Raw genomic sequence first — 55,309 nt, 5'->3', positions numbered from 1 at the left:
AGCAGCACCGCGTGGTGCTGGTCAGTTCGCTGTTCGAGCGCCGCGCGGCCGGGCTGTACCACAACACGGCCGTGGTCTTCGACGCCGACGGCAGCACCGCCGGCAAGTACCGCAAGATGCACATTCCCGACGATCCGGGGTTCTACGAGAAGTTCTACTTCACCCCGGGCGACCTCGGCTTCACCCCCATCGACACCTCGGTGGGCCGCCTCGGCGTGCTGGTGTGCTGGGACCAGTGGTACCCGGAAGGCGCGCGGCTGATGGCGCTGGCCGGCGCCGAACTGCTGCTCTATCCCACCGCCATCGGCTGGGATCCGGACGACGCCCAGGACGAGAAGCAGCGCCAGCGCGACGCCTGGGTGCTGAGCCATCGCGGCCATGCCGTGGCCAACGGCCTGCCGGTGCTGTCCTGCAACCGCGTCGGGCACGAGGCCTCGCCGCTCGGCGCTTCCGGCATCGATTTCTGGGGCAACAGCCATGTGCTCGGCCCGCAGGGCGAGTTCCTCGCCGAAGCCGGCGCCGAGGCCACGGTGCTCACCTGCGAGGTCGACCTCGGCCGCAGCGAACACGTGCGGCGGATCTGGCCATTCCTGCGAGATCGCCGGATCGACGCCTACGCCGATCTGCTCAAGCGCTATCGCGATTGAATCGGCGGCGACCGGCATGACCGCGACCGGGGGCGGGACATTGCGCTTGCGCGCCGCCGTCGAGGACGACCTGCCGGCGATCGCGGCGCTGTACGCGCACGAGGTGCGCGAGAACGTCGCCACCTACGAATACGAGGTGCCGGACGAGGCGGAGATGCGGCGGCGCTGGCGCGAAATCGTCGGTCGCGGCTATCCCTACCTGGTAGCCGAACTCGACGGCCGCTTCGCCGGCTATGCCTACGCCAGCAGCTACCGCACCCGGATCGGCTATCGCTGGACGGTCGAGGACACGGTCTACGTCGCCCACGACGTCCACGGCCGCGGCGTCGGCCGCGCCCTGCTGCAGCGCCTGATCGAGGACTGCGCCGCGCTCGGCTTCCGCCAGATGGTCGCGGTGATCGGCGACGGCAGCAACCGCGCCTCCGTGGTCCTGCACGAACGCCTCGGCTTCACCCTGGCCGGCGTGTTCCCCGGCATCGGCCGCAAGCACGGGCGCTGGCTGGACACGGTGCAGATGGTGCGCCCGCTCGGAAACGGCGATCGCGACGAGGCGCCGGCGGAGGACGTGCCCGGTCTCGGGTAGATGCAGCTCAATTCGGGCGCCGTTCGGCACCGAAGCGAATTTGAAGCGTTTCCTTCGATATTCATGATAACTGCAACAAATCAATTTGATTTCAGTTATTTATATAAATTATTTCATTCTGTAGGTTAATTTTATTTTACGGATAGGCGGCGTGTAGAACACGAACGGTCGTGCTATCTTCGCTTCATGCCCGCTCTCGCCGCCACCCAGAAAGGCGCCGCCACCCGCGAGTCGATCCTCGACAGCGCCTACGGGATCGCCTGCCGCTCCGGCCTGGAAGGGTTGTCCATCGGCCCCCTCGCTCAGTCGGTGGGCATGTCCAAGAGCGGCGTGTTCGCCCACTTCGGCTCGCGCGAGGAACTGCAGCTGGCGGTGCTGGACCTGGCCGGCGAGCGCTTCGCGGCACATGTCTTCATGCCGGCGATGCAAGCCCCGCGCGGCCTGGCGCGACTGCGCGCCCTGCTGCTGAACTGGTTCGACTGGGTGCGCCACATCGACGAGCGCGGCGGCTGCCTGTTCGCGGCCGCCGCCACCGAATACGACGACCGCCCCGGCGCGCAGCGCGATCGCCTGGTGCAGCACGATCTCAACTGGCGCGCCCAGCTCAGCCGCGCCGCCGAACTGGCCGTCGAGAGCGGCGAACTGCGCGCCGACGCCGATCCGGAGCAGCTCGCGTTCGAGCTCTACGGGCTGGCCCTGGTGGTGCACCACCACGCCGGCCTCACCGGCACCGCCGACGCCATCGCCCGCGGCGAGCGCGGGCTCGAGCGCCTGATCGGCGCCCACCTCTCCTCCCCCTGACGTCCTCTCCCAGGAGATGCACATGCAAGTTGCCGCCGATAGAAATAGCACGACCGTTCGTAATACTGCTCGTAATAATGAAAATCCACCGCCCATGCCGGAAACGCCTGCGGCCAGGACCGTCGCGACGGATCGCCGCTCGGCCGGTCCCGCCGCTACGCACGCCGCGAAGGCCCCCGCGCGCCTGCGCCTGCTGCGCGCCGGAATGCGCGCGCTGAGCATGCTCGCGCCGAACCTGGCGGTGCGCGCTGTCGACCGGCTCTGGTTCACCCCCACGCATGCGCCGCTTCGGCCCGAGGCACAGGCCTTCCTGGCCGGCGGCGAGCGCCTGCACTTGCGCGTCGACGGGCGCGAGATCGCCGGCTGGTCCTGGGGCGCCGGTCCGGCCGTGCTGGTGCTGCACGGCTGGGGCGGCCATTCCGGGCAGATGCAGCCGCTGGCCGAGGCCCTGGTCGCGGCGGGATTGCGCGCCGTCGCCATCGACGGTCCCGGCCATGGCGCCTCGCAGACGCGCCGCCCCGGGGATCGCCGCTCCAGTTTCATCGAGGTGGCGGACGCCCTGCGCGCCGTCGCCGCGGAACTCGGGCCGCTGGCCGGGCTGATCGCGCATTCCGGCGGCGCCGCCGCCGTCGGGCTGGCCGTGCGCGAGGGCTGGACGCCGCCGCCGCGCCTGGTCTTCCTCGCGCCCTTCGTGCATCCGGCGGCCGCGCTCGAACCCTTCGGCCGGCACCTCGGCGTCACGCCGCGGGTCATGGCCGCTTTCGCCCGCCACGTCGAGCGGCGCTTCGGGCGCGGCTGGGCCGAATTCGATGTCGCCGCCCTGCCCACGGCGCGGGCGGTGCCGCCGCTGCTGATCGTGCACGACCAGGAGGACGCCGAGGTGTCCTGCGAAGGCAGCCACGATCTCGCCCAGGCCTGGCCGCAGGCGCGGCTGGTGCTGACCCGCGGCCTCGGGCATCGCCGGCTATTGCGCGATGCGGCGGTGGTGGCGCGCGCGGTGGACTTCGTGCGCGGACAGGCCGCGACCGCGGCGCCGGCCATCGCCACCCATCCGGTGCCGGCCGACGCGCGCGGCGAACTGGACCGCGCCTTCGAAAGCAGCGGACTGCGCGGCGTCGGATCCGCCCGCTGAGGCCGCCGTCCGGCGTCTCGTCCCGGCGCGCGAAATTCCGCTACCATGCGGCCGACGGCGCCGAAAGGCGCCGTCGGTTTTCTGTCCGGATCGAGCAATGGCCCCGCACAGCGTCGCCCGTGCATCGATCCGGGACGCACGGTTCAAAGGACGCCCATTGCATACCACCGCTCCCACCGATCCCACGCCCGTCGCAGGCTGGCAGGGCCAGCCGCATGCCGTCATCGAACGCGATGGCGTGCGCTACACCCTGCTCGGCACCGCCCACGTCTCCAAGGAAAGCGTGGCCGCCGTGCGCGAGGCCATCGCCGGCGGCAGTCCCGACGGGACGCCCTTCGACGCGGTCGGGGTGGAACTGGATGCGCAACGCCTGCAGGCATTGAGCGATCCGGAGACGCTGGCCAAGCTCGACCTGGTCAAGGTGATCCGCGAAGGCAAGGCGGCCCTGTTCGCCGCCAATCTCGGCCTGGCCGCCTACCAGCGGCGCCTGGCCGAGCAGTTGGGCATCGAGCCCGGCGCGGAGCTGAAGGCGGCCGCGTTCGACGCCCGCGAGCGCGGCCTGCCGATGCACTTGATCGACCGCGACGTCGGCCTCACCTTCAAGCGCATTTCAGCCAAGCTCGGTTTCTGGGGACGGATCAAGCTCGGCACGGGCCTGGTGGCCGGCCTGTTCGTGGACGAGGAAGTCGGCGAGCAGGAAATCGAGAAGCTCAAGCAGGGCGACATGCTCGAATCGAGCTTCGGCGAGTTCGCCAAGGAAAGCCCGGCCCTGTACGCGACGCTGATCGACGAGCGCGACCAGTACATGGCCGCGCGCCTGCGCCAGAGCGCGGGCGAATCGCGCAACGTGCTCGCGGTGATCGGCGCCGGACACCTGCAGGGCATGGCGCGCTACCTGCGCGAGGACACGCGCGAGCCGGCGGCGCTGTGCGCGGACCTGGAGTACGTGCGCAAGAAGCGCAAGATTCCCTGGATCACGCTGATCCTTACCGCGCTGGTGCTCGGCGGCATCGCCTGGGGCTTCTGGCGCGGCGGTTTCGACGTCGGCGCCGACCTTCTGCTGCAGTGGGTGCTGTTCATGGCCGGCGGCGCCGCCATCGGCTGCATCGCCGCGCGCGGCCACCCGCTCGGCGTGCTGGTCGCCGCGCTGGTGGCGCCGCTCAAGCCGTTCCGCCCCGGCATCCCGCCCGGCATGCTCAGCGCGCTGATCGAGGCGCACTTCCGCAAGCCGGCCTACGGCGATTTCCTGGCCCTGCGCGACGATGCGCAGACGGTGGGCGGCTGGTACCGCAACCGCGTCTCGCGCGTGGTGCTGAACTTCATCCTGACCAACCTGGGCAGCAGCATCGGCTTCTGGCTGGCGGGCGCGCGGATCTTCGGCAAGCTGTTCCACTAGGGAACGGTCAGGAACTCCCTGCCTCCCGTCGCTGCCGCTTTCGCGGGAGCGGCGAACGGATCATTTCCCGAGACCGATCGCCAGCAGGATCCACAGCGCCACCAGCACGAAATTGCTCAAGGCGAAGAACACCAGGCGGTGCACGACCTTGTTGTAGGTCAGGTGGATCAGGCTGTGCACCGATCGCAGCCCCACGTACGTCCAGGCCAATCCCGCGGCGACCGGCGTGGCGGTCTGGGTGACGTACAGGATCAGGCACGCCACGTAGAACAGCATGGGGATTTCCAGCAGGTTCATGTAATTGCGGTTGGGAATGCACACCGCACCGGGGACGCTCCCGGATTCGCCGAACTTGAAGTCGTCCGGCACGACCTGCTCGCGGATGACCGCCTTGAAGCGCTGGTACGGGATCAGCAGGAGCACGGCGAAGGTCAGCCCGGCCATGGCGATGGCGGGATGGAGGATCGCGACTTGGTGCATTGCATGGCCTCTTGGCGAACGTCGGCGAGGAATCGGACCGGGCCGCGAGTCGGTCGCGGCCCGGCATACGGACTCAGTCTTCCGGGTCGAGCAATCGCGGCCCCGGCCCTTGCTTGGACAGCGCATCCAGCGGATTGCGCAGCGGACACTCCTTCAGCGTCAGGCAGCCGCAACCGATGCAGCCGTCGAGCTGGTCGCGCAGGTGCATCAGCCGCTCGATGCGGTCGTCCAGGTCGGCCTTCCAGCGCGCCGACAGCCGCCGCCAGTCCGCTGCGGTCGGCACCCGGTTCTGCGGCAGGCTGTCCAGCGCCTGGCGGATCGTCGCCAGCGGGATGCCCAGGCGCTGCGCGGCCTTGATCACCGCCACGCGACGCAGTGTTTCGCGCTTGTAGCGGCGCTGGTTGCCGGCGCTGCGCCAGCTCTGGATCAGCCCCTTGGTTTCGTAGAAATGCAGCGCGGAAACGGCCACGCCGCTGCGTTCGGCCAGTTCGCCCACGCTCAGCTCGATGCTGATGCCTTTCGGCGGTGTCGGGTTCATCGCGCCTATTGACCTTAAGTGAACTTAAGGTTTTACGCTTCCCCCGGTCCGGCCGCAAGCGGCGCGGATGCCCCCTACCCGACTCCGGAGATATCGATGCCGCAAGATCCGATCCGCCTGGCCCTGATCCTGGGCAGCACGCGCGAAGGCCGCTTCTGCGACACCGTGGCGCGCTGGGTCGAGGCGCAGGCCCATGCGCACGGCGGCTTCGTCGTCGATGTGGTCGATCCCGCGCGCGAGGACGGCGCGCGGACGATCCCGGCGCGCCTGCACGCCGCCGACGCCTTCGTCATCGTCACCCCCGAATACAACCACGGTTATCCGGCGCCGCTGAAGGCGCTGATCGATGCCGTCGGCCAGCCATGGCAGGCCAAGCCGGTGGCCTTCGTCAGCTACGGCGGCATTTCCGGCGGCCTGCGCGCGGTCGAGCAGCTGCGCCAGGTCTTCGCCGAACTGCACGCGGTCACCATGCGCGACTGCGTCAGCTTCGCCAACGCCTGGCATCTGTTCGCGCAGGACGGCGCCCTGCGCGAGCCCGACGCCTCCCGGGCGGCGATGCGCACGCTGCTGGCGCGGCTGTGCTGGTGGTCGCTGGCGCTGCGCCAGGCGCGCCAGGCGAACCCCTATGCGAACGCGGCATGACATCGCCGGCCGCGCGCCGGTTTCCGTCAGGACAGGAGCTCCCCCATGATCCATCCCAGCATCATCCGCGACGTCGCGATCACGCTGGACCGGGCGCCGTTCGAGCGGTTGCTGTCCGGCCGCCACCGCGCTCCGATCGGCGACCAGCCCTGGCTCGAGGTGCTGATGGGCATCCTCGCGCTGGGCACGCCGCTGTTCCTGCGCTCGACCGACAACGGCAAGACCACGCTCGCGCGACTGCGCATACAGGGCGGCGAGCTGTTCCTGGAGACCCTGCCATGACCGAAGACCCCGATCTCGAAGACGCCATCGCGCCCGGCCCCGTCGTGCTGGTCGACACCTACCTGCCGCGGCCGGGACGGCGCGAGGAATTCCTGGCGCTGTTGGCCGGCGACACCCGGCGCCTGCGTGCCGAGGCCGAGCGCGCCGGCTGGCGCGGCAACCGCATCTACCGCTCGCACGACGGCGAGGCGGTGGTGGTGGTCACCGCCTTCGATTCGCTGCAGGCCAAGGCCGACTGGACGCGCTCGGAGGCGTTCGCCGACCACCTGCGGCGGATCGATCCCCTGCTCGAGCATTCGCTCTCGCGCACGTGCTCGCCGGTGGCGGGTGCCGGCGAAATCGACATCGAGGAGACGGCATCCATGCCGGCGCGCCTGTCCTAGGCCCGGACCGGCTCCGGCCGGCGCTCACTCCGCCTTGAGCGCCGCCACCGCGACGCCCGTCGCCCCGCCGCCGCGGGCGCGCTTGATCGCGCGCGAGACGCCGGTGCTCAGGTCGTCGAGCATGGCGTAGATGGTCGGCAGGAACAGCAGGCTCACGAAGGTGGAGAACGCCAGCCCGCCGGCGATCGCACGCGCCATCGGGTAGTAGGAGACTTCGTCGCTGTTGCCCTTCGACAGCGCGATCGGGACCATCGCCAGGATCGCCGTGCCCATCGTCATCAGGATCGGGCGCAGGCGCTCCTTGCTGCCGGCCACCAGCGCCTCGGTGCGGGGCATGCCGCGCCGTCGGTGGTTGTTGATGTGCTCGACCATGACGATGCCATTGTTCACCACCACCCCCATCAGCACCAGGATGCCGATGAAGGCCATGATGTTGAACTCGGTGCCGGTGATCCAGAACAGCCAGAACACCCCGAAGATCGAGAACAGCACGCCGCTCATGATCGCCGAGGGGAACAGCAGCGACTCGAACACCGAGGCCATCACGATGTAGATCATCACCAGGGCGATCAGCACGTTGACGAACATCTGCTGCGTCATCTCGCTTTCGTCGAAGAAGTTCGCGCTCTGGAAGGTATAGCTGTAGCCGGCGGGGAACGCCACGCTCTTGAGCGTGTCCTCCATCGCCTTGCGCGCCTCGGGCATGGTGACCTTGTCCGGCAGCTGCGCGGTCAGGGTCAGCGTGGTCTGGCGGTTCAGGCGCTGGATCTGCGACGAGGACGGCTTGACCGCCGTGTTGACCATCGCCAGCAGCGGCACGCTGCGCCCGTCCGGGGCGCGCACGTTGAAGGCGGCCAGGTCCTGCACCTCGAACTTCTCGGCCCCGGCGAAGCGCGCCCAGACCGGCACCTCGGTGTCGCCGCGGCGGAAATCGGGCAGTTTGGCGCCGCGCAGCGCCAGGCCGACGAAGGTCGAGACCTGCTCGGCGCTGAAGCCGAACGAGGCCGCACGGTCGCGGTCGACCTGCACCGACAGCTCGCTGTCCTGGTCGCCGGCGTTGACGCGCACGTCGCGCAGTTCCTTGCGCCGGCCCAGGATCGGCACCAGGTCGGCCGCCAGCTCGGTCAGGGTCTTGGTCGAGTCGCCCACCAGGTGCACCTCGATGCGCTGGCTCTGCGGACCGCCGCCGCCGTCGCCCTGGTTGCCGATCACGATGCCCGCCCGCGCCGACTTCGGCAGCTCCTTGCTGATCTGGTCGATGAAGGGCTTGATCTTGCCGGCGTAGTTCTCGTCGAAGGTGATGCGCGTGCTCGCGCCCTCGCCCTCGCTGTACCAGGAATACAGCTGGTCGATGTGGAAGCGCTTGCGGTTGGCGTCCAGGTAGTGCTCCACGCGCAGGATCTCGTCCGACATCTGCTCCTTGGTGTAGCCGCCCTTCCACTGGTAGTTCACCCAGGTCTCGTTGCCGTCGTCGCCGCCGAACATGTTCTTCTTGGTCAGCATGATTGGCGCGACGCTGACCGCGACGATTACCAGGATGCCGAGCAGGCTCCAGCCGCGGTGTTCCAGCGTCCAGCGCAGCACCCTGGCGTAGCGCGCCTGCAGGCGGTGGATCAGGCCGGTGCTCTGCCCGATCGTCGGCGGCGTCTTCAGCCGCGCCGAGATCATCGGGATCAGGCTGATCGCCACCAGCCAGGAAGCCAGCAGCGAGACCGAGATGGTTACCGCGATCTGCGACAGGTAGACCGCGAGGATGTTGCGCTCGCCGAACAGGGTCGGCACGAACACGATGCAGTGGCACAGCGTGCCGGCCGAGAGCGCGATGGCGACGTGGCGCGTGCCCAGGATCGAGGCCAGGCGCGGCTGGCCGGGCAGTTTCTCGCGCTCCTGGTAGATGCTTTCCACCACCACCACGGCGTTGTCCACCAGCATGCCGACGGCCAGCAGCAGGCCCATCATCGACAGCACGTTCAGGGTGACGCCGACGAAATACATGAAGCCCAGCGTCATCACGAAGCAGATCGGGATCGCCAGCGTCACCATCAGCGTCGACGGCCAGTGGCGCAGGAACAGGTAGAGCACGATCACCGACAGCAGCAGGCCGATGCCGCCGGCCTCGGCCAGCTCGGTCAGCGAGCTGGTGACGGCCTTGCCCTGGTTGTCCAGCACCTTGGTCTGGATGCCGCGCATGGCCGGTTCGCGGCGGATGTCCTCGACGGCCTCCAGGACCGAACGCGACACCTCGACCAGGTTGGCGCTGCGTTCCTTGTAGACGTCGATGCCGACAGCGGGATGGCCGTCGAGCCGGCGGCCGTAGTCCATGCGCTGCGCCTTCAGGCGCACCTCGGCGATATCGCCCAGGCGCACGCCCCGCTCGCCGATCACCAGGTCGCGCAGCTGCTGCAGGTCGGTCAGCGTGCCCATCGGCTGCACGCGCAGGCGGCGCCCGCTGTCGTCGATCTCGCCCGCAGAGACGGAGAAGTTGACCGTCTGCAGCTTCTGCGTCAGGTCGTTGAGGACGATGCCGTGCGCCTCCATGCGGTCCGGGGCGATGGCGATCTCGACCTCGTTGGGCGGCGCGCCGTTGATCTCGACCCTGGCCACGCCGGGCAGTCGCTCGATGCGGCGCTTGAACTGGCGGTCCATCAGGTCGTAGGCGTCGACCAGGTTCTGGCTGCCGCTGGCCAGGCGCACGCCCACCACCGGGCGGTCGCTGTTGTCCCAGTTGCCGACGAAGTAGCGCTGCAGCTCGTCGGGCAGGTCGTCGCGGATGGCGTCGATGCGCTGCCGCGCCTCGGACGCGGCCACCGAAACGTCCCGCTCCCAGTCGCTGAACATCACCATGATGTTGGCGCCGTCGGCGCGCGCGCTGCCCTGGGTGCTCTTGATGCCGGGCATCGTCGCCAGCGCCTCCTCGACCGGGCGCAGGATCATGCGCTCGACCTCTTCGGGCGTTGAGCCCGTGTAGGGCAGCTGCACGAAGATCATCGGGAAGTTCGCCTCGGGCATCTCCTCCAGCGGCAGGCGGAAGGCGGCGATCAGGCCGACCACCACCATCGACACGAAGAACATGATCGTGGTGACCGGACGCTTGATGCTGAATTCGGCGATGCTCATGCGATACGAACCATTGCGTGGCGTGCGGTCAGGAGTTTGGTTGTGCCGCGGGATGCCTGGGCCAGCGCCAGGCGCTCCAGGCGATCGACAGGGTGAGGACGATCTCGACCGCGCCCAGCAGGCGATAGAAATGCCAGTCGCTGTCGAGCGAGGCCAGCACCATGATCGCGGCGTAGGCCAGGCCCAGCACGATGTTGAGCGCCCGGCCGACGCGCGGCGCCAGCAGCAGCGACAGGCAGACCATCAGGCTGGGGATCGCCATCATGATCGAGGTGCCGAGCAGCACGCCCTGCGTCGCCGGCCCGAGCGGCCCCATGCTGCCGGCCTGCATCGACACCAGCTTGCCGGGGATGTAGAGGGCGAAGTAGTCGCCATACACGTAGCAGAACATCACCGAGGCCCAGAGCATGGCGAGGCGGACCTTCGCCGGGACCTTGAAATCCTCGAGTATCGCCGCCTTCCCGCTCGCGCCCGCCATCGGCTTGCCCTCTCCAGCCCCTGCGATCATCCGGCTTCTCCGTCGGCCGCGATCGCGGCCTGCGCCTGTTCGGCGTTGACGCGGATGCGCTTGGCCCGCGCCACGTAATCCGCGTCGGAGCGGCGGTCGAGCAGGTCGTACACCACCGGGATCACCACCAGCGTCAACAGCGTGGACACCAGCAGGCCGCCGATCACGGTGATCGCCATCGGCGAACGCACCTCGGCGCCCTCGCCGAAGGCCAGCGCCAGCGGCAGGAAGCCGAACAGCGTGCACAGCGTGGTCATCACGATCGGCCGCAGGCGCGAACGCGCGCCCTCCACCAGCGCATCGCGCTTGCCCACGCCCTGCTCGCGCAGCTGGTTGACCTTGTCGATCAGGATGATGGCGTTCTTCACCACCAGGCCGACCAGCAGGATCAGGCCGATGAACACCACCACCGACACCGGCGAACGCGTCAGCAGCAGCGCCAGCACGGCGCCGACCAGGGCCAGCGGAATGGTGAACAGGATGACGAAGGGATGCAGCAGCGACTCGAACTGCGAGGCCATCACCAGGTACACCAGGAAGATCGCCAGGCCGAAGGCGATCAGCAGCGAGCGGATCGAATCCTCCAGCTCCTCGCCCTGGCCGCCGATGTGCATGCCCACGCCGGCGCCCAGCCCGCGTCCGCTGGCGTTCGCGTCCCGCACCATCTTCTCGACCTCGCGGATGGCGGTGCCGAGGTCGATGTCGCGCAGGTTGGCCGAGACGACCGCCACGCGCACCTGGTCGGAGCGGTGGATCTCGCTGGGGCCGCTGGTCTCGACCACGTCGGCCACCGCGTTGAGGGTGACCGGCCGCGTGCTGCCGGGGTTGACGATCAAATGGCGGATGTTGTCGACCGAGGCGCGGTCGCTGACCTGGGCGCGCACCAGCACGTCGATCTTGCGGTCGCGGAAGCTGTAGCGCGTGGCGACGTCGCCGCGCACCTTCTTCACCACCACGTCGGCGATCTGGCGCGTGGTCAGGCCGAGCGCGCCGGCGCGTTCCTGGTCGAAGCGGATCTGGATCTCCGGAAAGCCCTGCTCCACCGTCGACTTCACGTCGGCGTAGTGGTCGTTGGCGCGCAGCAGCGCGGCCATGCGCCGGCCCGCGTCCTCGATACCCTGCAGGTCCTGGCCGCGCAGCTCGATCTCCAGCGGCGTGGAGAAGGAGAACAGCTCCGGACGGCTGAAATTGATCTGCGCGGCCGGATGCGCCTGCATGGTGGCGCGCAGGCGCTCGGTCTCGCGCGCCTCGACCTCCTTGCTGCCGCCGTCGGCCATGACCACGGTGAGCTTGCCGATGTTCTCGCCGCTCTCGGTGGGATTGGCGTCCAGCCGCGTGCCGCTGCCGCTGACGCCGTACAGGGTGCGGATGTCCGCGTCCTTGCCGTGGACTTCCTGCAGCTCGCGCACCATGCGGTCGGTTTCGCGCAGCGGCGTGCCGGGCGGCAGCTTCACCGTCATCTCGAAGCGGTCCTGGGCCAGCTGCGGGATCAGGTCGGCGCCCAGCAGCGGCACCGCCAGCAGCGTCGCGCCGAAGGCCGCGGCGGCCAGCCCCAGCACCAGCCAGGGGCGCCGCAGCGCGCCCGGCAGCAGTTTCAGGTAGCCGCGCTCGGCACGGTCGTAGGGCGCCATGGCAAGGTCGCTGAGCGTGCGCATGACCGGTCCGACCACCGCCACCACGCCGCGCCAGAGCCGCACGAACAGCCAGGCGACGCCGAAGAACGCGCCGCGCGCGCCGATGCCGACCGCATGGCCGGTCGCCGCGACCGGCTTCTGCCATTTCGCCTCCGGGCTCCAGCGCGCATGCGGCGGCTCCTCGGGGAAGCCCATCGGCGCGCGCGCCTTCAGCGCGCTCAGCATCGGGATCAGGGTCATCGCCACGCACAGGGAGATGGCGATGGCGATCGCCACGGTCAGCGCCTGGTCTCGGAACAGCTGTCCGGCGATGCCCTCGACGAACACCAGCGGCAGGAACACCGCCACCGTGGTCAGCGTGGAGGCCATCACCGCCATGCTGACCTCGCGCGTGCCCGCCACCGCGGCCTGCAGCACGCCCAGCCCGCGCTCGCGGGCCTTGGCGATGCTCTCCAGCACCACGATCGAATCGTCCACCACCAGGCCGGTGGCCAGCGCCAGGCCGCCGAGCGACATCACGTTCAGGCTCAAGCCCAGCTGTCCCATGAAGAAGAACGTGGTGACGATCGACACCGGCAGCGACAGCGCCACCACGAAGGTGCTCCAGCCGTCGCGCAGGAACAGGAAGATGATGAACACCGCCAAGCAGCCGCCGATCACCGCGTCGAGCTTGACGTCGCTGATGGCGTGGCGGATGAAGGTCGACTGGTCGTCGATGGTGGTGAGCTCGACGTCGGGCGGGATCTGCGCCTTGATCTGTTCGAGCCGCTTCTGGATGGCGTCGGCGGTGGCGACGGTGTTGGCGTCGCCCTCCTTGTAGATCGCCAGCTCCACGGTCTCGCGCCCGGCCAGGCGGATGATCGCCTCGCGTTCCTTGTAGCCCTGGCGCACGGTGGCCACGTCGCGCAGGCGCACCGGCATGCCGCCGGCGACGGACGTGCTGCTCGAGGACGAGGCGTTCTGCGCCTGCGCCGCGGCGGCCATCGCCGCCGGGTCGCCGCTGGCCGCGGCCACGCGCGCCATCTGGTCCATGGCGTTGGCCGCGTCGCCGCCGCCGGCTGCCTGCGTGGTGACGAGCATGTTGGCGATCTCGTCGACGCTGGCGAACTGGTTGACGGTGCGCACCAGGAAGCGCTGCGAGCCCTGCTCCAGGCGGCCGCCGGAGATGTTGATGTTCTCCTGCTGCAGGCGCTGGATCAGCGTCTCGATCGGCAGGTGCAGCTGCGCCAGCTTCTGCTGGTCGATGTCGACCTGGATCTCGTCCTCCAGGCCGCCGCCGACCTTCACCGCGGCCACGCCTTCCACCGGCTCGAGCTTCTTCTTCAGGTCGTCGTCGGCGTAGCGGCGCAGTTCGGTGAGCCGGCGCACCGCGTCGGCGTCGGCATTCGCGCCATGGGCCGCCGGCGTCGCCTTGTTGGACAGGGCCAGGCGCAGGATCGGCTCGGTGGAGGGGTTGAAGCGCAGCTTGACCGGCTTCTTCGCCTCCAGCGGCAACTGCAACGCCTCCAGCTTGTCGTCCACGTCCAGGCTGGCCTGGTCCATGTCGGTGCCCCAGGCGAACTCGAGCACGACGTCGCTCTGTCCGGTGCGCGAGATCGACTTCATCTTGCGCAGGTTCTTGACCACGCCCACGGCCTCCTCGACCGGCTCGGTGATCAAGGTTTCCATTTCCGCCGGTGCCGCGCCGGTGTATTCGGTGCGCACGGTGAGCGTGGGATAGCTCAGGTCCGGCAGCAGGTTGACCTTCAGCGAGGACAGCGCGATCGCGCCGAACAGCAGCATGGTGATCCAGAACATCGCCACGGTGACGCGGCGGCGCGTGGAGAACTCGACCAGACCCGAGCCGGAGTCCGGCGCGTGCCCGCCCTCCTCGCCGGCGCCCTCGTGCGCGTCGCGGCTCATTGCTTCTCGCCCTTGGCCTGGGCCTTCGCCACCGCGGTCTTCGCCGGTTCGCCGATTACCTGCACGCCGCTGCCGTCGCGCAGCGCCACCTTGCCGGCCGTGACCACGGCATCGCCCGGCTGCAGGCCGCCGCGCACCTCGGTCCACTCGCCGTCGGTGTAGCCGACCTTGATCGGCGTGCGCGCGGCCTTGCCGTTGCGCACCACGTACACGGCCGGATCGCCCTGGTCGTCGAGCAGGGCCAGGCGCGGGATCACCAGGGCGTCGGCGCGCTGGTCGTAGTCGATGCGGATACGGCCGAACATACCCGGCTGCAGCGTGCCGGCGCCCTCGAAGGCGCAGATCACGCGGAACGTGCCGCTGCCCGAGTCCACCACCGGCGAGACGCGGTCGACCGTGCCGCGGAAAGGCTTGCCCGGCAGCGCGTCCACCTGCATCAGCACCGGCTGCCCGGCCTTGAGCGTGGCGAATTCGCGCTCGGGCACGTTGAGCGTGGCCTCCAGGCGCGAGTCGTCGATGATGCGCAGGATCGGCGTGTTGATCTGCACGAAGTTGCCGGTCTTGATCGAGCGCGAGGCGATCACGCCGGAAATCGGCGCCACCACGTTGGAATAGGACAGCTCGAGGTTGGCGAGGTTGTTGACCGCGCGGGCGTTCTCCAGGTCGTACTTGAGCTGGTCCATGTCGTTGGCGCTGATCAGCTGCTGCGCCACCAGCGCCTGCGAGCGCCTGTAGTTGGCTTCCAGCTTGCGCAGCTGCGCCGCGCTCTGCGCGGCCTGCAGGCGGGCGCGGTCGGGATCCAGGCGCACCAGCGTCTGGCCGGCCCGCACGTGCTGGCCCTCCTCCACCAGGACCGCCAGGGCCACGCCCGAGGTCTTGGCCACCACCTGCGATTCGGCGCGGGCCTCCAGCGGCGCCGTACCGGTATAGCTGGCCGCGATCGAGCGGCGGGCGGCCTTGACCACTTCCACCGGCACCGCCTCCTCGGCCTTGTCCGCGCCGGGCTCCTTGGCCTGGGCATCGCCCTCGGGGCCGCCCTTGCAGCCGCCCAGCAGCGCCACGCCCATCGCCAAACAGGCGGCCAGCAGGGTCCGCTGCCAGCCGCGACTCATCAGTTCCATTGCCATGCTCTCTGGTAGCCCCTACGGTGTTGTAGCAAGGTATATCACCCCCTCCGGCACCAGCATCCGCCAGAGGTCATGGTGACTGCCGGGATAGGACCGGCCCGCGGCGTCGATCCGGTCAGGGCAACGCGGTACCTGACGGATTCCGCGATGCGCTCGACACGGCGATCGAGGCACCTGCAGCGCCTCGTGCCGCGTGTCGGATTCGGCGTCCGCATTACGGATTGTGAAGCTGACGGGAACGCTCGCCTCGATGTTTCCGCGTGCCGCGATATATCACACCACCGAGGCATCCTTTCGGAGAAACGCATGAAGATTGGGCAAGGATTCAAGTTCGGCCTCGCCGCCGCGATTCTGCTGGTCGGCGCGATGAGCGCGCTCGGCAGCTCGGCGCAGTCGTCCTATGTCGACGTCGTCTACTACTACAAGGGCGGCACCCTGATCGGCGTCCGCTACGTCAGCCACGGCTGCCGCGATCCGCAGCCGCCGGGTTGGGGCACCACCTCGCTCAACTACACCGTGAGCCAGTCCCAGTGCTTCATGATCGCGGGGCCGGGGATGATCGAATGATCCCGCTCGAATAAGCCGTTCCCGCGCGGCCGGCCCGCGACGCCCCTGCCACGGCATTGAACGCCGCGGGCCGCGCCGACGCGGCCTGGTTTCCGATGGCCGGCCAGGCCGGCCGGAACCGCGTCCATCGCGATCGCCGCATCCGCGCCGTCGAGATGCGCCCCGAACCCGGCAGCCGGAAGACCGGCCCGCGGGCGCCGGTGTCCCCGCCCATGCGCGAGGCGCACGGCATCGCGGCGGCCCCGACGCTTCGTCGGCATCGACCGCCCGCCCGGCCCCGTGGCTACGGCCCACCCGCCTCAGGCTATACTGTGGGGATTGTGCGTTGCCGGTCGTGCGCAGTCGCTCCGACCGGTCACCCTGTCAGCCAAGTTTCACTCAGCCATCCAGGATTGCGGATACCCGACATGACGCGACCGTTGACGATCGCCGCCAGCCTTGCATTCGCCGCGCTGTCCTTCGCGGCCTCCGCCCAGACCGCTCCCGCCCCGCAACAGACCGCCCCCGCCGCCGAGCCCGCTCCCGCGGCACCGGCGCCGGCCGCGGCGCCCGCCGGCTCGGCCGAGCGCGGCAAGCAGCTGACCTACACCTGCCAGGGCTGCCACGGCATCCCCGGCTACAAGAACGCCTATCCGAACTATCACGTGCCGATGATCGGCGGCCAGTCGGCGCAGTACCTGACCAACGCCCTCACCGAGTACCGCAAGGGCGCGCGCAAGCACCCCACCATGCAGGCCCAGGCCGAGAGCTTCTCGGACCAGGACATCGCCGACATCGCGGCGTTCCTTTCCTCGCTCAAGCAGTGATCGCGCCATGACGACCGTGTCCCTTACCCGCCTCGCCATCGCCCTCGCCGCCTCCCTGGTCCTTGCTGCCTGTTCGAGCGGCGACACGCCCGCCGAGCATTCCTCGGCCGACCGCGCCGAAGGCCATACCTCCTCCTCGGCCGGCCTGCCGGCCGGCCACATCGACGCCGGCGAGAAACTCGCCCACGCCAAGGGCAAGGCCACCGGCCAGTCCTGCGTGGACTGCCACGGCGAGGCCGGCAACAAGCCGATCGACCCGACCTACCCCAAGCTCGGCGGCCAGTACTACGACTACATCGCCCACTCGCTGGAGATGTACCGCGACGGCGATCGCGAGCACGCGCTGATGTCGCAGCAGGCCAAGGAGCTGACCGACCAGCAGATCGCCGACCTGGCCGCCTACTTCGGTTCGCGCCCGACCCAGCTGCGCGACCTGAAGAACGCGCACTGAGTCCATCCTTGCTCGCGATGCAATGAAGAACGGGGCCGTAAGGCCCCGTTCTTGTTTCGCCGCACGGCCGCTGCGCGGCCTACCAACGGTAGGCCACTTCGGCCACAACGCGGCGCTTGGTGCCGTACCAGCAGTCGCCGCGCGAGAGGCAGGCGGCGAAGTAGGTCTTGTCGGTCAGGTTGACCGCGTTCAACGAGAAGCGCCATGCGCCCGTGTCGTAGGACGCCATGGCGTCGAACAGCGTGTTCGAGGGCGTCACGATCGGGCCGTCCGCGCCGTCCCAGGTCTTGCCGACGTAGCGCACGCCGCCGCCCAGGCGCAGGCCCGGCACGGCGAGGAAGCGGTGCACCGCCCAGAGCGCGGCCGAATTCTCCGGATAGCTCTCGTAGCGCGTGCCGTCCTCCTTGGTCGCCTTGGCGTGGGTGTAGCTGGCGATCAGGTCCCAGCGGCCGATGCTGCCGCTGGCCTCCAGCTCGATGCCCTTGGCGTCGATGGGGCCGGCCTGGATCGAATAGCCGACGTGATCCTCATCCGGATCGGTGACCAGCCGGCCCTTTTCCTCCAGCTTGTAGAGCGCTGCCGTCGCGGTGAAATGGTAGCCCTCGGGCATCCACTTGATGCCCGCCTCCGCCTGCTTGCCGCGGCTGGGATCGAATGCGCGCTGGAAGTAGTCCCTGCCCGCGACCGGCTGGAAGGATTCCGCGTAGTTGAAGTACGGCGACCATCCGCCCTGGGCGAGATAGACCACGCCGAGGTTCTTGGTCCAGGCGCTGTCGGAGGCATCGTTGGTCCTGACCCGATCGTAGCGCGCGCCGCCGACCAGCACCCAGCGCTCGTCGATCTTGATCTGGTCCTGCAGGATCAGCCCGGTCTGGCGGATGCGCGTCTTCGTCCAGGGCGTGTCGGGCGCGAAGGTCGGCTCCGGGCAGGTGCCGTAGACCGGCGCGTAGACGTCGAAGGGCTCGGGACACAGGCCGTCGGGCACCACGCGCTGCCAGGCGTCGAAGCGCATGGCGTCCACGCCGAACAGCAGCGTGTGCCGGACGCGGCCGTCGCCGAGCTTGCCTTCCAGCAGCAGGTCGCCGTTGGTGATGCGCGAGCGGTCGTCGGTGCCGTAGTAGATGCGCGGCAGCAGGCGCTGCGCGCCGCCGGCGTCGATATAGGCCCCGCCCGGCACGTCCGAGATGTTGGCGTAGATGCTGCGATAGCCGCCGCGCAGGCGATCGTGGCGCAGATCGTGGTGCAGGCTCCATTGCTCGCCGAAGCGGTGCTCGAAGGCGTAGCCCAGGCGCGTGCGCTCGCCGCCGTTGCGGTCCCAGCCCGGCTCGCCGACGAAGCGGTCGAGCGGAATGCGTCCGCTGCGCGAGGGATACAGCGTACCCACCACGGGAAAGAAACCGTTGGTGTTGCGGTTGCGGTCCTTCTGGTATTCCAGGTAGGCGGTGAACGTGTTGGCCTCGTCCGGCGTCCAGGCGATCGAGGGCGACAGGTAGCGCCTGTGGTCGTCGGCGTATTCCACCTGGGTCTGGTTGTCGCGCGCCAGCGCCACCACGCGGTACAGCAGCGTGCCGCTGGCGTTGAGCGGCCCGGTCAGGTCGGCGGCGATCTGGCGGTGCTCGCGGTTGCCGGCCTGCACCGCGATCTCGCGCGAGGCCTCGGCCTTGGGCCGCTTGTGCACCAGGTTGATCACGCCGCCCGGCGCGGTCTGGCCCGCCATCACCGAGGACGGCCCGTGCATGATCTCGATGCGCTCGAACGCGTAGGGCTCCTCGCGGATCACGCCGTAGTAGCCGGTCAGCGGCAGGCGCATCCCGTCCAGCAGCGTGGTGCCGGAACTGCCGCCGCGCAGCGCGTACCAGTCGCCGCGGTTGTCGAGCCCGTACTGGTCGGTGCGCGCGCCGGCGCTGTAGCGCAGCACTTCCTGCAGGTTCTGCGCGTTCTGGTCGCGCACCTGGGCCTCGGTGACGATGCTGATGGCCTGCGGCACCTCGCTGAGCGGCGTGTCGGTGCGGGTGCCGGCGCGGGTGCGCTGCGCGGCATAGCCTTCCGCCTCGCCGTGCACCTGGATCGCATCCAGCGTCTTGGCGTCGGGGTTGCGGTCGAGGGCCTCGTCCTCGGCGGAGGGTCCGGCGCCGGAGGAGCCGGCGACGGCCGGCAGCGACAGCAGCAGGCCGAGGGCGATGAGGGAGAAACGCAGGGGGCGACGCGGAAGTCGTGGCGTGGGCATGTCGGCTCGTAGGGAAGCGGCAAAGGGAGCGCTTGCCTGGCTACGAGCTGGGGACGCCCGCGCATTCTACTGGAAGATGCGCGAGCGTCGTCGATGGCGGACCGCGGACGCGGCTACTTCTTCAGGCTGCCCTGGTCTTCCTGCAGCTCGGGCTTGAACGGCACGTCCGGCGGCGGGCGCGCCCCGGCCTCCACGTCCTGCATGTTGGGATCGCTGATGCTGCAGGCGCCGCCCAGCATCAGCATCACCACCGAGCAGTTGATCGTCTTCGACGTGCCCGGGATCGGGATCAGCACCTTCTTGATGCTGCGCCTCACCCACTCCTGCAGCAGCGTCTCGTTCGGCACCCAGAACTTGTCGAAGCTGGTGGGCTCGTAATCGATGGGCGGACGCTTGAGCCAGGTGCCGTTGCGGTCGATCTTCTCGAAGTCCTCGGTCACCGTGCCCGGCGGCAGGCCGCCGCCGACCTTGCCGTCGCCGGGCAGCTTCGGGCTGCCGTCGGCGTTGAACAGACCGCCCGGCTTGCCGGCCTGGCCGCCCGGCCGATTGCGGTCCGACAGCCCCCAGTCGTCGCCGCGCTTGGGCGAAGGCAGCGCGCCCGGCGGCTGCGCCGTCTTCGGGCCCGTTCCGGCACCGGCCGCGGGCGCCTTGGCGCCGCTGCTGGCGGCGGGCTGGCCGCCGGCCGGGCGCGCGGTGGATGCGGTCGACGCCGTTCCCGTCGCCGGCGTGGCCTGCGGCTGCGCGGTCTGCGCGCCGCCCGGCTGCGGTTGCGCCGCGGGCGTGGGCGGCGTGGGCACGTCGCGCGTGGCGACGCTGCGCGAGGGCGCGTCGATCCGCGGCGTCGGCGCCGGCCGCATCGGCACGTCGCGCATCTGCACCGGCGTCAGCGGCGCCGGCACCTCGCGCACGCTCACTTCCACCGGGCGCTGCTGCAACTGCGGCGTGGCGATCGGCGTGGCCGGCACTTCGCGCGGGGTCACCGGCTGCAAGGGCGGCGGCACTTCCACCACCTGCACGCTGCGCGAGGGCAGACCGATTTCCGGCGTGCGCAGGCTCGGCTGCGGCGCCGGCACCTGCGGAGGCGGCGGCAGCACGAAGGTCTGTTCGGGCGTGGGCGTTTCGGTGACCTGGAGCGGCTGCTCGACCGGCGTCGCGGCCGGCGCCTCGGGCACCGGCGGCGAAGGCGTGGCGGCGGCCGGTGGCGTCGCCGCGGCCTGCTGCGGGGCCGGAGGCGTCGGCGAGGGCTGCCGTTCGGCCGGCGCCGCGCTCGGCGCGCGCTCGGGTGTCGGTTCGCCCTGCGCCGCGCCGCCGCCCTGCGACTGCGGCGTGCCCGTGCCGATGTACTCGACCTGGATCACGTCCTCCTCGCCTTCGCGCGCCGCTTCCTGCTCCGGCAACGCCATGAAGCGCACGTAGGCCAGGTACAGCAGGCTGAGGGCGAAGAACAGGTGCACCAGCAGGGTGACCACGCTGGCGAACACGCGCAGGCCGCGCTCGTCCTCGCTTCCGGGCTGCCATTGCTGGCGCCAGAGCGTGGTGAAGGCCTGCCATCGGTTGAGTTCGGCGCTCGCCGCCCTCGGCCGTGCCGGTTCGCGCGCCAGGAAGATGGCCAGGACCGCCTCCGCGGTGGCGCCGGTGACTGCGCCGACGCGTTCGCGCATCGCCTCGAACCAGGCCGTCCATCCGGGCGGGAATTCCCCCGGCGGCCTGGCGGCGCCTGGCAGGCGACCGCGCAGGGCTTCGATCAGTTCGGCGGAGGAAAACACCGTCCCGACCCCGCCCCGTCAGGCCGCATCCCGCCGGCCGCTCACGCCGTACCGTTCCGGGCGATGTAAGGCGCCTGCCCGGTGTCGTGGTCGGTCGCATCGCGCACCGCGGTCACGCCGGGGACGCGGGTCAGCAGGGTCTTCTCGATGCCCTGCTTCAGCGTGACGTCGGCCATCCCGCAGCCGTGGCAGCCGCCGCCGAAACGCAGCAGCACCACGCCGTCGGCGGTGACCTCCTCCACCGCGACGTTGCCGCGGTGCTGGGCGAGCTGCGGATTGATCTCGTGCTCCACCGTCCAGCGCACGCGCTCGACCAGCGAGGCCGATTCCGCGGGCGCCTCGCCCTTGATCTTGGGCGCGCGGATCTGCAGCTGTCCGCCGGTCACCTGGGTGGCGTAGTCGATCTCGGCGCCGTCCAGGAACGGCACGCTGGCCGCGTCCAGCCAGAGCGTGAAGCCCTCGCAGTCGATCGCCCATTCGTCGCCCTGCAGGTCCTGCTGTTCGGCGAACTCCAGGCGCACGTCCGCCTTCGGCGTGCCGGCATGCATCGCGGCCAGGCGCACGCCCATGCCGGGCACCGCCTCGCGCTCGATCAGTTTGCGGAAATGCGCCTGCGCGGTTTCGGAGATGTTAATCATCGTCGTATTCTAGCGGGCGACGGACATCGCGCCCGTCTCCATGGCGGTCGGATTCCGCCGCTTATGCTCGCCGTTCATTCTGCACACAGTTCGAGCCCGCTGGAGCCCCCATGTCCGAGATCGCCCAACTTGCCCAGGCCCATTGCATTCCGCGCAAAGGCGCGTCGCACCGGCTGGACGCGTCCCGGGCCAACGCATTGTTAACGCAATTGCCCGGCTGGGAGCTGGTCGAGGACGGCGCCGCCATCGCCAAGACGTTCCGCTTCCAGGACTACTACCGCACGATGTCGTTCGTGAACGCGCTGGCCCACGTCGCCAACCGCGAGGACCACCATCCCGACCTCGGCGTGCACTACGACCGTTGCGTGGTGCGCTTCTCCACGCACGATGTCGGCGGATTGAGCGAGAACGACTTCATCTGCGCGGCGAAGGCCGAGCGACTGGCCTCATGAATCGCATGCCCTCATCCACCGCAAGACGCCGCCATGCGCAGCGTGCCGCGTGGCTCGCCCTGATCGCCTGTCTCGGCGTCAGCCTGGCCTGTCCCGCGCGGGACAGGAGGCCACCGCTTCCTGGATCGGGCGATTACGGCGCCTCGGTGGACATCGCATCGAAGAACGCAAATCCGCCGGTCTATCCCGCCGAGGCGCGACAAGCGGGTATCGAAGGAACCGTGGTCATCATCGTCCGGGTCGATCGGGACGGAAAGTTCCTGCGGGCTTTCGTCGAGCGCTCCAGCAAGAATCGCCAACTCGATCAGGCCGCCCTGGAAGCGGCGCGGCATTGGCGCTATTACCCGACCATCATCAACGGCGAGCACCAGCGCGGGCGCATCCGCATCCCGGTGGATTTCAATCTGGAATAGCGGCGGTCCGCCCCGCTTTCCGTCATCGGCGCCGCGGAAAAATAATGTCCGCGCAAGACGAAGCCGCCCTCATGTTGGGCTCCCGCCGCTGTTGCGGCGATTTGGTGCGCGGCTTCACAAGCGGTCCAATACCTCGGCAAGTTCCGGCGCAAGCGGCGCGTTCAACACATAGGGCGCCTTGCCGCCATCGAGCGTGAATTCCAGCGAGGTGGCATGCAGGAACAGCCGCTTCAATCCGCTGCGCTCGCGCAGCCGCGCATTGACCGCGGCATCCCCGTACTTGTCGTCGCCGGCCACCGCATGGCCGATGTGCTGCGCATGCACGCGGATCTGGTGCGTGCGTCCCGTCTCGATGCGCACCTCGCAATAGGAGTGCCCGCCGCGCCGCTCCAGCACCCGGAAGTGGCTGAGCGAGGGCTTGCCCGTCGCGTTGACCTGCACGTGCCGCTCCCCGCCCTGGCGCAGCCCCACGTGCAGCGGCGCGTCCACGCTCATCACCCCGTCGGGCATGCGCCCGACCAGCAGCGCCAGGTAGCGCTTGGCGATGCCCGCGCCGCTGACGGCGCGATCCTCCCGCATCAGCGCCTGCAGCTCGGTCAGCGCCGAGCGCTTCTTGGCCACCACCAGCAGGCCAGAGGTGTCGCGGTCCAGGCGGTGTACCAGCTCCAGCGACTGCCCGGGACGCAGCGCACGTAGCGTCTCGATGGCGCCGAAACTGATGCCGCTGCCGCCATGGCTGGCCACCCCGGAGGGCTTGTTGATCGCCAGCAGGCGCGCGTCCTCGAAGAGGATGCTGGCTTCCATCGCCTCCAGCAGTCCCCTGGCCGGCTTGCCCTTTTCCGCAGGCTCGCCCAGGCGCACCGGCGGGATGCGCACCTCGTCCCCGCCCTGGAGACGGGTCTCGGCCTTGGCCCGGCCGCCGTTCACCCGCACCTGCCCGCTGCGCACCAGCTTGTAGATCAAGGACTTGGGCGCCCCCTTGAGCTGGCCGAGCAGGAAATTGTCGAGCCGCTGGCCTTCGCGGTCCTCGGCCACGCGGACCAGGCGAACGCCACCAGAGGATGAAGCGGGAGAAACTGAATGGGGCATCGATGCTTTTCGTCTGCTACACTCGCGACGCGAGGTAAGGTTCTGATTTCGCAGGGAGTTGCCGCCGGACGCCTGGCGACCGGCAAACATGGCAGAGGGCCGAAAGCCCGCCTCCCCGCGGATAGGTCCGCGCGACATCGCTGCCCCCGGGGCATCGATGTTACCAGCGACGGCCCATCGGCTCCGCGCCTCGTCGGATGGCTCGCCCATTCGCGCTGAACATGTCCCGCGCGGCTCAAGCCTGTCTGCCCCAAGGGCAAGGGTCCAAAGCCGCCGGCCCCGTAACAAGTTATGTAACAAGCGCTCCCGCGGCATGCCGTGGTGTTGTAGCGCTGGATGGCAAACCCGGTCGCCGCTGCGCTTGCGCGGCAGGCGACCAGGCCGATGCAACAGGCTGATTCACCAGGCCGATCCAGGCGTCACGCCCCGGCGTTGTCGCGTGCCCTGCCCCCGGGCGGGAGGAAGCGCGCGAGGACCGCAACAATGAAACGCATGCTGATCAACGCCACGCAGGCCGAAGAACTGCGCGTGGCCATCGTCGACGGACAGACCCTGTACGACATCGACATCGAGCAACCGTCCAAGGAACAGAAGAAGTCCAACATCTACAAGGGCCGCATCACCCGGCTCGAACCCTCCCTCGAGGCCGCCTTCGTCGACTACGGCGGCGAGCGCCACGGCTTCCTGCCGCTGAAGGAAATCTCCCGCGACTACTTCCAGTCCGGTGTCGACCATCACAAGGCCGGCATCCGCGAACTGCTGCGCGAGGGCCAGGAAGTGGTGGTCCAGGTCGACAAGGAAGAGCGCGGCAACAAGGGCGCCGCCCTGACCACGTTCATCTCCCTGGCCGGCCGCTACATGGTGCTGATGCCCAACTCGCCCACCGCCGGCGGCGTCTCGCGCCGCATCGAGGGCGACGACCGCGCCGCCCTGAAGGAGGCGATGGACAAGCTCAACATCCCCGACGACATGGGCGTGATCATCCGCACCGCCGGCGTCGGCCGCGACGCCGAAGAGCTGCAGTGGGACCTGGATTACCTGCTGTCGGTGTGGAAGGCCGTGGCGGACGCCGCCCTGGCCAAGCCGGCGCCGTTCCTGATCTACCAGGAATCGCGGCTGATCATCCGCGCCCTGCGCGACTACATGCGCGCCGACATCGGCGAGATCCTCGTCGACACCCCGGAGATGCACGCCGAGGCCAGGGAGTTCGTCGAGCAGGTGATGCCGCACAACCTGCGCAAGCTCAAGCACTACACCGACGACACCCCGCTGTTCAACCGCTTCCAGATCGAGTCGCAGATCGAGAGCGCCTACGAACGCACCGTGCGCCTGCCCTCCGGCGGCGCCCTGGTGATCGACCAGACCGAGGCGCTGACCGCGATCGACGTCAACTCCGCGCGCGCCACCAAGGGCGGCGACATCGAGGAAACGGCGTTCAACACCAATCTCGAGGCGGCCGAGGAAGTGGCCCGTCAGATGCGCCTGCGCGACCTGGGCGGCCTGGTGGTGATCGACTTCATCGACATGACCTCGAACAAGCACCAGCGCGAGGTCGAGAACCGCCTGCAGAACGCCCTGCGCTTCGACCGCGCGCGCGTCCAGCTCGGCCGCATCTCCAAGTTCGGCCTGATGGAAATGTCGCGCCAGCGCCTGCGCCCCAGCCTGGGCGAATCCAGCCAGATCGTCTGCCCGCGCTGCGAGGGCCACGGCCGCATGCGCAGCATCGAGTCGCTGTCGCTGTCGATCATCCGCATCGCCGAGGAGCATGCGATGAAGGACAACACCGGCCAGGTGCTGGTGCAGGCGCCGGTGGAGATCGCCAACTTCCTGCTCAACGAGAAGCGCCGCGCGCTGGCCGAGATCGAGAAGCGCCACGACGCGCCGATCCTGATCGTCGCCGACGAGCAACTGCATACTCCGCACTACGAGGTCACGCGCCTGCGCGAGAACGAGCTGGGCGAGGAAACCGCCAAGCCGAGCTACCAGCGCGGCACGCCGCGCCGTCTGGCGACCATCGCGCTGACCAAGGCCAACCTCAACGTGCCCGCCGCGCCGGCAGTGAAGAACGTCAAGCCGGCGCAGCCCGCGCCGGTCCGCGAACCGCGCCCGGCGCCGGAACCCGTGCCGGCGCCCGCCCCGGTCGCGGCCGCGCCGCTCGTTGCGCCCACCAGCGGCGGCCTGATCGGCTGGCTGAAGAACCTCTTCGGTTCCGAGCCCGCCGCGGCACCGGCCGCTGCGAGCCCGCGTCCGCAGTCCGATGCCCAGGGCACACGCGGCGAACGCGGCAACCAGCAGCGCCGCGACCAGCGCGGTGGCAAGCAGCAGGGCCGCGACCGCGATCGTGAGCGCGGCGACCGTGGCGGCGAGCGCAACCGTCGCGACGAATCGCGCGGCGGCGACGCGCGCCAGAATGCGCAGCCGCAGTCCTCCGCGCAAGGCCAGCAGCAGAAGCAGCCGCAGCAGCAAAAGCAGCAGAACAAGCCGCAACAGCAGCAGCGCCCGCAGCAGAGCCCGCAAGGCCAGCAGCAGAAGCAGCCGCAGAACACCAGGAAGCAGAACGAGGAGCCGCGCAAGGAACCGGCCGCCGCCGCTCCCGCGCCGGCGCAGCCGGCCGAGGTCCTGGAGAAGCCGTTGCCGAACGCCAACGTTGCCGAGCAGGCCGCCATCGCCACGGCCGCCGCCGAACAACCGGTGACCTCGGCCGCGGCGACCGCGGACGCCGAAGCGGCGCAGAGCGTCGCCGATCTCGATGCGCAGGCCGCCGACAAGCAGGACGGCGAGGCCGGCGGCCGTCGCCGTCGCGGACGCCGTGGCGGTCGCCGTCGCCGTCGTGGCGGCGAGACTGCCGGCATCGGCGAGACCGGCGAAGCCGGCCTGGAAATCGCCGACGAGGCCGCCGGCGACGAGCCGGCGCTGAAGATGGACCGTTCGCAGCCGGAGTTCGACTTCGACGACGAGCAGGAAGCGCCGCAGGCCGCCGCGAAGCCCACGACCGCCACCGCTGGCGGCATCGCGCCGCCTTCCGCCGCGGAGGCCGCGCCCGCGCAGGCGCCGGCTGCCGCCACGGGAGAAACCGTCCGCGTGGCCGAGGCCGTGTCCACCTCCGTCGCAAACGCGACCACGGAGCACGCCATCGCCGCCGCGCCCGCCGCCGAAGCCGAATCCCGGCCGGTCGATCCGGGCTTCGCGGCTCCGGTGGCGGAAGACACCGCCACGGCATCCGTTGCCGACACGCACGCCGTCGAAACGCCTGCCGTGGAAGCACGCACGGTCGAGGCGCTTGACTTGGAAGCGCCTGCCGTCGAGACGCCCGCCGTGAAAGCGTGGGCCGCCGAGCCCGCCGTCGTCCGGGCACCGGCCGCCGATGAAACGCTCGCCGAGCAGCAGGCGCCCGCCGCGCCGGCACCGGAGGCGCATGCGGTCCCCGCGCCGCAGCCGGCCGAACCGGAACGCAACCTCGCCGAGCACCGCATGCCCGGCCTGTTCGACATGACGCCGACGCCCGACGTGCCCGTCGCCGAGCCCGTGCTGGAAACGCCTGCCGAGCCGGTGCGCACCGTGGCCCACGAAGACGACGGCGCCAACGACGAAGGCGATCAGCCGCCGACCTCCCGCAGCGCGTAACAGCGCCGCGCAACGCCGGCCCGGGCATGCTCGGGCCGGTCGCTGCCGGACACCGCGCCTGCCGGGCGCGGAACAGGCCGGACGGAACAGGCCCAGCAGAGCAGGCCGAGCAGAAGCCGGCAATGATGGAAGCAGCCGCGCTAGAGCGGCTGCGCGGGATCGCTCAGGCCGTATTGCCCGGCCAGCCGGGCCAGTGCGATGTTGTCCTGGATCGACAGCTTGTCGAACAGGCGCGCCTTGTGCGTGTTGACGGTCTTCGCGCTCAGGCTGAGCTTCTTGGCGATGTCCTCCTGGCGCAGGCCCTGCAGCAGCAGCATCGCCACTTCCAGCTCGCGCGGAGAGAGCGTATCGAAGGGCGTGCCGTCGCCGCCGATGCCCGAAAGCGCCAGCTTCTGCGCCACGCTGCTGGCCAGGTAGCGCTTGCCGAGCGCGACATCGCGCACCGCGCGGATCAGCTCCGCCGAATCGCCGCCCTTGCCCACATAGCCGGAAGCGCCGGCCTCGATCACCCGCTTGGGGATCGGCCCGTCCTCCAGCACCGACACCACCACCACGCGCGTGCCGTGATCGCCCTTGACCACGCGCTCGGTCACCTCCATGCCGCTGACGCCCGGCAGGTGCAGGTCGCACAGCACCACGTCCGGCTTGAGCTTGCGGATCTGCGGCAGCGCGTCCTCGCCGCTGGCCGCCTCGCCGACCACCTCGATGTCGGTCTCGCCCGAGAGGATCATGCGCATCCCGGCGCGGACCAAGGCATGGTCGTCGACCAGAAATACCCGGATCGTCATCGCGTCCCCCTGCTTCCCCGATTCTTGCGAATCGCGCCCACGCACATTGTCGATATCCCCAGGTGAAGGCGAAGTCAGTGAAACGACAGGTCCAAAATCATCATCAGCACGAAGCCGAGGATCAAGCCGCCGGTGGCGAACGCCTCGTGCCCCTTGCGGTGCGATTCAGGAATGATTTCGTGGCTGATGACGAACAGCATCGCGCCCGCGGCGAACGCCAGTCCCCACGGCAGCAGCGGCAGGGAGACCCGGACCACGATCGAGCCGAGCAGCGCGCCGACCGGCTCGATCAATCCCGACGCCATGCCGATCAGCACCGCGGTCCGGCGCCGGTAGCCGGCCGCCACCAAGGCCGCGGCCACCACCAGGCCTTCGGGAATGTCCTGGATCGCGATCCCGGTCGCCAGCGCGCTGGCGCGCGATTCCTCGATGCCGGCATAGGCCACGCCGATCGCCAGCCCCTCGGGCAGGTTGTGCAGCAGGATCGCGAACACGAACAGCCAGGCGCGGCGCAGCGTGGTGATCGACTGCCATTCGCGGCCCTTGATGAAGTGCTCGTGCGGCAGGAAGCGCTCCACCGCCAGCAAGGCCAGCGCCCCGAGCAGAATGCCTCCGCCGACCACGCACCCGGCGCCGAGCGCGCTCGCCCCCTGCGCCTTGGCCGCCTCGATGCCCGGCACGATCAGCGAGAAGGCGGCCACCGCCAGCATCACGCCCGCGCCGAATCCGAACAGGCTGTCCTGCACGCGATCGGAAACCCGCTGCGGGAAGGCCACCGGCAGCGCGCCGAGCGCGGTCGCCCCGGCCGCCATCAACCCGGCCAGGAACGCCGCGAACACCGGCGCCGGATAGTCGCGCTGCAGGTGCTGCCATCCCATCTGTAGCGCGGCGAACAGGCCCAGCACCACGATCCCGAAGCCGAGCAGTCGGCGCAACGCGGCGGCGGCGGGCAGGCTCTGTGAGTGCATGCCGGCCATCACAGCACATGCCCGGCCGCCTGCCCAGCCGTTGCTTTTTCGCGCGGGACCGTCTCCGGCCGGAATCGGGTGCAATCGCGCGTGCCGAACGCGGCCCGCTTGCCGCCATGGCCGCCGCGTCCCCCGATTCGGGGCCTCAGCGCCCCATCCGGCCCCGCCTCGCCCCTGCCCGGCGCGGATTGCTTACACTGGACCGGCAACAGGGGGGAAGACCATTGAAACAGGACAAGTGCGTCACGGCACGGAAGCAGGTGAGCTATGTCTCGACCCACTTCTCGGACGGCACGGTATCGCTGGATTGCAGCTATGCCGGCGACGCGGACGTGATCGGCGACGGCTCGCCGGAGCATCCCTTGCAGGCCCTGCTCTCGCCGGAGCAGAAGATCGCCGAGGAGCTGCGCGGCGCGCTGCAGCGCGTCTCCGACGACTACGACGACCGCGGCTGCGTCGGCTGCGGGCGGATCAGCGCGCAGACCCTGGCGTTCGTGCGATTGCTGCTGGCGGTCACGCGTGGCGACGCGGCCTGAAAGCCGCGCCCGGGCTTGACGGCGCGCCATGGACAAGGGCAGTCGCGCAGGGGCGGTCACGGCGGAATCGCGTTCGCCGGCGTCCGCATGTCGAGCGCGACGATGGCATCGATGACAACCGCGCCCCGCAAGGCCATGGCGAGCTGCATTCGCTTCAAACCGTGACGCCTTGACGCCCATGCGCTCGACCCTTGGCCCAGCATTTCGCATACTCCAGCCCATGCGGACATTGCACTGACGGTCGAGCTGCGGATGCGAAGGATGCTCCCAGAACGCACAACCGGACCGGCGATCGCGGCCATCGCCTATCCGGCCCTGCATGCGCTGTCGATCTGGGCGTTTCCGCAGGCCGGCCGTTCGCTCTCCTTCACCTTCCTGATTTGCGCGCCGTTGCTGGCCGCTGCCGCCTGCATGCGGCAAGGCCGGCATCCCGAAGCGCTTCGGGGCAAGTGGAACATGCTCGCGTTCGGCCTGCTGCTGTGGGCGGGCGGCATGACCGGCACCATGGTGGACGAGCTGTTCCGCGCCATGCCCGACGCCTCGACCTCGATCAGCCTGCTGCTGTACGTCGTCTACGGCGTGCCCCTCACCTACGCGCTCGCCAGCGACGCGGGCGAGGATCGCATCGTGCGCGGCATCGACGCGCTGCTGGCGGTCGTCCTGGGCGCCCTGTTCACCGTGCACACGCTGACCTTCTCGACGCTGCAGGGCTCCGACGAGAGCGGCGTCGAGCAGTTGCGGCTGATGTTCGACATCGAGAACGTCTTCATCGCCCTCTTCGCATCGATCCGATGGATCGCGGCGGACGAACCGGCCACCCGCAGATTCTTCCGGATCATGTGCAGGTTCGCCCTCGTCTACATGATCGTGGCCGCCTTCATCAACCACTTCGACGTCTCGTCCTACGGCCAGATGCCGGACGTGCTGATCGGCATCCCGTTCGTCCTGCTCGCCTTCGACGCGCTTCGGCCCGCGCGGCCGGAGCGGATTCCCGCCGCGCCGTCGAGGCTGGCCAAGCTGGTCGACACGGCCAGCCCGCTGATCCTTCCCGTGGCGCTGCTGATCGTCGCGGCGAAGGTCGCCCCCTACGACCTGCCGCTGGCCGCCGCCGGCTTCTTCACCGCCATGATCGGCTACGGCGCCCGCAGCGTCCGCATCCAGCTGCGCGACTCCCGGGAGCGGGAATACCTGGGCGAGCTGACCCGCGTCGACGCGTTGACCGGCCTGGCGAACCGCCGGCGGTTCGACGACGCATTGCGCGCGGAATGGAGCCGCATCCGCCGCGGCGTGGAGTGGCTCTCGCTGATCCTGATCGACATCGACCATTTCAAGCAGCTCAACGACCGCTGGGGACACCAGGCCGGCGACGCGGGCATCCGCCTGGTGGGCCTGACCCTCCTCGCCCATGCCAAGCGCAGCGGCGACCTCGTCGCCAGATACGGCGGCGAGGAATTCGCGGTGATCCTTCCCGGCACGTCGCCGGAGCAGGCCGTGCAGATCGCCAACGCCATGCGCGAGGCGGTGGAACGCATCGAGCGGATCTCGGAGGAGTTCCCGGTCGGCATGACCATCAGCGCCGGCGTCGGCTCGATCCACCAGTCCTCACAGGGCACGATCGCGTCGTTGCTGCAGGCGGCCGACGAGGCGCTGTACCGGGCCAAGGATGCCGGCCGCAACCGCGTGCAGCTTGCGGACTGGACGCACGACGATTCGTGACACGCGATGATCCATGCTTGCGCAATGCAGCATGCATCATCGCCGGGCGGCGGCGCAGAATCGAACCGCCATGCAGGCACGCATGGCTCTCACAACGCACACAGGATGTCGACCATGAATGCGCATTCGCTTCGCTTGTTCGCTCTCGCCCCTTCCCTGCTGATCGCCTTGGCCCCGCTCGCAGCCGACGCGTCGCAGGATCCCCCGCCCACTTCCTACTACTGCCCGACGGACGGCTCGTACTGGGACAGCCAGCAGGCCTGCTACGCGTACTGCAGGCGTCCCTGCTATGCGGCGATTCCGCCCGTCGAGGCCAGGACGAGAGGCGTCGCGCCCTCGCACACAGCAATGGCGTCCACGCGCCCGCTCACGGCGGAGCAATTGCGCGAGATCTCGACCGCGCTCGCCGCCCGATAGGCGCCCGCGCAGCCTCTGGCCGCCCATTCGCATGTCGGCAAGGCCGGAGGCTGCGGACACCGGACTTCGGCTAATGGATTTGCCGCGCCGCTGCATCGAGCGATGCGCAGCGCCCTGCCTCTCCGCACAGGACCACGTCCATCGAGAGCGATAGTTTCCGCGGCGACCTGCTAGGCGCTATGGCTGAGGGCACCACGACTGACAGCGCAGACGACAGGCCGGGCAATGCCCGGTCTTTTTATTGCTTCTGATTTGGCCTATCCCTATGATCTCATCGCGCACGGAGCACTTACCAAGGATATAGGTCGATGATACGGGCAACGATTCTATTGATCGCAGCGCTATGCGTAGCGCCGATCGCTACGGCTAACACGAGATGCGAAGAAAGAACTATCGCAGACCATCATGCAAAGATATGCATGACCGATCCGGGGGCGTTCAAGCATTACGCTTTTTCGCTCGAAGTGGACGGGCAAGCGATCTTCTCGTTAGTCGATGATTACGCAGAGAATATTTCGCTTGTGCATACCGTGCCCGATGGCTTGGCATTGGAGTTGCCACTGTCTCAGCAGGATACAAAAACGGTGACGATTTCAGGCGGGTGCGTTCCCGTAGTGAGTGACCGTGGGACCGAGGTTGTCCGTCAATGCGATTTCACCTGGGGCAAGATCAAGATCATCGATGGCGTCAAGTTCACGCATTAGACTGATCCATGCCAGGCAAGCCCCCTAAACCACGGGCATTCATATGCAAGTCTGGCGGAGAGAGTGGGATTCGAACCCACGGAAGGTTTGACCCTTCGCCGGTTTTCAAGACCGGTGCCTTAAACCGCTCGGCCATCTCTCCGTAAACCGTTCGGGGCGTTCGTTCGACGCCCTGCCCGCGGCGGCCCTCCCCGGCCGGCGCGATTCCTGCCCTGCCCCTCGCCGAGGGACGCGGCCCGGGCCTCAGGCCCGCTCAGCGTATTGTGGCATGCGGATTGTCACCGGCCGGCTTGCGTCCCGCGCCGTTGGCGGGCGCGGCCTTGCCGGTGGAGGACGACTTGCCCTTGCAGTTCTGGCAGTTCAGGCGCGACTCCTCGATCAGCGGCGGCAGCTTCTCGGCCAGGTAATCGATGAATACGCGCACCGCCGGCAGCAGGCCGCGGCGCGAGGCGAACACGACGTGGGCGATGCCCTGCGGCAGGCGCCAGTCGGGCAGCACCACTTCCAGCTCGCCGCTGCGCACGGCTTCCGCGCACAGGGTCTCCGGCAGCATGGTGATGCCCAGGCCCTGCTTGGCCAGCGCCATCAGCATCGGGAAGTCGAAGCCGGACACGCGCGGCTTGAGCTCCACGCGGCGGATCTCGCCGTCCTTGCCCTGCAGCTCCCAGCGCTGACGGACCTCGTCCTCGCTCATGCTCAGGGTGAGATGGTCGTGCAATTCCTCCGGCTGCGTCGGGCGGCCGGCGCGGTCGAGGTACTTCGGGCTGGCCACCAGCAGTTCCTGGATCTGGCCGAAGCTGCGCATGACCAGGCTGCCGTCGTCGTCGAGCTTGGCGCGCACGCGGATGGCGACGTCGAAGCCCTCGTTGATGACGTCGACGCGGCGGTTGCTGACGTGCATCTGCACTCGCACCTGCGGGTACTTGGCCAGAAACTCCGGCAGGATCAGCGGCATCGACTGCTGCGCGATCCCCACCGGCACGCTGACCCGCACCACCCCGCGTGGCTCGGCGCTGAGACGATCGACCACTTCGCGCGCGGCGGTGGCCTCGGCCAGCATCGACTGGGCGTGGCGGTGCACGCTCTGTCCGACGTCGGTGACCGCGAAGCGGCGCGTGGAGCGCTGCAGCAGGCGCACGCCGAGCTCGTTCTCCAGCTGGCTGATGCGCCGGCTCAGGCGCGACTTGGGGATGCCGAGGGTGCGCTCTGCGGCGGCGAAACCGCCGTGATCGACGACCATGGCGAAGTAATAGAGGTCGTTGAGGTCCTGCATGGCAATAATTCCATTGTCGGAACAATGCCGTTTATTTGAACACTTTTATTCCATGAAGGCAACAAGAACCAGGGCCGGCGCAGGCTTTGGCGGGGGCATTTCGCATCAATTCAGGGGGGGCCTCGAGCAGGCCGCCGCTCGTCCCGCCGTCGCGCGCCAGGCCCGCTATCGCGGGAATGCCGGCGCCAGCCGGCCGCCCGGGATGCCCGGCGTCGAGGGGACGGATTCAGGCGATGTGGTCGGCGCCGCCCATGTAGGGGCGGAGCGCTTCCGGCACCAGGATCGAGCCGTCGGCCTGCTGGTAGTTCTCCATCACCGCGATCAGGGCGCGGCCCACGGCCACGCCCGAGCCGTTGAGGGTATGCACCAGCTCCGGCTTGCCGCCGTCGGGATTGCGCCAGCGCGCCTGCATGCGCCGCGCCTGGAAATCGCCGCAGTTCGAACACGAGGAAATCTCGCGATAGGTGTCCTGCGACGGCAGCCAGACCTCCAGGTCGTAGGTCTTGCGCGCGGCGAAGCCCATGTCGCCGGTGCACAGCAGGACGCGGCGGTACGGCAGGCCCAGCTTCTCCAGCACCACCTCGGCACAGCGCGTCATGCGCTCGTGCTCGGCCTCGCTCTCCTCGGGCCTGGCGATCGTCACCAGCTCGACCTTTTCGAACTGGTGCTGGCGGATCATGCCGCGGGTGTCGCGGCCGTGGCTGCCGGCCTCGGCGCGGAAGCACATCGAATGCGCGGTCATGCGCAGCGGCAGGCGCGCGGCTTCGAGGATCTCGTCGCGCGCGATGTTGGTGAGCGGGACCTCGCTGGTGGGGATCAGGTAGTAGTCCAGTTCCCACCCGCCCGCGGGCGAGGCGTTTCCTTCCGGCGACGCGTCCGTGTCCGGCCGCGCGTCCTCGTGATGCCAGATCTGGAACAGGTCTTCCTCGAACTTCGGCAACTGCCCGGTGCCGCGCATCGAATCGGCGTTGACCAGCAGCGGCACGTTGGTTTCCTCGTAGCCGTGCTCGCCGGTGTGCAGGTCGAGCATGAATTGCGCCAGCGCGCGGTGCAGCCGTGCCAGCGGGCCGCGCAGCACGGTGAAGCGCGCGCCGCTGAGCTTGGCCGCGGTATCGCCGTCGAGCCAGCCGTTGCGGGCGCCGAGCTCGACGTGGTCCCTGACCTGGAAATCGAATGCGCGCGGCGTGCCCCAGCGATGCTGCTCGACGTTGTCGTGCTCGTCCTTGCCGGCCGGCACCGAGTCGTCCGGCAGGTTGGGAATGCCGAGCGAGATCGCCTCCAGCGCGTGGCGGATGCGTTCGAGCTCGACCTCGGAGGCCTTCAGCTCGTCGCCGAACCCGGCCACCTCGGCCAGCAGCGCCGCGACGTCCTCGCCCTTGGCCTTGGCCTGGCCGATGGCCTTGCTGCGGGTGTTGCGCAGGTTCTGCAGTTCCTGGGTGCGCACCTGGATGCGCTTGCGCTCGGCCTCCAGCGCCTGCAGGGAATCGGCGTCCAATGCATAGCCGCGCGAGGCACGCAGGCGCTCGGCGAGCGCGGCGGGATCTTGGCGCAGGAGGACGGGATCGAGCATGGCGACAGTGGCGGCAGCGGAAGAATCGTGGATTATCGCGTGTTGTCGCGCAGATTGCTGCAGGGCGGCTATGCCAGAATGCGGACATGCCCGCCTTCCGACTCGCCCAACTCGCCCCCTCGCGCCGCGCCTGGCTCGCCATCGGCATCGCCTTCCTCGCCGGCCTGCTGCTGTTCCTGCTGATCTGGGCCAGGCAGCGCAACGACTACGACTTCTACCGCGTCGACGGCACCACGCGCAGCGCCGAGGGCCGCCAGTTCGACCCCCTGCCCGTTCCGGACACCGACGCCACAGGCGACAACGCCGGCGCGCCCGCGGCCGCCGGGAACGATGAAGAAGACGATCGCCCGCGCGTGGCCGACGAGGCGCTTGCGCCGCCGGCGCCGCCGCGCGAGCAGCTGCCCCCGCCTCCGCCGCAGGCCTTGCCCGACACTGCCACCGCCGGGCCCGCCGATGTCGCGCCCGTGCCCGTCTCCAGCCCCCCGCCGCAGTATCCGCGCGAGGCGCTGCGCCGCGGCGAGTCCGGCGAAGCCTTGCTGCGCATCCATGTCGGCGCCGACGGCGTGCCCGGCGACATCGATCTGGTCCGCAGCAGCGGCTCGCGCTCGCTCGACCGCGCCGCCACCGACGCCGTGCGCAAGTGGCGCTTCCAGCCCGCGCGCCGCGGCGGGCAGCCGATCCCGGGCACGGTACAGGTGCCCATCGCCTTCAGCAGCCCGCGCTGAGGCCCATGCCGCGCGAAGCGTTCAGGTGGCCGGAAACTGAACGCACGTCGCGCGCATAACGCAACCGCAACAAGATCTGTGGAACCCTCTCGGCGTTGTCCAGGGGGCGCGGCCATGCCGGCCCGCGCCTTCCGCACGAGAAGGAGCCATCGCCATGTCGGACCCCCATCGTCCCTTTGAAGACCCATCCGTCCAGGACCCGCCGTCCCAGGACGCGGAGCCGAGCAAAAGCGTCAGCCCGCTGATCTGGATCCTGCTGCTGATCGCCCTGATCGCCTTCGCCTGGTACTTCTACAACCAGCACGCGAGCGCTCCGGGCCAGCTCGACACGGTGCCGCCGAACACCGAAAGCGCGCTCGTGGCGCCGGAGGGCGGCGACCGGCCCGATGCCGCGACCGCCGCCGGCAAGAGCGGCAAGGCCACCGGCGAGAAGGCGGCACCGCGCACCGTGGCCAAGGCCGAGAAGCCGCGCAACCGCGAGGTCGCGCTGATCGGGCGCCCCGACGTGGACTATCCGCGCGAGGCCTTCCGGGCCGGCGAGGAAGGCACGGTGACGGTGGTGGCCGACATCGATGCCGCCGGCCGGGTCAGCAGCGTGCGCCTGGCGCAACGCAGCGGCTCGCGCACGCTCGATCGCGCCGCGATGACCGAGGTGCGTCGCTGGAAGTTCCGTCCGGCGATGAAGGACGGCAAGGCCGTGGCCTCCAGCGTCAAGGTGCCGGTGGACTACCGGCTGGACAAGCAGTAGCGATGCACGGCGCGCACGGGCTCAGCCCGCGCGCAGGCCGAATCCCGCCTCGCGCGCGAGCGCGTCGAACCCCGGGAACGAGGTCGCGACGTTGTCGACGTCGTCGATCCGCACCTCGCCGCCGGCGCGCTGGGCCGCCGCCGCGAACGCCATGGCGATGCGGTGGTCGCCGAGGCTGTCGATGCGGCCGCCGCGCAGCGCGCCGCCCTGCACCACCGCGCCGTCGGGACTTTCCTCCACCTCGATGCCGAGCGCCTGCAGGCCGGCCGACATGGCGGCGAGCCGGTCGGATTCCTTCACCCGCAACTCGGCCGCGCCGCGGATCACCGTCGCGCCCTGCGCGCAGGCGGCCGCCGCCATCAGCGCCGGGAACTCGTCGATCATGTCCGGCACCAGCGCCTCCGGCACCTCGATGCCATGCAGCGGCGCGTGGCGCACCACCAGGTCGGCCACCGCCTCGCCGGCGCGCGTGGCGGCGTTTTCCTCGCGGATGTCGGCGCCCATCGCGCGCAGCGCGGCCAGCAGGCCGGTGCGGCGCGGGTTGAGGCCGACCGCGCGCAGCCGCAGCTCCGAGCCCGGCACGATGCTCGCGGCCACCAGGAAGAACGCGGCCGAGGAGAAATCCGCCGGCACCGCGACGTCGTGCGCGCGCAGGCGCTGGCCGCCGCGCAGGCGCGCGAAGCCCGGCGCGTATTCGATCTCCACGCCGAAGGCCGAGAGCATGCGCTCGGTATAGTCGCGGGTGGGGTGCGGCTCGCGCACCGAGGTCTCGCCCTCGGCGTACAGGCCGGCCAGCAGCACCGCCGACTTGACCTGCGCGCTGGCCACTTCGCCGGCGAAATCGATGCCGCGCAGCGCGCCGCCGCCGTGGATGCGCAGCGGCGGCAACCCGCCGTCCTGCGCGTCGATGCTCGCGCCCATGCGCGCGAGCGGGTCGATCACGCGGCGCATCGGCCGCTTCGACAGCGAGGCGTCGCCGACCAGCACGCTGTCGAAGGATTGCCCGGCCAGCAGCCCGGCCAGCAGGCGCATGCCGGTGCCGGCATTGCCGCAGTCCAGCACCTCGGCGGTCGGCCGCAGGCCGTCGACGCCGACGCCGTGCACGATCCGCGTGGAGGGCGTCGGCGTCTCGATGCGCACGCCGAGCCGCGCGAAGATCGCGGCGGTGGCGCGGGTGTCCTCGCCTTCCAGGAAGCCGTCGATGCGTGAGCGGCCGTCGGCGAGCGCGCCCAGCATCACCGCGCGGTGCGAGATCGACTTGTCGCCGGGCACCGTCGCCGCGCCGCGCAGCGCCGTGCCCGGAAGCGCGATCCAGGAGCGTCCGCCGCCGCTCATGCCGCGCGGTCCGCGATGCGGTCGAGCGCGGCGAGCAGGCCGCGGTTCTCCGCCTCCTCGCCCACGCTGATGCGCAGGTGCCCCGGCAGGCCGTAGCCGCCCATCGGGCGCAGCACGACGCCGTCGGCGCGCAGCGCGGCCTCGATCGCCGTCGTGGCCGCACCGAACTCGACCAGCAGGAAATTGGTCTGCGAGGGCGAGACCGGCCAGCCGCGCTCGCGCAGGGCCGCGGCCAGGCGTTCGCGCTGCTCGGCGTTGCGCGCCAGGGTGTCGCGCAGATAGGCCTCGTCGCCGAGCGCGGCCTCGGCCGCCGCCAGCGCCACGCCGTTGATGTTGAAGCTCTCCCGCGCGCGCTCGAGCAGCGCGATCAGTTCCGGGTGCCCGATCGCGCAGCCCACGCGCAGGCCCGCCAGCGCATAGGCCTTGCTGAAGGTGCGGGTGACCAGCAGATTGCGGTGGCGGTCCAGCAGCGACAGCGCGCTGGCGTAGTCCGGCGCGTCGGCGCATTCGGCGTAGGCCTCGTCCACCACCACCAGCGTGCGCTCGGGTACCGCCGCGATGAAGCGTTCGAAGGCCTCGGCCGGGTACCAGGTGCCGGTCGGGTTGTTGGGGTTGGCCAAGTACAGCAGGCGCGTGTCCGGCGTGACCGCCGCCAGGAGAGCATCGAGGTCGTGGCCGTTGGGCATCGCCGCGTCGGCGGGCAGCGCCGGCACCACCACCGCGTTGGCCCCGGCCGCGCGCGCGGCGATCGCGAACACGGCGAAGCCGTATTGCGGCAGCACCACGTCGACGCCGGGGCCGGCGAACACCTGCGCCAGGTGCATCAGCAGTTCGTGCGAGCCGTTGCCGAGCGAAACCTGCTCCGGCGCGACGCCGTGCCGGGCCGCGAGCGCGCGCTTGAGCGCGCCGCCGCGCGGGTCGGGATAGCGATGCATCTCGCCCAGCGCCGCCGCCGCGGCTTCGCGCGCCTTAGGGCTGGGGCCGTAGGGATTCTCGTTGGAGCCGAGCTCGATGAGCACCCGCGGCGCGAACGCCTCGCGCAGCGCGACCAGGTCGTGGCCGGGATCGTAGGCGCGCAGCGCGCGGATCGCCGGGGACGCCAGCGAGGCGAAGAACGCGCGGTCGTCAGGCGCCTGCGCCTCGGGAAGCCGGGGGCGTGCGCTCACGGCACCGCGACCGGGTAGGAGCCGAGCACGCGCACCTCGCCGGCGAAGCTGTCGATCTCCGACAGCGCGTCCTTGAGCGGCGACTCGTCGGCGTGGCCGCTGACGTCGATGAAGAAGGCGTACTGCCACAGCGCGCCGTGGTCGGGCCGCGACTCGATGCGGTTCATGCTGATGTTGCGGCGCGCCAGCGGCTCGAGGATCTTGTAGAGCGCGCCCGGCTGGTCGCGGATGAACACCAGCAGCGAGGTGCGGTCGTTGCCCGAGGACGGGAAGGTGTTGCGGCCGATCACCAGGAAGCGCGTGGTGTTGTCGCTGTAGTCCTCGATCGGGCCGGCGATGATCTTCAGCCCGTAGACGTGCGCGGCGTTCTCGCTGGCGATGGCCGCCGAGTCGTCGGCGTTGCGCGCGCGGCGCGCGGCGTCGGCGTTGCTGACCACCGCCTCCTTCTGCACCTTGGGCAGGTTGCGCCGCAGCCAGCCGCCGCATTGCGCCAGCGACAGGCGGTGCGAGTACACGCGTTCGACGTCCTCCAGGTGGCCGCTGCGCGACATCAGGTACTGGTGCACGCGCAGCTCGACCTCGCCGCAGATGTGCAGCGGCGAGGTCAGGAACAGGTCGAGCGTGGACTGGATCGTGCCCTGGCTGGAGTTCTCCACCGGCACCACGCCGAAGTCGGCGGCGCCGGAGGCGACCTCGCTGAACACCTCTTCCACGCTCGACAGTGGCAGGCCCTTGGCCGAGTGGCCGAAGTGCTTGTGCACCGCCTGCTGCGAGAAGGTGCCTTCTGGGCCGAGGTAGCCGATCTTCAGCGGCTCCTGCTGCGCCAGGCAGGCGGACATGATCTCGCGGAACAGGCGCACCAGCACCTCGTCCGAGAGCGGCCCGTCGTTGCGGTCGACCACGCGCCGCAGCACCTGCGCCTCGCGCTCGGGACGGTAGTACTCCACCGCGGCCGCCAGCTTGCCCTTGGCCTTGCCGACCTGCTGCGCGAACTGCGCGCGCTCGGCGATCAGCGACTGGATGCGGTTGTCGATGCCGTCGATCTGCGCGCGGACGGCGAGCAGGTCGGGCTTGGGGTCGGGCGCCGGGGCGGAGGCGGGGGTTTTCGCCTTTGCCTTGGCGGCCGCGGACTTGGCGGCGGACTTCTTGGCGGCGGGCTTGGGTTTTTTGGGCTTATCGGCCATGGGGATTGTGGATCGCGTTTGATGTCGTTGGGCGGATCTTGCTGCCGTCCATGGCGCGGCTCACTTTGGCTTCGGAGGGTCCTGCCCGGCCATCCATGGCCGGGCGTTCGCCGGGGCGGCGCGGCATGCCGCGCCGGGCTCGCCCCGGTTCACCCATACCGCTTCTGGAAATCCTGCATGAAGGCGGCCAGGGCGCGCACGCCTTCCACCGGCATGGCGTTGTAGATCGAGGCGCGCATGCCGCCCAGCACCTTGTGGCCCTTGAGCGAGATCAGCCCCGCCTCGCGGGCGTCGGCCAGGAAGCGGTCGTTGAGCGCCTCGTCGTGCAGGAAGAACGGCACGTTCATGCGCGAGCGCACCGACGGGTCGACGTCGTTGCGGTAGAAGCCGCCGGAGCCGTCGATGGTGGCGTACAGCAGCCGCGACTTCTCCTGGCTGCGGCGCGCGAACTCCTCCACCCCGCCCTCGGCCAGCATCCACTTGAAGACCAGCCCGGCCAGGTACCAGTTGTAGCTGGGCGGGGTATTGAGCATCGACTCCGCCTTCAGGTGCGAGGCGTAGTTGAAGATGTCCGCACGCGGCTGGCCGGCGCGCTCGAGCAGGTCGCGGCGCACGATCAGCACGCTCACGCCGACCGGGCCGAGATTCTTCTGCGCGCCGCCGTAGATCAGCCCGTAGCGCGACACGTCCAGCGGCTCGGAAGCGATGCTGGAGCTGAAATCGGCGAACAGGGGTACCTCGCCCACGTCCGGGATCGCGTCGTTGTCCGCCTTGCCGCCCCAGCCCGGGCGGAACTCGATGCCGTGGATGGTCTCGTTGGCGGTGATGTGCACGTAGGCGGCATCCTCCGACAGCCGCCAGCCGGCGCGCGCGGGGATGCTGCGGAAACCGTCGCCCTCGCCGCTGGCGGCGACGTTGCTGTCGACGTAGGGCTTCACCTGCTTGAGCGCGGTCTTGCCCCAGTGCCCGGTGACCACGTAATCGGCCTTCTGTCCGGGCGCGGCGAAGTTCAGCGCGATCAGCGCCTGCTGCGTGGTGGCGCCGCCGGCCAGGAACAGCACCGCGTAGTCGTCCGGGACGGCGAGCAGCCGGCGCAGGTCGGCTTCGGCTTCGGCCGCCACCTGCAGGAATTCCGGGCCGCGGTGGCTCAGCTCCACGATCGAGGCGCCGGCCTGGCGCCACTCCAGCAACTCCTCCTGCGCCGTTTTCAGGACCGCTTCAGGCAGCGCCGCCGGTCCGGCGGCGAAGTTGTAGGCGCGCGACATGTGTGGAGTTCCCGATTCGTCCGCTGGCTGCGTGGCCGGCTAGTATGCCGCAGTGCAGCACCGGGCTGCGCAATGGTTTTGCGCGCAACTTTTCCCCCGGTCGCGGCCTCTATGCTGGTGACGAGTCCCGGAGTTCCGCCATGTCCCCGAAAACCGCTTTGAGCGACGCCCTGCGCATCCCCGCCGCGGACGTGACCGACGAGTCGGTCTACCGCCAGCGCCGCCGCCTGCTCACCGCCCTTGCCGCCAGCCCCGCCCTGGCCCTGAGCGCCTGTTCCCGCGCCGAGCCCCCTCCGGCGCCGAAAGTGGCCATCAGCCCGGAACAGGCCAGGTCCGGCTTCCGCACCGACGAGGAGCTGACCCGCTACCAGGACGTCACCGGCTACAACAACTTCTACGAGTTCGGCACCGGCAAGAACGACCCCTCGCGCGCGGCGCGCACGCTGCGCACCTCGCCCTGGTCGGTGGCGGTGGGCGGCGAATGCGCCAAGCCCGGCAAGATCGCGCTGGAGGACCTGCTCAAGGGCCTGAAGCCGGAGGAGCGCATCTACCGCATGCGCTGCGTGGAGGGCTGGTCGATGGTGATCCCCTGGCTGGGCGTGCCGCTGGCGGAGGTGCTGAAGAAATTCGAGCCGACCTCCAAGGCCAAGTACGTCGCCTTCACCTCGCTCGCCGACCCGCAGCAGATGCCGGGCGTGCGCTATTCCTCGATCAACTGGCCCTATCGCGAGGGCCTGCGCATGGACGAGGCCATGCACCCGCTGACCCTGCTGGCCACCGGCCTGTACGGCAAGGCGCTGCCGCAGCAGAACGGCGCGCCGCTGCGGCTGGTGGTGCCGTGGAAGTACGGCTTCAAGGGCATCAAGTCGATCGTTGAGATCAAGTTCGTGGAGAAGATGCCCGAAACCGCCTGGCACGACCTGCAGCCCTCGGAATACGGGTTCTTCAGCAACGTCAACCCGAACGTCGACCATCCGCGCTGGAGCCAGAAGACCGAGCGGCGCATCGCCGGCAAGAGCGGCAACCTGTTCGCCGAACGCATCCCGACGCGGATCTTCAACGGCTACGCGCCGCAGGTCGCCTCCCTGTACTCGGGCCTGGACCTGAAGAAATGGTTCTAGTTTTCCGCCCGCGCTTGCGCGACGCGAGAGCCCGCTAGGGAACATTCGACAATCCAGCCCCCATGCCTCCTACGCCCCTGCGCATCATCGTCGCCAAGACCCTCGTCCATCTCGCCGCGCTCACGCCGCTGGCGATCCTGGGCTGGCAGTTCTGGGCCGTCTACACCAGCGGCAGCGACGCCCTGGGCGCCGATCCGGTGGCCGAGATCGAGCACCGGCTCGGCCTGTGGGCGCTGCGCCTGCTGATGATCGCGCTGGCCGTCACGCCGCTGCGCCAGCTCACCGGCCAGGCGGTGCTGATCCGCTTCCGGCGCATGCTCGGCCTGTACGCCTTCGCCTACGCGACGCTGCATTTCGCCGCCTATCTGCTGCTGGACCTGCGCAGCTACTGGACGCAGATCTTCGAGGAGATCGCCAAGCGCCCCTACATCACCGTCGGCTTCGCCGCCTGGCTGCTGTTGCTGCCGCTGGCGATCACCTCCACCAAGGGCTGGATCCGGCGCCTGGGCCGCAATTGGGGGCGCCTGCACAAGCTGGTCTACGCCATCGGCGTGCTCGCGGTGCTGCATTTCTGGTGGCTGGTGAAGTCAGACATCCGCGAGCCGCTGCTGTACGCGACCATCCTGGCCGTGCTGCTGGGGTGGCGGGGATACAAGTGGCTGCGGGCGCGCAGGCTGGCGAGTGCCTTCAAGGCCGAAAAGACATCGTCGGCGCCCGCAGGCAGCGCGCGGCCGAACGCCCGGACAAGCACCTAGAGCCGCGCCCGGGTCGCTATGCGGTCCCGAACAGCAGCAGCAGCGACAGCAGTCCCGCCAGCACCAGCGCCGCCAGCAGCAGCCACGGCAGCCGCCAGGCCGGCGAGCGCGCCTTGCCGGCATCGAGGGGCGCTTCCAGGTCGAACAGCTGCTCGTCCACCGGCGCCAGCCGGGCCTCGCGTTCGGGACGGCGCAGCGCCGGCGCCTCGATCACGAAGCGGTGGTGCGCGTCGAACACGATCTGGTCGCCTGGCTGCAGCCAGGCGTTGCGCACCGGCTCGCCGTTGACCACGCTGCCGTCCACCGACCCCAGGTCGCGCAGCACGACCCGGTCGCCCGCCAGCTCCAGGCGCGCGTGACGGTCGGCGAAGGCCGGATCGTCGATGCGGATGTCCGCCTCGTCCGTGCGCCCGACCAGACGCGAGCGCTCCAGGGTGAAACTGCGTCCGTGGTACTGCCCGCCGACGCCGCGCAGCAGGATGCGCGCGCCGTCCGCGGTTTCCGCGCCTTCGCCCGCGTCCTTGGGCAGCTTCTCCGGCACCGGCGGCGGCTGCGCGCCCACCAGCCGCATCTCCATGCCGTCGACATAGATCGCATCGCCCACGCGCAGCATGGCCATGCGGCGGATCTCGCGCCCGTTCACGTGCACCCCGCGCACCCCGTCGGCCACGGTCAGCCAGATGCCGCGCCGGTCCACGCAGAAGCGCACCAGCGAGGGCTGCGATTCGTCCACCAGGCCGACGGCGTCGCCGCCGCCCGGGCCGATGCCGTGCATGCCGACGCCGAGCGTCAGCTCGGGCCGGTCGCGGCCGACGAAGCGCAGTTTCAGGGATTCCATGCGGCGGCAATCTACCATGCCCGCTCCCGCGCCGGGCTTGGAGCCGGCCCCGGACCGACGCAGAATACCTCCCTCACGCAGCACGGAGCCACGCATGGCCGGCATCGACATCCGCCACCAGCATTCCCTCTCCCACGCCAAGGCGCGCAAGGCCGTCGAGGACGTGGCCAAGAAGCTCGCCCAGCGCTTCGATTTCGAATACGGCTGGGACGGAGACACCATGAACTTCTCGCGCAGCGGCGTCGACGGCAAGATCGCGCTCGCCCCCAAGCAGCTGCACGTCACCGCCAAGCTCGGCTTCCTGCTCTCGGCGCTGCAGGGCACGGTGGAGAAGGAAATCCGGCGCGTGCTCGACGAGAAGTTCTGAGCATGCCCGGCATCGCGTTCTCGGAAGCCGAGAAGGCGGCCATCGTCCGCAGGCTGCAGCTGTACTTCCAGCAGGAACTGAAGCAGGACCTCGGCCGCTTCGACGCCGAATCCTGCTCGACTTCCTCGCCGAGGAGATTGGCGGCTATTTCTACAACCGCGGCCTGTACGACGCCCAGGCGCTGGTCTCGGCCAAGATGGACGACCTCAGCGATGCGATCTACCAGTTGGAGCGCCCGACGGAGTTCCGCAGATAGGCGACGGCCTCGTCCGACACGCGCGATTCAATCCGGCGAGAACGGATCCTGCGCGCCTTCGAACAGCTTCCGCGACACCTCGCGCTCGTCGCGTTCGATCTCGGCCACGAACCTGTCGGCATTGCCCAGCGCCTCGAAGGCGGCGTAGCCGCGCTCCAGGAAGCCCTGCAGTTCGCTCAGCCCCGCCAGCTTGGCCGGGCCGCGCGAGAACGCCAGCAGCGCCGCCACGCCGGGCATCTTCAGGGCCCGCCCGAAACCCGCGCCGACGCTGCGGATCAGTCCGATCTGGCGGGCGCGCAGGCGCGGCAGCCCGATCGCCCGGTAGGCCTCGCCGTACAGCGCCGCGTCCAGGCGCTTGCGGCGCGGGGCCAGCGCCTGCAGCGCCTCGGCCATGCGCAGGTCCAGCGCGTGCGAGAGCACGCCCAGCTCGATGGCGTCGGCCACGGTCTCCAGCAGCCGCTTGGGCAGCAGCCGCTGCATCATCGGCAGCACGCGGGCGATGTCGGCATCGCGGCGGGTGAAATCGCGGTCGCCGTAGACGTCGCTGAGGAAGAACTCGGCCGCCGGCCGGCGCCTGGGGTCGTCCAGGAAACGCCGGAAGCTGCGCGTCAGCCGCTCGGTCTGCCAGCGCCGCAGCTCCGGCAGCCAGGGCAGGCGGTTGCGCGGCTCGCGCCTGGGGTCTTGCAGCCGCTGGTGCCAGGCGAGGCGGCGCGCGAGCCTGGCGGCAAGGGGCGATCGGGCCATGCCGGTATTTTCCCCGCTCGCGCCGCTTCTGGCGAGCCGGGATGGATCGGCTACACTCCGCCGGTTCACGGAAGCCACGACCTGCATGCTCTCACTCCATTCGGCGCAGCGACGCGCCCCATCCCGCAAACGCCCGCCGGCCCGGATCGGCCTGGCCATCGCCGGCGGCGGCCCGATCGGGGGCATGTACGAACTGGGCGCGCTGCGCGCGCTGGACGAGGCGCTGGAGGGACTGGATCTCAACGATCTCGACGGCTACGTCGGCGTCAGCAGCGGCGCCTTCCTGGCCGCCGGCCTGGCCAACCGCATCAGCACCGACGAGATGTGCCGGGTCTTCATCACCGGCGACAGCCGCGACATCCAGTTCCGGCCGGATACCTTCCTGCGCCCGGCGCTGTACGAATACCTGCAGCGCGCCGCCAGCCTGCCGCGCCTGACCCTGGACTGGTGGCGCAGCCTGCTGCTGGATCCGCGCAACGCACGCTGGTCGGACATCATCGAGCGCTTCGGCGGCCTGGTGCCGACCGGACTGTTCGACAACAGCGAGGTCGAGCGCTTCATGCGCGAGGTCTTCAGCCGGCGCGGGCGCAGCAACGATTTCCGCGAGCTGCCCAACAAGCTGTTCGTGGTCGCCGTCGAACTGGACAACGGCGAGGCCGTGGTCTTCGGCGGCGAGGGCTGGGACGACGTGCCGATCTCGCAGGCGGTACAGGCCAGCGCCGCCCTGCCCGGCCTGTATCCGCCGGTGGAGCTGCGCGGCCGCCACTACGTCGACGGCGCCCTGCGCCGCACCATGCACGCCTCGGTGCTGCTCGAGCGCGGCATCGACCTGCTGATCGGCATCAACCCGCTGGTGCCCTTCAACGGCAACGGCAAGGGCAGGAAGGCGAACGCCGGCCACTACAGCCTGGCCGAAGCCGGCCTGCCGGCGGTGCTCTCGCAGACCTTCCGCAGCCTGCTGCAGTCGCGCATGCAGGTCGGCCTGGCCAAGTACGCCCAGCAGTACCCGGACGTGGACCAGCTCGTGTTCGAGGCCAACTCCGACGACGGCGAGCTGTTCCACACCAACCTCTTCAGCTTCGCCTCGCGGCGCCGCGTCTGCCAGCAGGCCTATCGCCATACCCTGGACGAGCTGCGCCGCCGCGCCGACGAGCTGCGCCCGGTGCTGGCCGCGCACGGCCTGCGCCTGCGCGAGGAGATCCTCGACGACGCGCACCGCACCATCCTCAGCGGCCTGGCGCCGCTGCCCCCGCGCGGCACCGAGACCACGGCCAGGCTGCGCCGCGCGCTCGAGGACACCGAGCGCGTCATCGCCAAGCGCGCGCCCCGGCGCCGGAGCCGCGCGTCGGCATAAGCCGGGCCCGCCCGGCGCGCGGGGTATCGTGTGAATGCTCTAGACAAGACGCGGACGATGCGCGCAAATGCAGACGAACGCCCCCGGGAGGGCACATGGCCAAGTTCAAGAAAACCGCAAGCAAGAAGACCGCCTCCAACAAGCCTGAATTGCAGGCCCAGGCCGAGCGCCTGCAGAAGTCGCTGAGCGAGTCCGCGCAGCAGATCTGGCACGCCGGCGTCGGCGCCTTCTCCCGCGCCCAGGCCGAGGGCGGCAAGCTGTTCGAGAACCTGGTCAAGGAAGGCCTCAACCTGGAGCAGGCCGCGCGCAAGATCGCCGGCGGCCGCGCCGACGTGGTGCGCGATGCCGTCGAGCAGCGCGTCGAGCAGGCCCGCGGCCGCGCCACCGACACCTGGGATCGTCTGGAAAAGGTGTTCGAGGACCGCGTGCAGCGTGCCCTGACCAAGCTGGGCGTGCCCGGCCGCGACGACCTGACCGACCTGAGCAAGCGCGTGGAGGCCCTGACCGCCGAGCTGCGCCGCCAGGGCGGCACCGCCCCGCGCAAGCCTGCCCTGCGCAAGACCGCCGCCAAGAAGGCGCCGGCCAAGAAGGCGACGCGCAAGACCGCCAAGAAGGCCGCCAAGCGCGCCGGTTGATCGATCGCACTGCAGGCCGATGTCGCCCTGGCATCGGCTGCCAGGGGTCACAAACCCCAACGCCGGTTAACCCTGGGGGCTTGATTGCCCTGGGTTCTCCGGCGAAGATGAATCTGTAAACGTTTTCGCCCGCCAACCCGCCAGAAGACCGTATGCTCCCTCCCCTTACGGCTTCGGGTTGGCGGGCTTCTAGTTTCTGGGGTTCGGCGATTGGGGGATTGGGGTTTCACGATTCTGCGCCGCGCATCTGGCATTCGTGCGGCTTTCGTTCGCCTACTGTTGGTTTGCCTCTCTAAGAGCAAAGCGTTTCGTCCGCTGTCGCGGCCGAGTTCATTTCTTTTGCTGGCCCAAAAGAAACGAACCAAAGAAAACGGCCTTCCCCGACAGAGCACTCCCATTACTTGATTGCTATCGGGATTTTTCGACTCGCCCTCCTGGCTCGGTCGAAAAACGGCGCACATCCCTGTGCGCCGCCCTCCGGGTCTCCTAATGCCAATGGCGCATCGACATCTCTAGAGACAAAAGCAAAGGCGAACAATGGATCCCAGCTTGCGCTGGGATGACCATCTGAAGGAGTAGGAAGAAGGCTTTCTGAAGGGGTAGGAAGAAGGCTTTGCTTCTGGAAATCTTTGCGAGCCATTGCCCTGCCCAGACCCGAAGGGTGGCGGGCAGGGATGCCCGCCATTTTCCGACCGAGCCAGGAGGGCGAGTCGGAAAATCCCCTCAGCCTTTCCGGCGTGGGGCTGCTTCGTCGGGGAAAGCGTTTTTCTTTGGTTCGTTTCTTTTGACGCTTATCAAAAGAAATGAACTCGGCCGCGACAGCGGACGAAACGCTTTGCTCCAACGCTTCAACGCTTCAACGCTCCAACGCTTCAACGCCTTTGATTCCCGCACAAACGGAAATCAAAGCGGCTCCTCACCAATGCACGCCCCGCATCAACGCCGCAAACGCCATCTGCTCGTTGCTGGTGTGCTCTTCCTTCAGCCCCTTCTTGTCCCCCTTGGCCGCCGCCGAGTCCGGGAACAGCTCGAAGGCGGTGCTCATGATCACCTCGTAGGCCTTCGGCGCCACCGCGTTGAGCAGGGCCGAGAAGATGCCAAGGCGCGTGGCGATGCGGCTCGGGCGCTCGATGATCGCCTTCACCAGCAGGTCGGCGGCCTCGTCCGGGGTCAGCGTCGGCACGCTGTCGTACATCTTGGTCGGCGCGATCATCGGCGTCTTCACCAGCGGCATGTTGATCGTGGTGAAGGCGATGCCCTTGCCCGACAGCTCGCCCTGGGCGCAACGGCTGAAGGCGTCCAGCGCCGCCTTGGAGGCCACGTAGGCGGAGAAGCGCGGCGAGTTGGCCAGCACGCCGATCGAGCTGATGTTGATGATGTGGCCCTTGCGGCGATGGGTCATCGTCGGCATGAAGCCCATGATCAGGCGCAGGCTGCCGAAGTAGTTCAGCTGCATGGTGCGCTCGAAATCGTGGAAACGGTCGTAGCTGAGCTCGATCGAGCGGCGGATCGAGCGGCCGGCGTTGTTGATCAGCACGTCGACGTGGCCGTGCTCCTTGAGGATCGTCTGCACCAGGCGGTCGCAGTCGGCCATGTCGGCCAGGTCCGCGGTGTAGGCGAAGACCTTGCCGCCCTTGGCCTTCATCTCGTCGCGGGCCTTGAACAGCTCCTCCTTGCCGCGCGCCACGATCACGGTGACCGCGCCGGCCTCGGCCACGCGCTGCGCGGTCGACAGGCCGATGCCTGAGGAGCCGCCGGTGATCACCACCACCTTGTTGCGCACCTTGCCTTTCAGGGTGCGGTCGACGAACAGGTCCGGATCGAGGTGCCGCTCCCAGTAGTCCCACAGCCGCCAGGCGTAGCTTTCCAGCTGCGGCACGGCGATGCCGCTGCCCTTGAGCGCGCGCTCGGTCTCGCGGCTGTCGAAGCGCGTGGGATAGGTGATGAACTTCAGCACGCTCTTGGGGATCTTGAAGTCCTTCAGCAGCATGCCGATGAAGCGCTTGACCGGCGGCAGGTTGCTGATCGCGCCGCGGATGCCGCCGGGAATGAAGGCGAACATGCGCGCGTCCAGACGCATGGTCATCTCCGGGGCGTGGCCGGCGCGGCAGAAGGTGTTAAGCACCTCGCCCACGCGCAGCGGCTCCGGATCGGTGAGGTGGAAGGTGTGCCCGTCGAGCTTGGGCTTGTGGGCGATGTGGTCCATCGCGTCGGCGACGAAGTCCACCGGTACGATGTTGATGCGCCCGCCCTCCAGGCCCAGGGTCGGCATCCACGGCGGCAGCATCTGCCGCAGCTTCTTGATCAGGGTGAAGAAATAGTACGGGCCGTCGATCTTGTCGATCTCGCCGGTCTGCGAGTGGCCGACCACCATGCCGGGGCGGTAGATGCGCCACTTCACCCGCTTCTCCTCCCGCACCAGCCCCTCGGAGTCGTGCTTGGTGCGCAGGTAGGGATCGTTCAGGCCCTCGGCCTCGTCGAACATGTCCTCGCGGAAGATGCCCGGGTACAGCCCGGCCGCGGCGATCGAGCTGGTGTGGTGGAAGCATCCCGCCTCGAGGGCGGCGGCCAGGTCCAGCGCATGCTGGGTGCCGTCCACGTTGGCCGCGCGCTGGGCCTCGGCGCTGGCCTCCATGTCGTAGATCGCGGCCAGGTGGAAGAAGTGGCGGATCTTGCCCTTGAGCGCGCGCAACTGCGCCGCCGAGACGCCGCACTTGGCCGCGGTCATGTCGCCGGGCACCACCACGATGCGCTTGGCGTCCCAGCCCATCTTCTTGGCGATGGCGTCGAATTTCTTCTGCGAATCCGGACGCACCAGCACGTGGATCGTGCCCTTGCGCTTGAGCAGGTTGCCGATCAGGAAGCGCCCGATGAAACCTGTGGCGCCGGTAACGAAATAGCTCATGCCCTTCCTCATGAGGTGCGCCGCGCGTGGGCGGCCATGACCGGCTACGTTGCCAGAGCCCGCGTCCGGCGACAATTCCCGCCGGGTCCCTGCCCCGATGTTGACCCCCTCGGCGGTTGCATGGTGTCATGCCGGTCCAACCCGGGAGGTAGGCACCATGAGCGATCTGCAAACCCAGTTCGACCAGGCCCAGAAGGACGTGAAAACCCTGGCCGAGCGGCCGGACAACGACACCCTGCTGCAGCTGTATGCCCTCTACAAGCAGGGCGCCTCGGGCGACGTCAGCGGCGAGAAGCCGGGCTTCTTCGACTTCGTCGGCACCGCCAAGTACGAAGCCTGGGCCAAGCTCAAGGGCACCCCGCAGGATGCCGCAAAGCAGCAATACGTCGACCTGGTGAAGAAGCTGGCCGGCTGAAGCCGCCGCGGGTCCCGGCCGCCATGGCATCGCGACAGACACGCCAGCGCATCCTCGATGCCGCACTCACGATGTTCAACGCGCAGGGCGAGCCCAACGTCACCACCAACCACATCGCCGACGAGCTGGAGATCAGCCCGGGCAACCTGTACTACCACTTCCGCAACAAGGACGACATCATCGAGCAGCTCTTCAGCCGCTTCGATACCCGCATGGACGAGGCGCTGACCCCGCCCGAGGGGCGCCTGCCGGAACTGGAGGACATCTGGCTGCAGCTGCACCTGGTGTTCGAGTGCATCTGGGACTACCGCTTCCTCTACCGCGACCTGGTGGAGATCCTCAGCCGCAACCGGCGCCTGCGCATCCGCTTCGCGCGCATCCTCAAGCGCGCCGACGACAGCGCCCACGAGGTCATGCGCGGCCTGACCCAGGCCGGGGTGATCCGCGCCTCGGCGGCCGAGCTCGACGCCGCCTCGACCAACGTCCTGGTGCTGGCCACGTTCTGGCTCAACTACGCCTCGGTGCGCGGCGACAAGGACGAACAGCTGGCGATCCGCGAGGGGATCGTCCAGGTGATGATGCTGCTGGCCCCGTTCCTGCGCGACGCCGAACGGGTGCACCTGAACCAGCTGATGCAGGCCTACCTGGATTGAGGCGGCCCGCTCGACGCGGTGCGGCGGCCTGGCCGCCGACCGCCTCGGTCACCCCGAATGCCTCAGGCGCGCGCCTTGCGCGCGCGCGTGGTGCGCGCCGCCGGACGGCGGGCGGCGCCGCGACGCGCGGTCTTGGCCGTCTTGCGGGCCGGCCTGGCGGCCTTGGGCGCGATGCCCAGCTTGACTAGCACCGGGTGCAGGCGCGCCTCGATCTCGGCGCTGAACTGCTCCACCTTCGGCTCCACCTGCTCGCGCACGCTGATCAGGCCGCCGCGGGCGATGCTCTGCACGTCGTCGGCGCGACGGCTCAGCCGCTGCGCGGCCTTGGCCGCGATGCCGCGGATCTCGCGGCGGGCCACGACGACGGCGCCCAGCGAGGCCAGCCAGACGTGGCGCAGCGAGGTTTCCTTGCCGTTCTTGCCGCTGCGGATTTGCTTCTTGGCCACCATGATCGGAACTCCGTTGTACCCGGCCGACGGGCCGGTTTCTCAGGCGCATAGCCTGTCGCCCCGCGGTCGAGCAATCACACTACGCATTGGCGCCCGATTCATCGGCCGGACGCGGCGCGCCGGCTTGCCAGCCGCCGCGCCGCGCGGGATGCTGGCGCTCCCTGAAAGACAGCAGAAGGACTCCGCATGGCCGCCAAGACCGCCTGGGCCGCTTTTCCGCACGACGCCAAGCCTTTCGCCTACGCCGGCGACGCGCTGAAGAAAGCCTGGCCCCGGCTGCACGCCGGCGACTGCGAACCCTGGCCCGACGACAAGCGCGCCGCCGCCCTGCTCAAGGCCGCCGGCAAGGCCGCGCCCAAGCTCGACGCCCCCGCCCTCGCCGCCGCGCTGCAGGAGGCCTGGCGCGCCTTCCACCGCGGCGACTTCAAGGCCGCCTTCGACGCCGGCCAGGCGCTCGGCCCGGTCGGCGCCTCGGTCGCGGTCAAGGCGCTGGGCATCCACGCCACCTACCTGGTCGAGGACGAGGCCGAGAAGCTCAAGCGCTTCGAACAGGGCGCCAAGCTGGCCGAGGCCGCCGTCAAGGCGCTGCCCGACGAGGCCAACAGCCACTATCGCCACGCCTTCGCCCTCGGCCGCTACAGCCAGGGCCTGAGCATCGCCAAGGCGCTCAAGGACGGCATCGCCGGCAAGGTGCGCGCCGCGCTCGACGCCACCCTCGAACGCGCGCCCAAGCACGCCGAGGCGCACACCGCGCTGGCCCTGTACCACGCCGAGATCGTCAACAAGATCGGCGCCATGATCGGCGGCCTCACCTACGGCGCCAAGCCCGCCGCGGCCGAGTCGCACATCAAGACCGCCCTCAAGCTCACCCCCGACTCGCCCATCGCCCATGTCGAGCACGGCAACGTCCTGCTTCTGCTGCACGGGGACAAGCAGGAGGACGCCGCCGCGGCCGCCTACGAGAAGGCCGCCAAGCTCAAGCCCGCCGACGCCATGGAGGCGCTGGACGTGGCCTACGCCCGGTCGGAGATCGAATAGCCTCCGCCCGCGCCCTCCATCGCGGCCCGGCAGGCTTGGCGCGGAGCGCCCCAGTCGGGCGATCCGCGGCCGGAATCCACGGATGGCTTGCCCGGACAGGCGTGGCCCCTTAGAATCTGCGGCCCGCTGGCGACAGGCGCTCCTGTCGCGGCGATGGGCGGTTAGCTCAGCGGTAGAGCATTGCCTTCACACGGCAAGGGTCGCAGGTTCGATCCCTGCACCGCCCACCAATAAAAACAACGGCTTCGGCCGTTTTTTTATTGCCCGCGTTTTTTGAGCGCGCAGGCCGCGGCGCCGCATGATCGGCATGAGCCTGAACCGCGCCGGATTCCGAGTGAATGTTCGGCCGCCATCGGCGGCCCGTCAGGCGATGTCTCGCCCGACCGTCACTCGGCCGGCCCGTTTCGGGCCGGCGCATACGGAGAACACGCATGAAGCATGCCGCGACTCGATGTCTCGTAGCGCTTTCGATCTTCGCCCTGGCCGCAACGGCCAATGCGGGCCAGGTCAAGCCCTCGCAGCAGGTGGTGATCGAAGGCGGCGCCGCGTCGGGTTCGCTCGGCGCCGCCCGCGCCAGCGCCGACAGGCTGCAAAGCATCGGCTGTCTTTCCGACATCGGGAATGCGATGGCCGATGTCTGGGCCAACTGCTACGCGACCGATGCCAAGGGCCAGTACGTCTATTGCTGGACGGACGATCCGAGAATGGTGAGCATCGTGCAATCCATCACGCCCTATTCGTTCGTGAACTTCAGCTGGGACGAATCGACGCGCAGATGCTCGTCCGTGCGCGTGAGAAACGTTTCCGATACGTTGCCCTGAGATTCCGCGACGTCGCCGGGGATGACAGCGAGCGCGTTTCAAATTTGAACGGGCATGCTCGCTTTGCAATCGGGCGTGGATAGCAAATTGCTCGAGCCGCGCCTGCGCTGATTGCGCCTCTTCGCCTTGCGCGCAACCTTCCGCGCTTCCACCCGTCCGGTTACGCGCCGGACGGGCCTCCCTGCGCAGGCATTCACGGCCCCGCGACAAAGAGGTTGCTAGAGCTCGTCGGACAGCGCGCATGCGGATGCGTTCGCTGCGAAAGCTGTGAGGAGCGTCACCAACCAACGAAGGAGATTGTCATGAAACAGCTAGCCGCAATGATCTGCGTATTGTTGATTTCGGCCCCCATGGCAAATACGGCGGGAGCGAAGGATGTCGCATTCAAGAAATTGAACGAGAAAGCCAGGTTCATCCAGGGCGAGAACCTGGTGACCGACGCGTTGCCCGAACGCGGCGGATCCATCGACGCCCGCCTGCAGACGCCGCGCCAGAGGGCGGCCGGTCTGAGCACGGTGATGGTCACCCGCGACGGCGACCAGTACCAGTCGCAGATGGACCCGCAGGACGTCGCCATTTTCGAACAGGCCGTCCGCGACCTGGAACTGCTCGGCCGCACCACCACGGTCCAGGGCAAGGCCCCGAGCGACCTGCCGGCCTTCTACGGCAGCACGCGCGCCAATCCCACCGTCGTCATCGGCGCGGACAACCGCGTGCAGATCACCAATACCGTGGCCTCGCCGTACTGGTTCATCGGCCGCATCGCGATCGGCTGCACCGGCACGCTGATCACGGCCAAGCACGTGCTCACCGCGGGGCACTGCGTCTCCAACGGCTCGGGCACCTGGTATTCCAGCCTGGACTTCACCACGGCGCAGAACGGCAGCTATCAGCCCTGGGGCACCACGGGCTGGACGCGCGCGCTCACCACAACGGCCTGGCACACCGGCGCCGACAGCAACTACGACTACGCCCTGATCGTGCTCAACGCCGCGCCGCACGGCGGCAACTCCGGGTGGGGCGTGTACTCGGGCGGAACCCACACCATCACCGGCTATCCGGGCGACAAGCCCTTCGGCACGATGTGGACGCATTCCGGGGCGGTGTCGACCAGCGGCTCCTATCGGCTCTGCTATACCATCGATACCGCCGGCGGCAACAGCGGCAGCGGCATCCGCGACAGCGGCAACGCCGTCCGCGGAATCCACACCACCGGATCCTCCTCCCAGAACTGCGGGACCAGGATCACCAGCACCGTCTACAACACGCTTCAGAACTGGATCGCCGCCAATCCCTGAGCATCGGGCGGGTGCCGATTCGAACGTCGTTACCGTGGTGCGCCGGCATGCGGCGCACCA

General features: G+C 69.4%; 52 protein-coding genes, 2 tRNA genes and 1 pseudogene (1 of these 55 cut by a window edge). 32 read left to right on the top strand and 23 right to left on the bottom strand.

All coding sequences use genetic code 11. The features are described from left to right. The 5 genes from MD221_RS02090 to MD221_RS02070 all read left to right on the top strand — a co-directional run. Positions 1-647: the 3' portion of a carbon-nitrogen hydrolase gene (locus MD221_RS02090; protein WP_242107453.1), read on the top strand. 238 nt of this gene lie to the left of the window's left edge; only the last 647 of its 885 coding nucleotides appear in the window; its start codon lies off the left edge, out of view; it ends in the stop codon at positions 645-647. Positions 648-663: 16 nt separating this feature from the next. After that, complete coding sequence (locus MD221_RS02085) at positions 664-1,230, top strand: GNAT family N-acetyltransferase (protein ID WP_242107452.1); 567 nt, start codon at positions 664-666, stop codon at positions 1,228-1,230. 186 nt (positions 1,231-1,416) lie between these two features. Next, complete coding sequence (locus MD221_RS02080; protein ID WP_242107451.1) at positions 1,417-2,031, top strand: TetR/AcrR family transcriptional regulator; 615 nt, start codon at positions 1,417-1,419, stop codon at positions 2,029-2,031. Positions 2,032-2,125: 94 nt separating this feature from the next. Next, positions 2,126-3,163, top strand: coding sequence for an alpha/beta hydrolase (locus MD221_RS02075; RefSeq protein ID WP_242107450.1), 1,038 nt, complete (start codon positions 2,126-2,128; stop codon positions 3,161-3,163). 157 nt (positions 3,164-3,320) lie between these two features. Beyond that, positions 3,321-4,559 (top strand): TraB/GumN family protein, encoded by a 1,239-nt coding sequence (locus MD221_RS02070; protein WP_242107449.1) that lies wholly within the window; start codon positions 3,321-3,323, stop codon positions 4,557-4,559. Between the two features lie 60 nt (positions 4,560-4,619). Here the strand turns inward: MD221_RS02070 and MD221_RS02065 are convergent, their stop codons facing one another. Next, entirely contained in the window at positions 4,620-5,039 is a 420-nt protein-coding gene (locus tag MD221_RS02065; protein ID WP_242107447.1) for an MAPEG family protein, read from the bottom strand. Positions 5,040-5,112: 73 nt separating this feature from the next. Continuing rightward, positions 5,113-5,577, bottom strand: a complete 465-nt coding sequence (gene soxR, locus MD221_RS02060; protein ID WP_242107445.1) for a redox-sensitive transcriptional activator SoxR — start codon at positions 5,575-5,577, stop codon at positions 5,113-5,115. A gap of 96 nt (positions 5,578-5,673) precedes the next feature. Here soxR and MD221_RS02055 point away from each other — a divergent pair, with 96 nt between their 5' ends. Genes MD221_RS02055 through MD221_RS02045 form a run of 3 tightly spaced genes read left to right on the top strand, consistent with a single transcriptional unit; the run spans position 5,674 to position 6,884 of the window. Next, positions 5,674-6,219: an NADPH-dependent FMN reductase gene (locus tag MD221_RS02055; protein WP_242107443.1), complete on the top strand. Its 546-nt coding sequence runs from the start codon at positions 5,674-5,676 to the stop codon at positions 6,217-6,219. Positions 6,220-6,264: 45 nt separating this feature from the next. Then, positions 6,265-6,501: a hypothetical protein gene (locus tag MD221_RS02050; protein ID WP_242107441.1), complete on the top strand. Its 237-nt coding sequence runs from the start codon at positions 6,265-6,267 to the stop codon at positions 6,499-6,501. Continuing rightward, on the top strand, positions 6,498-6,884 hold the full coding sequence (locus tag MD221_RS02045; RefSeq protein ID WP_242107439.1) for an antibiotic biosynthesis monooxygenase family protein: 387 nt from the start codon (positions 6,498-6,500) through the stop codon (positions 6,882-6,884). The genes MD221_RS02050 and MD221_RS02045 overlap by 4 nt, the downstream gene beginning before the upstream one ends. 24 nt (positions 6,885-6,908) lie before the next feature. Here MD221_RS02045 and MD221_RS02040 read toward each other — a convergent pair whose 3' ends face one another. Genes MD221_RS02040 through MD221_RS02025 form a run of 4 tightly spaced genes read right to left on the bottom strand, consistent with a single transcriptional unit; the run spans position 6,909 to position 15,172 of the window. After that, positions 6,909-10,001, bottom strand: a complete 3,093-nt coding sequence (locus MD221_RS02040; protein ID WP_242107437.1) for an efflux RND transporter permease subunit — start codon at positions 9,999-10,001, stop codon at positions 6,909-6,911. A gap of 28 nt (positions 10,002-10,029) precedes the next feature. Beyond that, positions 10,030-10,509: a DUF6326 family protein gene (locus MD221_RS02035; protein ID WP_242107435.1), complete on the bottom strand. Its 480-nt coding sequence runs from the start codon at positions 10,507-10,509 to the stop codon at positions 10,030-10,032. After that, entirely contained in the window at positions 10,506-14,045 is a 3,540-nt protein-coding gene (locus tag MD221_RS02030; RefSeq protein ID WP_242107434.1) for an efflux RND transporter permease subunit, read from the bottom strand. The genes MD221_RS02035 and MD221_RS02030 overlap by 4 nt, the downstream gene beginning before the upstream one ends. Beyond that, entirely contained in the window at positions 14,042-15,172 is a 1,131-nt protein-coding gene (locus MD221_RS02025; RefSeq protein ID WP_425602185.1) for an efflux RND transporter periplasmic adaptor subunit, read from the bottom strand. The genes MD221_RS02030 and MD221_RS02025 overlap by 4 nt, the downstream gene beginning before the upstream one ends. A gap of 306 nt (positions 15,173-15,478) precedes the next feature. On the opposite strand from MD221_RS02025, the gene MD221_RS02020 reads away from it, so the two are divergent. The 3 genes from MD221_RS02020 to MD221_RS02010 all read left to right on the top strand — a co-directional run bounded on the left by MD221_RS02020 (position 15,479) and on the right by MD221_RS02010 (position 16,996). Next, positions 15,479-15,739, top strand: a complete 261-nt coding sequence (locus MD221_RS02020; protein WP_242107433.1) for a hypothetical protein — start codon at positions 15,479-15,481, stop codon at positions 15,737-15,739. 407 nt (positions 15,740-16,146) lie between these two features. Further along, positions 16,147-16,545 carry a c-type cytochrome gene (locus MD221_RS02015; RefSeq protein ID WP_242107432.1) on the top strand — a complete coding sequence of 133 codons (399 nt, stop codon included), beginning with the start codon at positions 16,147-16,149 and terminating at the stop codon, positions 16,543-16,545. Positions 16,546-16,552: 7 nt separating this feature from the next. Next, the gene (locus MD221_RS02010; protein ID WP_242107431.1) at positions 16,553-16,996 is read left to right on the top strand and encodes a c-type cytochrome; all 444 of its coding nucleotides are present in this window, start codon (positions 16,553-16,555) and stop codon (positions 16,994-16,996) included. 79 nt (positions 16,997-17,075) lie between these two features. On the opposite strand, the gene MD221_RS02005 is transcribed toward MD221_RS02010, so the two are convergent. The 3 genes from MD221_RS02005 to MD221_RS01995 form a co-directional block, all read right to left on the bottom strand. Continuing rightward, on the bottom strand, positions 17,076-19,223 hold the full coding sequence (locus tag MD221_RS02005; RefSeq protein WP_242107430.1) for a TonB-dependent siderophore receptor: 2,148 nt from the start codon (positions 19,221-19,223) through the stop codon (positions 17,076-17,078). Positions 19,224-19,336: 113 nt separating this feature from the next. After that, positions 19,337-20,989: a hypothetical protein gene (locus MD221_RS02000; protein WP_242107429.1), complete on the bottom strand. Its 1,653-nt coding sequence runs from the start codon at positions 20,987-20,989 to the stop codon at positions 19,337-19,339. 41 nt (positions 20,990-21,030) lie between these two features. Then, positions 21,031-21,627, bottom strand: a complete 597-nt coding sequence (locus MD221_RS01995) for an NfuA family Fe-S biogenesis protein (protein WP_242107428.1) — start codon at positions 21,625-21,627, stop codon at positions 21,031-21,033. A gap of 110 nt (positions 21,628-21,737) precedes the next feature. Between MD221_RS01995 and MD221_RS01990 the strand changes: the two genes are divergently transcribed. Both MD221_RS01990 and MD221_RS01985 read left to right on the top strand, forming a co-directional pair. After that, positions 21,738-22,079 (top strand): 4a-hydroxytetrahydrobiopterin dehydratase, encoded by a 342-nt coding sequence (locus MD221_RS01990; protein WP_242107426.1) that lies wholly within the window; start codon positions 21,738-21,740, stop codon positions 22,077-22,079. A gap of 5 nt (positions 22,080-22,084) precedes the next feature. Next, the gene (locus MD221_RS01985) at positions 22,085-22,492 is read left to right on the top strand and encodes an energy transducer TonB (RefSeq protein WP_242107424.1); all 408 of its coding nucleotides are present in this window, start codon (positions 22,085-22,087) and stop codon (positions 22,490-22,492) included. A gap of 114 nt (positions 22,493-22,606) precedes the next feature. Here the strand turns inward: MD221_RS01985 and MD221_RS01980 are convergent, their stop codons facing one another. Further along, complete coding sequence (locus MD221_RS01980; RefSeq protein WP_242107423.1) at positions 22,607-23,581, bottom strand: RluA family pseudouridine synthase; 975 nt, start codon at positions 23,579-23,581, stop codon at positions 22,607-22,609. Between the two features lie 483 nt (positions 23,582-24,064). Here MD221_RS01980 and rne point away from each other — a divergent pair, with 483 nt between their 5' ends. Continuing rightward, positions 24,065-27,205 (top strand): ribonuclease E, encoded by a 3,141-nt coding sequence (gene rne, locus MD221_RS01975; protein ID WP_242107422.1) that lies wholly within the window; start codon positions 24,065-24,067, stop codon positions 27,203-27,205. 140 nt (positions 27,206-27,345) lie between these two features. Here rne and MD221_RS01970 read toward each other — a convergent pair whose 3' ends face one another. Next, on the bottom strand, positions 27,346-27,993 hold the full coding sequence (locus MD221_RS01970; RefSeq protein ID WP_242107421.1) for a response regulator: 648 nt from the start codon (positions 27,991-27,993) through the stop codon (positions 27,346-27,348). A gap of 74 nt (positions 27,994-28,067) precedes the next feature. Continuing rightward, positions 28,068-28,961: a ZIP family metal transporter gene (locus tag MD221_RS01965; RefSeq protein WP_242107420.1), complete on the bottom strand. Its 894-nt coding sequence runs from the start codon at positions 28,959-28,961 to the stop codon at positions 28,068-28,070. Positions 28,962-29,185: 224 nt separating this feature from the next. Here MD221_RS01965 and MD221_RS01960 point away from each other — a divergent pair, with 224 nt between their 5' ends. The 4 genes from MD221_RS01960 (at position 29,186) to MD221_RS01945 (ending at position 32,334) form a co-directional block, all read left to right on the top strand. Further along, on the top strand, positions 29,186-29,497 hold the full coding sequence (locus tag MD221_RS01960) for a hypothetical protein (protein ID WP_242107419.1): 312 nt from the start codon (positions 29,186-29,188) through the stop codon (positions 29,495-29,497). 261 nt (positions 29,498-29,758) lie between these two features. Beyond that, positions 29,759-31,213, top strand: a complete 1,455-nt coding sequence (locus MD221_RS01955) for a GGDEF domain-containing protein (RefSeq protein ID WP_242107418.1) — start codon at positions 29,759-29,761, stop codon at positions 31,211-31,213. A 114-nt stretch (positions 31,214-31,327) separates the two neighbouring features. After that, positions 31,328-31,630 (top strand): hypothetical protein, encoded by a 303-nt coding sequence (locus MD221_RS01950; protein ID WP_242107416.1) that lies wholly within the window; start codon positions 31,328-31,330, stop codon positions 31,628-31,630. Positions 31,631-32,049: 419 nt separating this feature from the next. Next, positions 32,050-32,334 carry a hypothetical protein gene (locus tag MD221_RS01945; RefSeq protein ID WP_242107415.1) on the top strand — a complete coding sequence of 95 codons (285 nt, stop codon included), beginning with the start codon at positions 32,050-32,052 and terminating at the stop codon, positions 32,332-32,334. A gap of 52 nt (positions 32,335-32,386) precedes the next feature. Here the strand turns inward: MD221_RS01945 and MD221_RS01940 are convergent. The 3 genes from MD221_RS01940 to serS form a co-directional block, all read right to left on the bottom strand. Then, positions 32,387-32,476 (bottom strand) — tRNA-Ser (locus tag MD221_RS01940). Between the two features lie 111 nt (positions 32,477-32,587). Then, complete coding sequence (locus MD221_RS01935) at positions 32,588-33,607, bottom strand: LysR family transcriptional regulator (protein WP_242107414.1); 1,020 nt, start codon at positions 33,605-33,607, stop codon at positions 32,588-32,590. 226 nt (positions 33,608-33,833) lie between these two features. Next, the gene (serS, locus tag MD221_RS01930) at positions 33,834-35,177 is read right to left on the bottom strand and encodes a serine--tRNA ligase (RefSeq protein WP_242107413.1); all 1,344 of its coding nucleotides are present in this window, start codon (positions 35,175-35,177) and stop codon (positions 33,834-33,836) included. An 86-nt stretch (positions 35,178-35,263) separates the two neighbouring features. Here serS and MD221_RS01925 point away from each other — a divergent pair, with 86 nt between their 5' ends. Both MD221_RS01925 and MD221_RS01920 read left to right on the top strand, forming a co-directional pair. Then, the gene (locus MD221_RS01925) at positions 35,264-35,902 is read left to right on the top strand and encodes an energy transducer TonB (RefSeq protein WP_242107412.1); all 639 of its coding nucleotides are present in this window, start codon (positions 35,264-35,266) and stop codon (positions 35,900-35,902) included. Positions 35,903-36,056: 154 nt separating this feature from the next. Beyond that, on the top strand, positions 36,057-36,650 hold the full coding sequence (locus MD221_RS01920; RefSeq protein WP_242107411.1) for an energy transducer TonB: 594 nt from the start codon (positions 36,057-36,059) through the stop codon (positions 36,648-36,650). Positions 36,651-36,671: 21 nt separating this feature from the next. Here MD221_RS01920 and aroA read toward each other — a convergent pair whose 3' ends face one another. The 4 genes from aroA to serC all read right to left on the bottom strand — a co-directional run bounded on the left by aroA (position 36,672) and on the right by serC (position 41,600). After that, a complete protein-coding gene (gene aroA, locus MD221_RS01915) occupies positions 36,672-37,985 on the bottom strand; it encodes a 3-phosphoshikimate 1-carboxyvinyltransferase (protein WP_242107410.1) in 1,314 nt (437 codons plus the stop codon). Further along, the gene (gene hisC, locus MD221_RS01910; protein ID WP_242107408.1) at positions 37,982-39,151 is read right to left on the bottom strand and encodes a histidinol-phosphate transaminase; all 1,170 of its coding nucleotides are present in this window, start codon (positions 39,149-39,151) and stop codon (positions 37,982-37,984) included. Before hisC ends, aroA begins: the two co-directional genes overlap by 4 nt. Then, positions 39,148-40,335: a prephenate dehydratase gene (gene pheA / locus MD221_RS01905; RefSeq protein ID WP_242107406.1), complete on the bottom strand. Its 1,188-nt coding sequence runs from the start codon at positions 40,333-40,335 to the stop codon at positions 39,148-39,150. The genes hisC and pheA overlap by 4 nt, the downstream gene beginning before the upstream one ends. A 149-nt stretch (positions 40,336-40,484) precedes the next feature. Continuing rightward, positions 40,485-41,600, bottom strand: coding sequence for a phosphoserine transaminase (gene serC / locus MD221_RS01900; RefSeq protein WP_242107404.1), 1,116 nt, complete (start codon positions 41,598-41,600; stop codon positions 40,485-40,487). Positions 41,601-41,740: 140 nt separating this feature from the next. Here serC and msrP point away from each other — a divergent pair, with 140 nt between their 5' ends. Both msrP and msrQ read left to right on the top strand, forming a co-directional pair. Further along, positions 41,741-42,721, top strand: a complete 981-nt coding sequence (gene msrP / locus MD221_RS01895) for a protein-methionine-sulfoxide reductase catalytic subunit MsrP (protein ID WP_242107402.1) — start codon at positions 41,741-41,743, stop codon at positions 42,719-42,721. Between the two features lie 62 nt (positions 42,722-42,783). Then, complete coding sequence (msrQ, locus tag MD221_RS01890; RefSeq protein WP_242107400.1) at positions 42,784-43,476, top strand: protein-methionine-sulfoxide reductase heme-binding subunit MsrQ; 693 nt, start codon at positions 42,784-42,786, stop codon at positions 43,474-43,476. A gap of 198 nt (positions 43,477-43,674) precedes the next feature. On the opposite strand, the pseudogene MD221_RS17610 reads toward msrQ, so the two are convergent. Next, positions 43,675-44,179, bottom strand: a pseudogene (locus tag MD221_RS17610) (FHA domain-containing protein); the annotation flags it as partial. 229 nt (positions 44,180-44,408) lie between these two features. Here MD221_RS17610 and MD221_RS01880 point away from each other — a divergent pair. Both MD221_RS01880 and MD221_RS17565 read left to right on the top strand, forming a co-directional pair. Then, positions 44,409-44,681 (top strand): polyhydroxyalkanoic acid system family protein, encoded by a 273-nt coding sequence (locus MD221_RS01880; protein ID WP_242107397.1) that lies wholly within the window; start codon positions 44,409-44,411, stop codon positions 44,679-44,681. Between the two features lie 109 nt (positions 44,682-44,790). Then, on the top strand, positions 44,791-44,937 hold the full coding sequence (locus MD221_RS17565) for a DUF2164 family protein (protein ID WP_339328413.1): 147 nt from the start codon (positions 44,791-44,793) through the stop codon (positions 44,935-44,937). Positions 44,938-44,964: 27 nt separating this feature from the next. On the opposite strand, the gene MD221_RS01870 is transcribed toward MD221_RS17565, so the two are convergent. Continuing rightward, entirely contained in the window at positions 44,965-45,681 is a 717-nt protein-coding gene (locus MD221_RS01870) for a DUF8198 family protein (RefSeq protein ID WP_242107396.1), read from the bottom strand. Positions 45,682-45,766: 85 nt separating this feature from the next. On the opposite strand from MD221_RS01870, the gene MD221_RS01865 reads away from it, so the two are divergent. Together MD221_RS01865 and MD221_RS01860 are read left to right on the top strand one after the other, a co-directional pair. Next, complete coding sequence (locus MD221_RS01865; RefSeq protein ID WP_277928868.1) at positions 45,767-47,035, top strand: patatin-like phospholipase family protein; 1,269 nt, start codon at positions 45,767-45,769, stop codon at positions 47,033-47,035. A 95-nt stretch (positions 47,036-47,130) separates the two neighbouring features. Further along, complete coding sequence (locus MD221_RS01860; RefSeq protein ID WP_242107394.1) at positions 47,131-47,670, top strand: phasin family protein; 540 nt, start codon at positions 47,131-47,133, stop codon at positions 47,668-47,670. A 916-nt stretch (positions 47,671-48,586) separates the two neighbouring features. Here the strand turns inward: MD221_RS01860 and MD221_RS01855 are convergent. Continuing rightward, entirely contained in the window at positions 48,587-50,575 is a 1,989-nt protein-coding gene (locus MD221_RS01855; RefSeq protein WP_242107393.1) for an SDR family oxidoreductase, read from the bottom strand. Positions 50,576-50,732: 157 nt separating this feature from the next. On the opposite strand from MD221_RS01855, the gene MD221_RS01850 reads away from it, so the two are divergent. Next, positions 50,733-50,990 (top strand): acyl-CoA-binding protein, encoded by a 258-nt coding sequence (locus MD221_RS01850; RefSeq protein WP_242107392.1) that lies wholly within the window; start codon positions 50,733-50,735, stop codon positions 50,988-50,990. A gap of 23 nt (positions 50,991-51,013) precedes the next feature. Beyond that, positions 51,014-51,643 (top strand): TetR/AcrR family transcriptional regulator, encoded by a 630-nt coding sequence (locus tag MD221_RS01845; RefSeq protein ID WP_242107391.1) that lies wholly within the window; start codon positions 51,014-51,016, stop codon positions 51,641-51,643. A gap of 62 nt (positions 51,644-51,705) precedes the next feature. Here MD221_RS01845 and MD221_RS01840 read toward each other — a convergent pair whose 3' ends face one another. Beyond that, a complete protein-coding gene (locus tag MD221_RS01840; RefSeq protein ID WP_242107390.1) occupies positions 51,706-52,092 on the bottom strand; it encodes a hypothetical protein in 387 nt (128 codons plus the stop codon). A 186-nt stretch (positions 52,093-52,278) separates the two neighbouring features. Between MD221_RS01840 and MD221_RS01835 the strand changes: the two genes are divergently transcribed. The 4 genes from MD221_RS01835 (at position 52,279) to MD221_RS01820 (ending at position 55,249) form a co-directional block, all read left to right on the top strand. After that, positions 52,279-53,130, top strand: a complete 852-nt coding sequence (locus MD221_RS01835; RefSeq protein WP_242107389.1) for a tetratricopeptide repeat protein — start codon at positions 52,279-52,281, stop codon at positions 53,128-53,130. A 155-nt stretch (positions 53,131-53,285) separates the two neighbouring features. Continuing rightward, positions 53,286-53,360: transfer RNA gene (locus tag MD221_RS01830), tRNA-Val, on the top strand. 201 nt (positions 53,361-53,561) lie between these two features. Beyond that, positions 53,562-53,951 (top strand): hypothetical protein, encoded by a 390-nt coding sequence (locus tag MD221_RS01825; protein ID WP_242107387.1) that lies wholly within the window; start codon positions 53,562-53,564, stop codon positions 53,949-53,951. 392 nt (positions 53,952-54,343) lie between these two features. Next, positions 54,344-55,249, top strand: a complete 906-nt coding sequence (locus MD221_RS01820) for a trypsin-like serine peptidase (RefSeq protein ID WP_242107386.1) — start codon at positions 54,344-54,346, stop codon at positions 55,247-55,249. Positions 55,250-55,309: the final 60 nt, after the last annotated feature.

Origin of the sequence: Luteimonas aquatica, assembly GCF_022662575.1 — a bacterium.
GTDB classification, from domain to species: domain Bacteria; phylum Pseudomonadota; class Gammaproteobacteria; order Xanthomonadales; family Xanthomonadaceae; genus Luteimonas; species Luteimonas aquatica.
Note: the sequence above shows the minus strand (reverse complement) of the source record. Positions and strands in the feature narration are given on the sequence as shown.

Excerpts from the sequence above, each read along its gene's own strand:
- MD221_RS02025 (WP_425602185.1), bottom strand. The coding sequence starts at position 15,172 with ATGGCAATGGAACTGATGAGTCGCGGCTGGCAGCGGACCCTGCTGGCC.
- MD221_RS02045 (WP_242107439.1), top strand. The coding sequence starts at position 6,498 with ATGACCGAAGACCCCGATCTCGAAGACGCCATCGCGCCCGGCCCCGTC.
- MD221_RS01880 (WP_242107397.1), top strand. The coding sequence starts at position 44,409 with ATGGCCGGCATCGACATCCGCCACCAGCATTCCCTCTCCCACGCCAAG.
- MD221_RS02020 (WP_242107433.1), top strand. The coding sequence starts at position 15,479 with ATGAAGATTGGGCAAGGATTCAAGTTCGGCCTCGCCGCCGCGATTCTG.
- MD221_RS02055 (WP_242107443.1), top strand. The coding sequence starts at position 5,674 with ATGCCGCAAGATCCGATCCGCCTGGCCCTGATCCTGGGCAGCACGCGC.
- serC (WP_242107404.1), bottom strand. The coding sequence starts at position 41,600 with ATGTCGCGCGCCTACAACTTCGCCGCCGGACCGGCGGCGCTGCCTGAA.
- MD221_RS01945 (WP_242107415.1), top strand. The coding sequence starts at position 32,050 with ATGACCGATCCGGGGGCGTTCAAGCATTACGCTTTTTCGCTCGAAGTG.
- aroA (WP_242107410.1), bottom strand. The coding sequence starts at position 37,985 with ATGAGCGGCGGCGGACGCTCCTGGATCGCGCTTCCGGGCACGGCGCTG.
- MD221_RS02015 (WP_242107432.1), top strand. The coding sequence starts at position 16,147 with ATGACGCGACCGTTGACGATCGCCGCCAGCCTTGCATTCGCCGCGCTG.
- MD221_RS02005 (WP_242107430.1), bottom strand. The coding sequence starts at position 19,223 with ATGCCCACGCCACGACTTCCGCGTCGCCCCCTGCGTTTCTCCCTCATC.
- MD221_RS02035 (WP_242107435.1), bottom strand. The coding sequence starts at position 10,509 with ATGATCGCAGGGGCTGGAGAGGGCAAGCCGATGGCGGGCGCGAGCGGG.
- MD221_RS02065 (WP_242107447.1), bottom strand. The coding sequence starts at position 5,039 with ATGCACCAAGTCGCGATCCTCCATCCCGCCATCGCCATGGCCGGGCTG.
- MD221_RS01845 (WP_242107391.1), top strand. The coding sequence starts at position 51,014 with ATGGCATCGCGACAGACACGCCAGCGCATCCTCGATGCCGCACTCACG.
- MD221_RS02080 (WP_242107451.1), top strand. The coding sequence starts at position 1,417 with ATGCCCGCTCTCGCCGCCACCCAGAAAGGCGCCGCCACCCGCGAGTCG.
- MD221_RS02075 (WP_242107450.1), top strand. The coding sequence starts at position 2,126 with ATGCCGGAAACGCCTGCGGCCAGGACCGTCGCGACGGATCGCCGCTCG.
- MD221_RS01855 (WP_242107393.1), bottom strand. The coding sequence starts at position 50,575 with ATGAGCTATTTCGTTACCGGCGCCACAGGTTTCATCGGGCGCTTCCTG.
- MD221_RS01955 (WP_242107418.1), top strand. The coding sequence starts at position 29,759 with ATGCTCCCAGAACGCACAACCGGACCGGCGATCGCGGCCATCGCCTAT.
- MD221_RS01860 (WP_242107394.1), top strand. The coding sequence starts at position 47,131 with ATGGCCAAGTTCAAGAAAACCGCAAGCAAGAAGACCGCCTCCAACAAG.
- MD221_RS02040 (WP_242107437.1), bottom strand. The coding sequence starts at position 10,001 with ATGAGCATCGCCGAATTCAGCATCAAGCGTCCGGTCACCACGATCATG.
- MD221_RS01935 (WP_242107414.1), bottom strand. The coding sequence starts at position 33,607 with ATGCAGGACCTCAACGACCTCTATTACTTCGCCATGGTCGTCGATCAC.
- MD221_RS01825 (WP_242107387.1), top strand. The coding sequence starts at position 53,562 with ATGAAGCATGCCGCGACTCGATGTCTCGTAGCGCTTTCGATCTTCGCC.
- MD221_RS02085 (WP_242107452.1), top strand. The coding sequence starts at position 664 with ATGACCGCGACCGGGGGCGGGACATTGCGCTTGCGCGCCGCCGTCGAG.
- MD221_RS01990 (WP_242107426.1), top strand. The coding sequence starts at position 21,738 with ATGTCCGAGATCGCCCAACTTGCCCAGGCCCATTGCATTCCGCGCAAA.
- MD221_RS02010 (WP_242107431.1), top strand. The coding sequence starts at position 16,553 with ATGACGACCGTGTCCCTTACCCGCCTCGCCATCGCCCTCGCCGCCTCC.
- MD221_RS01920 (WP_242107411.1), top strand. The coding sequence starts at position 36,057 with ATGTCGGACCCCCATCGTCCCTTTGAAGACCCATCCGTCCAGGACCCG.
- pheA (WP_242107406.1), bottom strand. The coding sequence starts at position 40,335 with ATGGCCGATAAGCCCAAAAAACCCAAGCCCGCCGCCAAGAAGTCCGCC.
- soxR (WP_242107445.1), bottom strand. The coding sequence starts at position 5,577 with ATGAACCCGACACCGCCGAAAGGCATCAGCATCGAGCTGAGCGTGGGC.
- rne (WP_242107422.1), top strand. The coding sequence starts at position 24,065 with ATGAAACGCATGCTGATCAACGCCACGCAGGCCGAAGAACTGCGCGTG.
- MD221_RS02030 (WP_242107434.1), bottom strand. The coding sequence starts at position 14,045 with ATGAGCCGCGACGCGCACGAGGGCGCCGGCGAGGAGGGCGGGCACGCG.
- MD221_RS01950 (WP_242107416.1), top strand. The coding sequence starts at position 31,328 with ATGAATGCGCATTCGCTTCGCTTGTTCGCTCTCGCCCCTTCCCTGCTG.
- MD221_RS01985 (WP_242107424.1), top strand. The coding sequence starts at position 22,085 with ATGCCCTCATCCACCGCAAGACGCCGCCATGCGCAGCGTGCCGCGTGG.
- msrP (WP_242107402.1), top strand. The coding sequence starts at position 41,741 with ATGTCCCCGAAAACCGCTTTGAGCGACGCCCTGCGCATCCCCGCCGCG.
- MD221_RS01850 (WP_242107392.1), top strand. The coding sequence starts at position 50,733 with ATGAGCGATCTGCAAACCCAGTTCGACCAGGCCCAGAAGGACGTGAAA.
- MD221_RS01840 (WP_242107390.1), bottom strand. The coding sequence starts at position 52,092 with ATGGTGGCCAAGAAGCAAATCCGCAGCGGCAAGAACGGCAAGGAAACC.
- MD221_RS01865 (WP_277928868.1), top strand. The coding sequence starts at position 45,767 with ATGCTCTCACTCCATTCGGCGCAGCGACGCGCCCCATCCCGCAAACGC.
- MD221_RS01995 (WP_242107428.1), bottom strand. The coding sequence starts at position 21,627 with ATGATTAACATCTCCGAAACCGCGCAGGCGCATTTCCGCAAACTGATC.
- MD221_RS01970 (WP_242107421.1), bottom strand. The coding sequence starts at position 27,993 with ATGACGATCCGGGTATTTCTGGTCGACGACCATGCCTTGGTCCGCGCC.
- MD221_RS02050 (WP_242107441.1), top strand. The coding sequence starts at position 6,265 with ATGATCCATCCCAGCATCATCCGCGACGTCGCGATCACGCTGGACCGG.
- serS (WP_242107413.1), bottom strand. The coding sequence starts at position 35,177 with ATGCTCGATCCCGTCCTCCTGCGCCAAGATCCCGCCGCGCTCGCCGAG.
- MD221_RS01980 (WP_242107423.1), bottom strand. The coding sequence starts at position 23,581 with ATGCCCCATTCAGTTTCTCCCGCTTCATCCTCTGGTGGCGTTCGCCTG.
- msrQ (WP_242107400.1), top strand. The coding sequence starts at position 42,784 with ATGCCTCCTACGCCCCTGCGCATCATCGTCGCCAAGACCCTCGTCCAT.
- MD221_RS01835 (WP_242107389.1), top strand. The coding sequence starts at position 52,279 with ATGGCCGCCAAGACCGCCTGGGCCGCTTTTCCGCACGACGCCAAGCCT.
- MD221_RS01925 (WP_242107412.1), top strand. The coding sequence starts at position 35,264 with ATGCCCGCCTTCCGACTCGCCCAACTCGCCCCCTCGCGCCGCGCCTGG.
- MD221_RS01870 (WP_242107396.1), bottom strand. The coding sequence starts at position 45,681 with ATGGCCCGATCGCCCCTTGCCGCCAGGCTCGCGCGCCGCCTCGCCTGG.
- MD221_RS01965 (WP_242107420.1), bottom strand. The coding sequence starts at position 28,961 with ATGCACTCACAGAGCCTGCCCGCCGCCGCCGCGTTGCGCCGACTGCTC.